The following is a 55,439-nucleotide window of genomic DNA, read 5'->3' on the forward strand; positions in this document are numbered from 1 at the left end:
ACGCCATCGTGCTGTCGTTGTCCACCGGCCACAGTTTTGAACTGGATGACGTCTGGCGCTACCTGCACAGCAACAGTGCCGAACACATCCTGATTCAAGCCGTGCTCGACGCGCCGCTGTTCGGCGTGCGCTGGCGCTGGAATGCCGGCGTGGCCCTGGCGCTACCGCGCTACAGCGGCGGGCGCAAGGTCCCGCCGCAGATCCAGCGGATGAAAAGCGAAGACCTGATCGCCAGCGTGTTTCCCGATCAGATCGCCTGCGTGGAAAACCTCGCTGGCGAACGGGAGATTCCCGACCATCCGTTGGTGGAACAGACCCTCGACGATTGCCTGCACGACGCCATGGACACCGAAGGCTGGCTGGCTTTGCTTCGACGCATGGAGCGCGGCGACATTCGCCTGATCAGCCGCGACTTGCCGGCACCCTCGCCGCTGGCGGCGGAGATTCTCAGCGCCCGGCCCTATACCTTTCTCGACGATGCACCACTGGAAGAACGCCGCACTCAAGCCGTACTCAACCGCCGCTGGAGCGACCCGCAATCCACCGATGATCTTGGTGCGCTGGACGCCGAGGCGATTGCCGCCGTGCGCGACGAAGCCTGGCCGACGCCCTCCGGTGTCGATGAAATGCATGAGGCCTTGATGAGCCTGGCGTGCATCACCAATGCCGAGGCCAGCGCCAATCCGCAGTGGCTAGACTGGCTCACAACCCTGGCCGACAGCGGGCGCGCGAGCCGTTTGCAGATCAACGCCGGGCAATCGCTGTGGCTGGCACTGGAACGCCTGACCTGCCTGCGGGCGATTTATCCACAGGCCGAATTGACGCCATCGCTGCAAGCGCTGCCGGACTTCGAGGAGGCCTGGGAACCCGACGACGCCATCCTCGAACTGATCCGTGCACGGCTCAGCGCCTTCGGGCCGCTGGCTCTCGAGCGCATTGCCGAACCGCTCGGTTTGCCCGCTGCGCAGGTCAACCAGGCCCTGGCGCAACTGGAACGCGAAGGTTACGTGCTGCGCGGCCGATTCACCCCGGGCACCGCCCAGGAAGAATGGTGCGAGCGGCATTTGCTGGCGCGGATTCACCGCTATACGGTCAAGCGCCTGCGCCGGGAAATCGAGCCGGTGGCATTGCAGGATTTCATGCGATTCCTGTTCGACTGGCAGCATGTATCGAGCGCAAGCCAGGGCCAGGGCGCGGCGGTTTTGCCGGCCGTTATTGCGCAATTCGAAGGCTACCCCGCCGCTGCTTCAGCCTGGGACAGCGATATCCTGCCAGCGCGAATCAAGGACTACTCGGCGACCTGGCTGGATGAGTTGTGCCGCAGCGGCAGACTGGTATGGACACGCCTGACTGCGCACAACAAAAGCGCCAGCACCGCCCTGCGCAGCACGCCGATCGTGTTGCTGCCGCGCAACCAGGTCGGCCTCTGGAGCAGCTTGACCGAACAGACGCCGGTCAGCGAACTGTCGCCGAAAACGCAAAAGGTCCACGCCGCCCTCAGCCAGCATGGCGCGCTGTTTTTCGATGAGCTGATCCATGAGGCCCACCTGCTGCGTTCAGAGCTGGAAATCGCCCTGCAGGAACTGGTGGGCGCGGGGCTGGTGAACGCCGACAGCTTCGCCGGATTGCGCGCCCTGATTACCCCGGCCAGCAAGCGCCAGCCGCGCAACAGTCGGCGTGGACGCGGAGCATTCATCGGTGGCATGGACGACGCCGGACGCTGGGCCCTGTTGCGACGCGCACCTACCGGGCCGATGGTGCAAAACCTGCGGATGTCTGCCGAAACCCTTGAACACATCGCCATGACCTTGCTGCGCCGCTACGGCGTGGTGCTCTGGCGCTTGCTGGAACGCGAGGCGGACTGGTTGCCGAGCTGGCGGGAACTGCTGCGTACCTTCCATCGGTTGGAGGCACGCGGCGAGATTCGCGGCGGGCGGTTTGTCAGTGGCCTGGCGGGCGAGCAATTCGCCCTGCCCGAGGCGATCCCCTTGTTGCGAGAGGTGCGGCGTCGGCCCCATGACGGCAGCCTGGTCGCGGTGTGCGGGGTCGATCCGCTGAACCTCGCCGGCACGCTATTGCCCGGCATGAAAGTCCCAGCGCTGGCGAGCAATCGGCTGGTGTATCGGGACGGGTTGCCGGTGGCTGCCGAGATTGCCGGCAAGCAGCAGTTCTGGGGGGAGTTGGATCAGCTCGGTGGTGCCGAGGTGCGCAACAAACTGATTCGGCATTGAAGTTGTCTGGTCTGGCGCCTTCGCGAGCAAGCCCGCTCCCACAGTTGATCTGGGCAAGGGCACAGATTGATGTGCCACCACAAAACCCTGTGGGAGCGAGCTTGCTCGCGATGGGGCCATTACAGCCGCCATAAACCTCCCGGGCGACTTACTGAGAACGCGGCCGATCCGGCATCAACACAGCAGCATGCTCTGGTTCGATCTCCGGCGGCGCTTCGACCGGATGCCGCGGCACCAGCGCCTGCTGTGGATAAGTCTGCGCGAAGTTCACCCACGGGCAGTTATCCACAAGCTTTTTCAACCGCTGGTTGAAGGCCCGGCTCACCGCGTATTGACCACCGGACACCGTGCGGAATTGCGCGGTCAGCACCACACCGTTGAGGTCCATCTTGTCGACGCCAAACACATCCAGCGATCCTTGCAGGTTGTAGCGCAGGAACGGGTCGTTGCTGATGGAGTGCCCGGCCTCGCGGATCAGTTCGATGGCCTTGTCGACATCGGTGTCGTAAGTGAACTGCACCGAGAAAAACGCATAGGCGAATTGCCGCGATTGGTTGGTCACGGCCTTGATCTGCCCGAACGGCACCGAGTGCACGAATCCCTTGCCGTCGCGCAGGCGCAAGGTGCGAATGGTCAGGCCTTCGACGGTGCCTGCGTGGCCGGAATCGAGCACCACCCAGTCACCAATGGACAAGGTGTCTTCGATGATGATGAACAACCCGGTAATCACATCCTGCACCAGTTGCTGGGAACCGAAACCGATCGCCAGGCCGATGACCCCGGCACCGGCCAGGAATGGCGCGACGTTGATTCCCAGGTTGGCCATGGTGGTGATCGCGCAAATCACCACCAGGATGATTTTGATCGCGTTGCGCAGCAGCGGCAGGATGGTTTTCACCCGCGTACTCGGCTGGCGCGCCGAGCGCTTGTTGGTGGGTGGTTTCAGGGCTTCCTGAATGGCCGTGTCGAGCAACACCCAGACCATCCAGGTCACCAGGAGGATCAAACCGATGTGGCTCAGGGAATCGCTGATCGCCCGGCCCACGGCATTGGTCACTGCGAATTCGAACAGCGACACGCCCCAGATCCGTCCGAGGATATCGATGAACACGATGGCCATGCCGATGCGCAGCAAGGCGTGGGACAGATTGAGAAAGCGTTCCTTGTAGGCGCTGCTGCGGCGCAGCTCCGTCTCGCTGCGGGCCTTGAACAAATGGTGCAGCGTGGTGCTGAGGAACACCGTGGCAATCAGCAACACCGTGGTGAACAAGGCGCTGCGCAGCACTCTCTGGTTGTCGGCCCCGGCACCGATCAGGTTGATGATCGAAACCAGTACCATCAACAGAATCGGCCAATACCAGAGCCCGGAAAATATCCGCAGGGTTTCACGCAGCGCCGGCTGCCTGAGGCGCTGGGCCAGCGGCAGGATGCGGATCACCTGGGCGACCGGTCGGCGCATGCGGATCACCAGTAAGCCGAAGGACATCGATGCTGCCAACCCGGTGAACACGGCGATGCTGCTGGTGAGGTTGCTGCCCAGTTGATGGGCGATCTGCGGGCTGGTCAGGGCATCGCTCAATGCAACCAGAAAGCCGATGACGAACAAGGGGCGGGGACTCTTCTCGCGGATGATCTGCACCGCCCGCCGCTTGTGCCCGACATTGAACACCACCACCAGCGACAGCACCAATGACGCGGCAAATATCCCCGCGCTGGCGGCATAAGCCAGACACAGCGCCAGCGCCCGTCCCGCCGATATCGACAAGAACTGACTGGCATAAATCGTCAACGGCAGACTGATCACCGCCGCAAGGGTGTAGGGCAGCACGTAGCCGAGCAACGCCTGGCCCCGCTCACGACTGAGCAGCAGACGATGCTCGCACAGGCGCCTGACGGCCATCCGCCCAAGCAGCCAAAGACAGGCAAACACCACCGCCCACACGCAGGTCAGCAGCAGGAAATCGCCAGCCACGCTCCAGGGCGAACGGGCCGAAGGCTGATTGACTAACTGATCCACTTCATCGACTGCGAGGTCGGCACGCAGGCGCCAGACGTCGACGAGATTTTCATTGAGATCGAGTTTGGTCTGGACCTCGTCGATGCTTGAACTGATGGCCCCCAGTAACCCGCCTTGCACCAGCGGCTCGGGGTGGGCCGGCGGCGTCGCGGCGGTCGCGGTGGCGGGCAGCCCCGGTATCGCGGCGGCTTCCAGTTGCTCGCTGCCCACAAACAGCAACGCTCCGAGCAGTATCGCGGTCTTGAGCCTGATCAAAACACCCGCTCCTTTGGCTGTGTCGGTAGGGAACTGATCGAGAAATGCCGGACAAGTTCGGATATAGATCCCTCGCCACAGACTAACACCCGCGCTCGCGATCTTTGCGCCCGAGGCAAATATCAAATGTCCTTCCCTGTATTTTTCTGAACGAGCCAAATCCAGACGCTGCGCTGCCCACGGGGTGTTTTTCTCGATCAACTCGACTATCGCCACCAGTCTAGTGCCGAAGGAAAAAGCCGCCAGCACGATTGCGAGCATGTTCACCAGCCTGGCCGGCGTTGGTCACCGGCGTGCCGCTGGGGACATTCATCGGCCAGCATTTGGACTGGTGTGAAACCGTCCTTGCCGTTTTGGCTCCGGGTGTAATCGCCCTCATCGGCAGCTACGTGCCGGAATATATCGCCCACAAGTGGTGCTCTGTAGAAAATTTACCGTCCGTAGCGCCATCGAAACTTTCGCCGCAGCCTCGTAGTCATCTCAAGACAGGCGCTGTCAGACCGGAGGCGACATGGCGACGATTCATATCGGTATTTCAGGCTGGCGCTACACGCCCTGGCGGGGAGATTTCTACCCCAGTGGCCTGACCCACAAGCGCGAATTGCAATTCGCCTCGCGGGCGGTCAACAGCATCGAAATCAATGGATCGTTCTACGCGCTGCAGCGGCCCGAACGTTATGCCCAGTGGTACGGCGAAACCCCGCTCGACTTCGTTTTCAGCGTCAAGGCCCCGCGCTTCATTACCCATATCAAGCGGCTGCGGGACATCCACAGACCGCTGGCCAATTTCTTTGCGTCCGGAGTGCTGGAATTAAAAGAAAAGCTCGGCCCTGTCCTCTGGCAGTTTCCCCCCAGTTTCAAATTCGATGCCGAGTTGTTCGAAAACTTCCTCGACCAATTGCCCCACAATACCGAACAGGCCGCCGCCCTCGCCCGCCAGCACGACTCCCACGTCACCGGCCATGCGAGTCTGAAGGCTCACAAAAAACAGCCCTTGCGCCATGCCGTAGAGATCCGTCACGACAGTTTTATCGATCCGCTGTTCGTCCGCTTGCTCAAGCGCTACAACACGGCCCTGGTCATCGCCGACACGGCAGGTAAATGGCCGTACCGCGAAGACATCACCAGCGATTTCGTCTACCTGCGCCTGCATGGCGCCGAAACACTCTATGCCAGCGGCTACACCCCGCAGGCACTAAAACACTGGGGCGAACGAATCGAAGCCTGGCATCACGGCCGGCAACCGGATGATGCACAACTGATCGCGCCCCGGCAGAAACCAAAGGCGTGCAAATCCCGGGAGGTATTCTGCTATTTCGATAACGACATCAAAATCCGCGCCCCCTTTGATGCACGCCATTTGCTGCAACGCCTGCACCTCGACAAAAACCTCGCCACCGTCCCCGGTGAGCCTGCCACCGAGGGCGTGTTGCCATGAACATTCCCGAGCCGGTCGGCGTCACGGACGAGCAGACACCCATCAATACGACAGTGCGCAGCTTCACAGTGCTGACGGTCAACACCCACAAAGGTTTCACCGCGCTCAATCGCCGTTTCATCCTGCCGGAACTGCGTGAAGCGGTGCGCAGTGTGTCTGCCGATGTGGTGTTTTTGCAGGAAGTCCACGGCACCCACGAACAGCATCCCAGGCGCTACACCAACTGGCCGGCGATGCCGCAATACGAATTCCTCGCCGACAGCCTGTGGCCACAGTTCGCCTATGGCCGCAATGCGGTGTATCCGGCGGGCGATCACGGCAATGCGCTGTTGTCGAAGTTCCAGATCATCCGCCACGACAACCTCGATGTATCCATCAGCGGCCACGAGAACCGCGGGCTCCTGCATTGCGTGTTGCGCCTGCCCGGCGATGGCCAGGAGGTGCATGCCATTTGCGTACACCTGGGGTTGCTCGAAACCCATCGCACCGCACAACTGAAGCTGCTCGCCCAACGCCTGGACGCACTGCCCGGCGACGCCCCGGTGATTGTCGCCGGTGACTTCAACGATTGGCGCCAGCGCGCCGATGCGTTGCTAAAACCCAGTGGTTTGCGTGAAGTCTTCGCCGCGCACCATGGCAAACCGGCACGCAGTTTCCCCGCGCGCTTGCCGGCATTGCGCCTGGACCGAATCTACGTGCGCAACCTCAAGGCCAGCCATCCGCGAGTGCTGACCTCCCGGCCCTGGTCGCACCTTTCCGACCACGTCCCGCTGTCGGTGGAGATCGAGCTATGAGCAGCCAGTCGATGGAAAAAACCACGCTGGAACACATCCCCGCTCCGCCGACCCGCGAGCCGACAGCGGTCGATGTCGAATACGGCTGGCAAGGCAGCAATCGTGTCGAGTTGCTGGAAAACGGTGAGGCGTATTTTCCCCGGGTGTTTGAAGCCCTGCGCCGGGCGCAAAGTGAAATCTTGCTGGAAACCTTCATTCTGTTCGAGGACAAGGTGGGCAATGAGCTGCAACAAATCCTGATCGAAGCTGCTCAACGGGGCGTGCGCACCACCGTCAGCCTCGACGGCTTTGGCTGCGGCGAACTGAGTACCGGGTTCCTCACCGCCCTGACAGCCGCCGGCGTGCACCTGCAAATGTTCGATCCGGCACCGAAACGCCTGGGCATCCGCACCAACTGGTTCCGGCGCCTGCACCGCAAGATTGTGGTGGTCGATGGCACCGTCGCGTTCGTCGGCGGGATCAACTTTTCCGCCGATCATCTGGCCGATTTCGGCCCCGAGGCCAAACAGGATTATTCCGTAGAGGTTCAGGGTCCGGCCGTTGCCGACATCCATCACTTTGCCCTGCTGCAATGCGGTCGCCCGGCACACGCCAAATACTGGTGGCAGCGCCGTCGGCAGCGGCGTTCGGAACTGGCCTTCAGTGATCACGATGGCCAGGTGCGGCTGGTGTACCGCGACAACGGGGAACACCAGACCGACATCGAGGAGGTTTACCGCCAGGTGTTGCGCCAGGCGCAGCGCCGGGTGGTGATCGCCAACGCCTACTTCTTTCCCGGTTTCCGCTTGCTGCGCGAGATCCGCAACGCGGCACGCCGAGGGGTGGATGTGCGGTTGATCCTGCAGGGACAGCCAGACATGCGGGTGGCCAAGCTCGCGGCGCGCATGACCTACGATTACTTGCTCAAGTCCGGGGTGAAGATCTACGAATATTGCGACCGCCCACTGCACGGCAAGGTCGCACTGGTGGATGAGGACTGGAGCACCGTTGGCTCGAGCAATCTCGACCCGTTGAGCCTGTCGATGAATCTGGAAGCCAACGTGCTGATCCGCGACCGTGGCTTCAATCGAGTTCTGTTCGATCGCCTGGAAGACCTCAGCGACAACCACTGCAAGGTCATGTCTCACGACATCGCGCCACGCGGGCGTGTCTGGCACATGACCATCGGTTTTCTGGTGTTTCACTTCCTGCGACATTTCCCGGCATGGGCCGGTTGGTTGCCGGCGCATAAACCTCGCCTGAAACCCTTCCCCCCTCCGACCGAGAGCGCTGACCATGAACCGCGCTGATCCCCACACGGCAACTCACGCCAAAAGCCCGGGCAAGTCGCACTGGAGCCGCTGGAAACGACCGCTGACGATGCTGTTCTTCCTGATGCTGATCGTGCTGTTCACGATGCTCGCCCAGCGCCTGGAATGGAACGAAGTGTTCGATAACCTGGCGGACTTCAAGGTGCGCACACTGATCATTGCGTCGGGGCTGACCCTGGTGAGTTTTCTGGTGTACGCCTGCTTCGACCTGATCGGCCGCACTTACATCCGCCAGAACCTGACCTGGAAGCAAATCCTGCCGGTGGGAATCATCAGCTACGCCTTCAACCTGAACCTCAGCGCCTGGGTCGGCGGCATCGCCATGCGTTACCGGTTGTATTCGCGGCTCGGGGTCAGCAAGAGCAACATCGCGAAAATCCTCGGCCTGAGCCTGGCGACCAACTGGTTTGGGTACATGGTAATTGCCGGTGCCGTGTTCAGCAGCGGGCTGGTACGCATGCCTCCGGGCTGGAAGCTCAGCAGTAGCACGCTGCAAGGCGTGGGGGTCTTGTTGTTGCTGCTGAGCGCCGGGTACCTGGCGGCGTGCCGGTTTGCCAGGCGTCGGGAGTGGGCGATTCGCGGCATCGAAATCGACCTGCCATCCTTGCGCATGGCGGTGCTGCAACTGGCCCTCGGTGCCCTGAACTGGTCGCTGATGGCGGCGGTGATTTTCACCTTGCTGCCGAGCAAACTGGACTATCCACTGGTGTTGGGCGTGCTGTTGATCAGCGCCATCGCCGGGGTCATCACTCACATCCCGGCCGGGCTCGGCGTGCTGGAAGCCGTGTTTGTGGCCCTGCTGCAACACGAGGCTTCGCGGGGCAGCCTGGTGGCGGGACTGCTGGCCTATCGGGCGATTTATTTCATCCTGCCGCTGTTGATTACCCTGGTGATGTATTTGCTGGTGGAAGCCAAGGCCAAGGCGCTGCGGATAGAGAAAAAACCCAAGTGATTTTGTGCTGGTTGTGAAGACGCCTTCGCGAGCACACCGCAAATCACCGGGATTGAATAATGCTCAACCGCTCCCCCACCACCATCTCGGTAATCCAGCCGACAAGGATCGAGGTGTAGGCCTGCTGCGAAACCGGGTCGCTCAGCGCGTGATCGGCACCATCGATGATGCGATGGGTCAGCGAGTGAGTCTGCTGGCACGCCGCGCGGTAACTCATGATCGTCGAATGGGGCACATAGTCGTCGGTCTCGGACTGCACCAGCAGGACATCCCCGGTGAATTGCGAGCAGGCATGCAAGGCGCGATTGCTGTCGGCACGCACCAGGGTGCTTCGGTAATCACGCAGGTCCAGCTTGTCCAGATCGCGTTTCGGCGCGTGCCATTGCTCGTCGCGATACAGCGCCGGCACCCGCAACGCCAGCCAGCGAACCGGCCTGAGCGAGGTCAGGATCGAGGCCAGATACCCCCCGTAACTGGTGCCGACCACGGCAATCGCCGAGGTATCGAGAGCCGGGTGCGCGAGCAAGCGGTCATAGGCCGCCAGCAGGTCGCGCAAATTGTCTTCCCGGGTCACCCGTGTCAATGGGATACCGGTGCCATTGGTGTGCCCGCGCAAATCGAATGTCAGGCACACGCATCCCAAGCCGGCGATGCCTTTGGCGCGCTCCAGGTCCCGCTCCTGGCTGCCGCCCCAACCGTGCACGAAGAGCACACCGGGAACTTTCGATTTGGGACTCAGGAAGGTCCCGCTCATCTGTTCGTCGTCGATGTCGATCTGAATGGATTCGCTTCTAGCCGTCATAGGATTCAACCGTCACGTACTTGAGGAGAAAGTCACTGGCCTGCGCCGGCCCGCGGTACACCTCGATGGCGTCCGCCGGTAGCGGCTGGTCGATGTAGGTTTCCACCGAAGACACACGAATCGCGCATATCCCCGGATCGTTGACGAAACTCTGCAAGGCCGCCACCTCGGCGCTGCTGGCACCGCCCATGCGCCAGGACTGTTCCAGCACACCGCTGCGTGGCCGGCCGTCGCTGCCGACGCCCTGGGCGATGTCGTAGTTGCGCCGCGAGGCATAGAAACCGGGATAGGCTTCATCCGCCGCGCTGTCGAACACCTGTGCCTGATGGATCGCCAGGCGCACGTCTTCCGGAAGATCCAGTTCCAGTAATGCGTCATAGCCGCCTGGCACCACCAGCAGGTTGGACCCGCCATACACCTGTTCCCCCTGAGCGTCCTCGGTCAAATATTGATCACCGCAGTAACTGAGTACGTGGCCGCCGATACGACTCTGGCCGACGCTGTGGGTGATCACCTGGTCCAGGTCCTGTTCGAGTACCACGCCTTCGGTGAACATCGCCTCAGCCTCCGGCTGGGCAAGCAGCTCATCGAACTCGTCGAGGCTTTTGATCACTTCCTGACCACGTCCGGCACAGGCATGAATCGGTTTCAGGCGGATCGGCCCGGTGTACAGCAAATGCTCTGCCGCCGGACGCGCATCCTTCAGAGAGAACACACTGAGACCGTCGAGCACCACGCTGCGCACCCGCTCGGAAAACAACGGAGCCCAGCCTGGCGGCGCATGGGCGTGGCGGTTGAGCAATCCGTGGCTGATGGCCTTGGTGCAAATGAAGTCGTGGTCGACATAACCACCCCACAAATCCTCCGGCCCCTTGACCCCCAGTTGCCGGGCAATCGCAGCGCCCACCAGGGTCTGGGTCGGCAACAGGTAGAGGTCCCGCCCGACATGCAGTTGCGGGTCGTAGCTGCCGCCATACTTGAGCCCCAGTATCTGAGCCAGCCAGCGGGCCAGCGCACGGTTGGTTTCAACTTCGTGCTGCGGTGCATCGGCGAGCACCGAATGGGCGACCACCAGTCTCCTGGAGTTTGCTGGGGTCATGCATCCCCCTTCAATCGACGCTTGATGAATGTAGCTGAAGGGGTGCAGAGATCAGGCCAAGGCCCGTCGAGGGAAAAGTGGTTTAAAATCAGCCAGTTGCACAGACAGCGATGGCATTAGGCCTGTTTTATTCTGCACGACGCCCTTTGATACTCCGGCATTTTGCACGATTCCAGACTGGCACAGAACACATGTGGGAGCGGGCTTGCTCGCGAAAGCAGAGTGTCATTCACCGCAAATGTTGACTGAAAGTCCGCATTCGTCGGAACGCCGCCCGGAGCAAGCCCGCTCCCACAGGGGGATTTGTTGTGAACGGCCTACCGCGCCGCGGCCCCCGGCGTCACCCCAAACCGCGTCCGATAATCACTCGGCGCCAACCCGGTGATTTTCCTGAACGTCGCACGAAATGCCCCGGGGTCCTGATACCCCACGGTCCAGGCGATGTGATCGATAGTGCCGTTGGTGAACTCAAGCATTTCCCGGGCCTTGCCGACCCGCAGATGCTGGCAGTATTCGGTGGGTTTGAGCCCGCTGGCCGCGCGGAAGCGGCGCAGGAAGGTACGTTCTTCCAGCCCTGCCTTTTCGGCCATCGCCGCCAGCGACACATCGGTCGCCCCGGTGCTTTGCAGCCAGTGTTGCACCTTGAGGATCGCCGCATCGCCATGACTGAGGATCGGCGCAAAGTTGCTGCCGCACTCACTGGCGCTGTCGCTGTGTTCCACCACCAGAAAACGTGCGGTGTTGGTGGCGATGCTCGGCCCCAGCAGTCGATTGACCAGGCGCAGACCCAGTTCGGACCAGGCCATCAGCCCGGCGGTGGTAATCAGGTCGCCGTCATCGACAATCGGCGTATCGGCCTTGAGTCTGATCGCCGGATAACGCTCGGCGAAGGCTTTGGCCGAGGTCCAGTGGGTAGTGGCGCTGCGACCGTCAAGCAGACCGCTTTCGGCCAACAGGATAGAACCCACGCAAACCCCGCCCAGTGTCGCACCGCTGGCATGTTGCTCACGCAACCAGCGGATCAATCCCTGTGGCGCCTGGCCCTCGGAAAAACCGCCGATCGACGGCGGAATCAACACGGCCACCAGGGCGCGCCCCGGGCCGGAATGACTATCGAATACCCGAACCGGCGGCTGATCACCCTCGACCTGCCAATGGCTGACCCGCAACAGCGGTAACTGCGCAGCCTGATGCTCGGCGGCGATCCGGTTCGCCACCCCGAACAAGTCCGTCAAGCCGTGCACCGCCGCCATCTGCGCGCCGGGATAGATCAGCACACCGAGTTCGGCGATTGCCCTTTCTGCGTCCATTGTCAGTTTTCCCCCTTCTATTGTCGGTGCGGCCAATCCTCGGATTGCCTGCCACAGCCAATACTTCATTCCACACCAACACACACTTCGAGGAAACAGTCATGGCCAAGCAAGCGCTCATCGTAGTCGATATCCAGAACGACTACTTCCCCCAAGGCAAGTGGCCGCTGGTCGGTGCCGACGCCGCCGCCGACAACGCCGTCCGCCTGATCAAGGCCTTCCGCGACGCGGGGGATTCGGTGGTGCACATCCGCCACGAATTCACCTCCGAAGAGGCGCCGTTTTTCACTCCGAACTCCGAAGGCGCCAAGCTGCATCCGAAAGTGCTCAACCGCGCCGACGAACCGGTGGTACTCAAGCACTTCGTCAACTCATTCCGCGAAACCGAATTGAAATCGATCCTCGACGAGCAGGGCATCAAGGAACTGGTGGTCGTGGGCAGCATGAGCCACATGTGCGTCGACGGCATCACCCGTGCGGCGGCGGATTTTGGCTATACGGTCACCGTGATCCACGACGCCTGCGCCACCCGTGACCTGGAGTTCAATGGCGTGACGGTTGCGGCGGTGCAGGTTCATGCGGCGTTCATGGCAGCCCTGGCGTTTGCTTATGCCAGCGTGGTGTCGACCAACGAGTTCCTAGCGGCCTGAGTCTGCAACCAAATTTTACCGCCCATAAAAAACCCGCACTTCGAAGTGAAGTGCGGGTTTTGTGTTTCAGCTTGCCGCTTGTAGCTTGAGGCTTGCAGCCAGGCTAGAACGGAATATCGTCATCAAAGCTGTCGAAATCCGGAGCCGGCTGAGGAGCCGCCTGCTGTGGAGCCGGGCGCGACTGTTGCGGTGCCGACTGCTGTGGACGCGGAGCCTGCTGGCGCGGAGCGGATTGCTGGTAGTTGTTACCGCCGCCCTGGCCTTGCTGGTCGCCCTGTGGACGGCCGCCCAGCAGTTGCATGGTGCCTTGCATGTCGACCACGATTTCGGTGGTGTAACGCTTGATACCGTCTTTTTCCCACTCGCGGGTCTGCAGCTTGCCTTCGATGTAGACCTGCGAACCTTTACGCAGGTATTCGCCAGCGATTTCTGCAACCTTGCCGAACATCGACACACGGTGCCATTCGGTCTTTTCGACTTTCTGACCGGTTTGCTTGTCGGTCCACTGTTCGCTGGTCGCCAGACTCAGGTTGGTCACGGCGTTACCGTTAGGCAAGTAGCGAACTTCGGGATCCTGGCCGCAAGTGCCGACCAATATGACTTTGTTAACCCCACGGGCCATAACGTTCTCCTAGGCTACGCACGCTGCCCCGGCCGGGTTGTTCACCAGGCGCTCAAGGGTGGTGCGATCCAATAGTTCGGTGTCCAGTTTGATGTAAATCGCCGCCTCTTCCGCGACGATGACTGCATCTGTTACCCCTACGACCGCCTTCAGGCGCTCGACCAGACCCGCTTCGCGGATCGCCTCGGGCGACAACGGCAAGCGCAGGCTCGTGACGTAGGGAGGTTCGCGCATGGTAACAGCAAAGGCCAGCCAGAGGGCAGCGAGAGCGGCGCATCCGAGGAACACAACCGACAGACCGCCATGCTGGAACAGCCAGCCACCGAGGATTCCCCCCAGTGCCGAGCCGAGGAACTGGCTGGTGGAGTAAACCCCCATCGCCGTGCCCTTGCCGCCAGCCGGTGAAACCTTGCTGATCAGCGACGGCAACGAAGCTTCCAGCAGATTGAACGCGGTGAAGAACACCACCGTACCGATCACCAGAGTCCGCAAGCTGTCGCCGAACTGCCAGAAGAATAGCTCAGTGAGCATCAGCGTCACGACGGCGCCGAGTAAAACTCGTTTCATTTTGCGTTTCTTCTCGCCGTAGATAATGAACGGGATCATGGCGAAGAAAGAAATCAGCAACGCGGTCAGGTATACCCACCAGTGCTGCTCTTTGGGCAGCCCGGCTTTCTCGACCAGCGCCAGCGGCAAGGCGACGAAGCTGGACATCAGCATCGCGTGCAACACAAAAATGCCCAGGTCCAGGCGCAACAGGTCCGGATGCTTGAGGGTCGGGATCAGCGCCTGGCGCGCGACACCGGACTCACGGTGCTGCAACGGGCCGGTGGAGCGCGGCACCATGAACATCACGATCACGATGCCGAACAGCGCCATACCGCCCGTGGCAAGGAACAGCCCGGACAACCCGAAGGCGCGGGTCAGCAGCGGGCCGACCACCATGGCCACCGCAAACGACAGGCCGATGGTCATGCCGATCATGGCCATGGCCTTGGTCCGGTGCTGCTCGCGGGTCAGGTCGGACAGCAAGGCCATGACCGCCGCGGAAATCGCCCCGGCGCCCTGCAGGATCCGGCCGGCAATCACGCCCCAGATCGAGTCGGCATTGGCTGCCAGCAGACTGCCGAGGGCAAACACGATCAGGCCCAGGTAAATCACCGGGCGGCGACCGATGCGGTCGGAAATGAAACCGAAAGGAATCTGGAACACTGCCTGGGTCAGGCCATAGGCGCCAATCGCCAGACCGATCAGCGCCGGCGTGGCGCCAGCCAGATCCATCCCATAGGTCGCCAGTACCGGCAACACCATGAACATGCCAAGCATACGGAAGGCGAACACCAGGGCCAGACCGCTTGCCGCGCGGGTCTCGCTGCCACTCATGCGCTCGCTGTGGGGATCGTGCATGGAAAAACCTCATGTGAACCGGCGGCGATTCTACCAGTCCCATCGATTGGCAGGGTATATCGCGACGCTTTGACGCGCATTGCTGACACACTCTTCATGTAAGACAGTAGCCCACTCGTTTGATAGTGTGCATCCATCCAGTATTTGGCCGTATACTCCTACGTTTTCGACGCCCGCCGAGCGAGGCCACCTTGGACAAGATCCTGATTCGTGGGGCTCGAACCCACAACCTGAAGAACATCGACCTGACCCTGCCGCGGGACAAGCTGATCGTCATCACCGGCCTGTCCGGCTCCGGCAAGTCGTCCCTGGCTTTCGACACCCTGTACGCCGAAGGTCAGCGTCGCTACGTCGAATCGCTGTCGGCCTATGCCCGGCAGTTCCTGTCGATGATGGAAAAGCCCGACGTCGACACCATCGAAGGCCTGTCGCCGGCGATTTCCATCGAACAGAAGTCGACCTCGCATAACCCGCGTTCGACGGTCGGCACCATCACCGAAATCTACGACTACCTGCGTCTGCTTTATGCACGCGTGGGTATTCCCCGCTGCCCGGATCACGACATCCCGCTGGAAGCGCAGACCGTCAGCCAGATGGTCGACCTGGTCCTCGCCGAACCGGAGGGCAGCAAGCTGATGCTGTTGGCGCCGGTCATCCGCGAGCGCAAAGGCGAGCACCTGTCGGTTTTCGAAGAGCTGCGCGCGCAGGGCTTCGTCCGCGCCCGAATCAACGGCAAGCTCTATGAACTGGACGAAGCGCCCAAGCTCGACAAGCAGAAAAAACACACCATCGATGTCGTGGTCGACCGCTTCAAGGTTCGCGCCGACCTGCAACAGCGCCTGGCCGAATCCTTCGAGACCGCGCTGAAACTGGCGGACGGTATCGCCCTGGTGGCGCCGATGGACGACGAGCCGGGTGAAGAGATGATCTTCTCCGCACGCTTCGCCTGCCCGATCTGCGGCCACGCGATCAGCGAACTGGAACCCAAGCTGTTCTCCTTCAACAACCCGGCCGGCGCTTGCCCGACCTGCGATGGTTTGGGGGTGAAGCAGTTCTTCGATATCAAGCGCCTGGTCAATGGCGAACTGACCCTGGCCGAAGGGGCGATTCGTGGCTGGGACAGGCGTAACGTCTATTACTTCCAGATGCTCGGCTCGCTGGCCTCGCACTACAAATTCAGCCTGGAAGTTCCGTTCAACGAACTGCCCGCCGATCAGCAGAAATTCATCCTGCACGGCAGCGGCTCGCAAAACGTCGATTTCAAATACCTGAACGACCGTGGCGATATCGTCAAACGCTCGCACCCGTTCGAAGGCATCGTGCCGAACCTGGAACGCCGTTACCGCGAAACCGAATCGGCATCGGTGCGCGAAGAACTGGCCAAGTTCCTCAGCACCCAGTCGTGCCCGGATTGCCGTGGCACCCGTCTGCGGCGTGAAGCGCGGCACGTGTGGGTTGGCGAGAAAACCCTGCCGGCGGTGACCAACCTGCCAATCGGCGATGCGTCCGATTATTTTGGCGGGCTCAAGCTCACCGGCCGACGTGGCGAAATCGCCGACAAGATCCTCAAGGAAATTCGCGAGCGCCTGCAATTCCTGGTCAACGTCGGCCTCGACTACCTGTCGCTGGATCGCAGCGCGGACACCCTGTCCGGTGGCGAGGCCCAGCGTATTCGTCTGGCCAGCCAGATTGGCGCTGGCCTGGTCGGCGTGCTGTACATCCTCGACGAACCTTCGATTGGTCTGCACCAGCGCGATAACGACCGGTTGCTCGGCACCCTCAAGCACCTGCGCGATATCGGCAACACGGTGATCGTGGTCGAGCACGACGAAGACGCGATCCGTCTGGCCGATTACGTGGTGGACATCGGACCGGGCGCAGGCGTGCACGGCGGGCACATCGTCGCCGAAGGCACACCGGCCGAAGTCATGGCTCACCCTGACTCCCTGACCGGCAAATATCTGTCGGGCCGGGTGAAGATCGAAGTCCCGGCCAACCGCACGCCGCGCAACAAGAAGCTGTCGCTGTCGCTCAAGGGCGCTCGCGGCAACAACTTGCGCAATGTCGACCTGGAGATTCCAATCGGTTTGTTGACCTGCGTGACCGGCGTGTCCGGCTCGGGCAAGTCGACGCTGATCAACAACACGCTGTTTCCATTGAGCGCCACGGCGCTGAACGGCGCGACGACGCTTGAAGCTGCCGCTCACGACAGCATCAAGGGTCTGGAACACCTGGACAAGGTCGTCGACATCGACCAGAGCCCGATCGGCCGTACACCGCGCTCCAACCCGGCGACCTACACCGGGTTGTTCACACCGATCCGCGAGTTGTTCGCCGGCGTACCGGAGTCCCGCTCCCGGGGCTACGGGCCGGGGCGTTTCTCCTTCAACGTGAAAGGCGGGCGATGCGAGGCTTGTCAGGGCGATGGCCTGATCAAGGTGGAAATGCACTTCCTGCCGGACATCTACGTGCCCTGTGACGTGTGCAAGAGCAAGCGTTACAACCGCGAGACCCTGGAGATCAAGTACAAGGGCAAGAGCATCCACGAGACCCTCGAGATGACCATCGAGGAAGCACGGGTGTTCTTCGATGCCGTACCGGCCCTGGCGCGCAAGCTGCAAACCTTGATGGACGTCGGACTGTCGTACATCAAGCTGGGGCAATCGGCGACCACGCTTTCCGGCGGTGAAGCCCAGCGGGTGAAGCTGTCCCGCGAACTGTCCAAGCGCGATACCGGCAAGACCCTGTACATCCTCGACGAACCCACTACCGGGCTGCACTTCGCGGATATCCAGCAACTGCTGGACGTTTTGCACCGCCTGCGCGACCACGGCAATACAGTGGTGGTGATCGAACACAACCTGGACGTGATCAAGACCGCCGACTGGCTGGTGGACCTGGGTCCGGAGGGCGGTTCCAAGGGCGGACAGATCATTGCCGTCGGCACGCCGGAGGAGGTGTCAGAGATGAAGCAATCCCACACCGGTTACTACCTCAAGCCGCTGCTGGAACGCGACAGGGCTTAACCGGGCCCCATGAAAAAGCCCCTGTCACTTCATCAGTGACAGGGGCTTTTTTGTATTCGCAGCAATCAGGTGTGGGATTGCAGGTAGTTCTCAAGACCGATCAACTTGATCAGACCCAACTGCTTCTCGAGCCAGTAGGTGTGATCTTCTTCGGTGTCATGCAATTGAACCCGCAGCATTTCGCGGCTGACATAGTCCTTGTGTTGCTCGCAGAGCTTAATGCCCTTGCACAGCGCTGCCCGCACTTTGTATTCCAGGCGCAAATCCGCTTCGAGCATCTCGGTGACTGTGGTGCCGACATCGAGATCGTCCGGACGCATCCGCGGCGTGCCCTCGAGCATCAGAATCCGGCGCATCAGGGCATCAGCGTGCCCTGCTTCCTCTTCCATCTCGTGGTTGATTCGTTCGTAGAGCTTGGTGAAACCCCAGTCCTCATACATCCGCGAGTGGACGAAATATTGATCACGCGCGGCCAGTTCGCCGGTCAGCAACGTGTTGAGGTAATCGATTACATCTGGGTGGCCCTGCATCGCCCTACATCTCCCTGCTTGAAAGTTGTAGTTTGAACCAACATGCCGGTATCGTCACTCGCAAGACGCAATAAAAGCGAAGATATTCTGAGAAAACCGGCTGAAATAACGCAAAAACCGCCCAAACAAGGGCGGTTCTGCTTCTCATTTAGACTTCGTTAAGCTGTACGTTGAGCAACTTTGCGATTGCGTCTCCATACGCCGGGTCAGCCTTGTAGAAATGTTGCAACTGGCGGTCAACCACATCACTCGACACACCCGCCATCGCACCGGCGATGTTGCTGACCAGCAGTGATTTCTGCTCTTCAGTCATCAAGCGGAATAATGCGCCGGCGTGACTGTAGTAGTCCGTGTCTTCACGGTGGTCGTAACGATCGGCGGCACCACTGAGGGCCAACGCCGGCTCTGCGTAACGAGGCGCCTGCTTCGGCGACTCGACGTAGCTGTTGGGCTCGTAGTTCGGCGTCGCACCGCCATTGCTGCCAAAAGCCATCGAACCATCGCGCTGATAACTGTTGACCGGACTCCGAGGAGCATTGACGGGCAACTGCTGGTGATTGGTGCCGACACGGTAGCGATGAGCGTCCGCATAGGCGAAGACCCGACCTTGCAGCATACGATCCGGCGATAGTCCAACGCCTGGAACCATGTTGCTGGGCCCGAACGCGGCTTGCTCGACTTCCGCGAAGTAGTTCTGCGGATTGCGATTGAGCTCAAGTTCTCCGACTTCAATCAGTGGAAACTCTTTCTGCGACCAGGTTTTGGTGACATCAAACGGGTTCTCGTAGTGCGCCGCTGCTTGAGCCTCGCTCATGATCTGAATGCACACGCGCCATTTCGGAAAATCACCCTGGTCGATTGCATTGAACAAGTCGCGCTGGGCGTAATCCGGATCAGTACCCGCCAGGCGCGCAGCCTCGGCAGGAGCAAGGTTCTTGATCCCCTGTTTGGTCTTGTAGTGCCACTTCACCCAGTGACGCTCACCTTGAGCGTTGATGAGGCTGTAAGTGTGGCTGCCAAAGCCGTGCATGTGGCGGTATCCGTCAGGGATACCCCGGTCAGAGAACAGGATGGTGACCTGGTGCAGCGCCTCGGGCGAATGCGACCAGAAGTCCCACATCGCCTGGGCACTCTTCAGGTTGCTTTGCGGTAAACGCTTCTGGGTGTGGATAAAGTCTGGAAACTTCAGTGGATCACGAATGAAGAACACGGGGGTATTGTTGCCAACGATGTCCCAGTTGCCTTCCTCGGTGTAGAACTTCAAGGCGAACCCGCGCGGATCACGCTCGGTATCGGCCGAACCACGCTCGCCGCCCACGGTGGAAAACCGCAGGAAAGTCGGGGTTTGCTTGCCGACTGCCTCGAACAGCTTCGCGCTGGTGTATTGAGTGATATCGCGCGTCACAGTGAACGTACCGTAGGCACCCGAGCCTTTGGCGTGTACACGGCGCTCAGGGATGTTTTCACGGTTGAAGTGGGCAAGCTTCTCGATCAGGTGAAAGTCGTCGAGCAGCAGCGGGCCACGAGGGCCGGCGGAACGGGAATTCTGGTTATCGGCAACAGGAGCGCCACTGGCGGTGGTAAGCGTTTTGTTTTGGCTCATGCGATCTTCCTTCCTCTGTCGGTCTTGAACTGCCGGCTATCGGCTGAGAAGGAGTATTGATCATCAATACGACAGCTACAAATTCATTAACTTGCAGACATCGATAGAGAAAAACTAATGATCATCCCCATCACATAATGCCGATGCGGACGAAGGAGACGCTTGTACAAACGGCGCGTTTCTTACGGGCACAAAAAACCGGGCACTAGGCCCGGTTCTTTGTTTCAGACTGACGTCTTACTCGGCAGATACAGCTTCGCCGGCAGTAGCACGATCAACCAACTCGACGTACGCCATAGGCGCGTTGTCGCCAGCGCGGAAACCGCACTTGAGGATGCGCAGGTAGCCACCCTCACGGGTAGCGTAACGCTTGCCCAGGTCGTTGAAGAGCTTACCAACGATAGCTTTCGAACGAGTACGGTCGAAAGCCAGACGGCGGTTAGCAACGCTATCTATCTTGGCCAAAGTGATCAGCGGCTCGGCAACGCGGCGCAGTTCTTTAGCTTTTGGCAGAGTAGTTTTGATCAGCTCGTGCTCGAACAGCGACACCGCCATGTTTTGGAACATGGCCTTGCGGTGCGAGCTGGTGCGGCTCAGGTGACGACCACTTTTACGATGACGCATGGTTCATTCCTTACCAAACACTACGTTCGGTGATTACGACGATCAGGCAGTCGCCTTGTCGTCCTTCTTAAGACTTGCAGGCGGCCAGTTGTCGAGGCGCATGCCGAGGGACAGACCGCGGGAGGCCAGAACGTCCTTGATTTCAGTCAAGGATTTCTTGCCCAGGTTCGGAGTCTTCAACAGCTCTACTTCGGTACGCTGAATCAGGTCACCGATGTAGTAGATGTTTTCCGCCTTAAGGCAGTTAGCCGAACGTACAGTCAGTTCCAGATCGTCAACCGGGCGAAGCAGGATCGGATCGATCTCGTCTTCCTGCTCGACAACCACTGGCTCACTGTCACCCTTGAGGTCGACGAACGCAGCCAACTGCTGTTGCAGGATGGTTGCAGCGCGGCGAATTGCCTCTTCAGGATCCAGAGTACCGTTGGTTTCCAGATCAATAACCAGCTTGTCCAGGTTAGTACGCTGCTCGACACGGGCGTTTTCCACCACGTATGCGATACGGCGAACCGGGCTGAACGAAGAGTCAAGCTGCAAGCGACCGATGCTGCGGCTTTCGTCTTCATCGCTCTGACGCGAGTCTGCCGGTTCATAACCACGACCACGAGCCACTACGAGCTTCATGTTCAGGGCGCCGTTAGACGCCAGGTTAGCGATTACGTGATCGGGATTAACGATCTCGACATCATGATCCAGCTGAATATCGGCAGCGGTAACCACCCCCGAACCCTTCTTCGACAAGGTCAGCGTAACTTCGTCACGACCGTGCAGCTTGATAGCCAGACCTTTAAGGTTCAACAGGATTTCAATTACGTCTTCCTGTACACCTTCGATGGCGCTGTACTCGTGGAGCACACCGTCAATCTCGGCCTCGACTACTGCACAGCCGGGCATTGAGGACAACAGGATGCGGCGCAGCGCGTTGCCCAGGGTATGGCCAAAGCCACGCTCGAGAGGCTCGAGAGTGATCTTGGCGCGGGTTGGACTGACAACCTGCACATCAATGTGGCGGGGTGTCAGGAACTCATTTACCGAAATCTGCATGGATGCACCTATTTTCTAGCCCTTACTTGGAGTAGAGCTCGACAATCAGGCTTTCGTTGATGTCGGCGGACAGATCACTGCGAGCTGGAACGTTCTTGAAAACGCCCGACTTCTTCTCAGTGTCTACTTCTACCCATTCTACGCGGCCACGTTGGGCACACAGATCGAGAGCTTGGACAATGCGAAGTTGATTTTTTGCTTTCTCGCGAACAGCGACCACGTCACCAGCACGAACCTGGTAGGACGGAACGTTAACGGTCTGACCGTTTACGCTGATCGACTTGTGCGATACCAGCTGACGGGATTCGGCGCGAGTCGAACCAAAGCCCATACGGTATACAACGTTGTCCAGACGGCATTCGAGCAGTTGCAGCAGGTTTTCACCGGTTGCACCTTTCTTGCCAGCAGCTTCTTTGTAGTAGCCGCTGAATTGACGCTCGAGAACGCCGTAGATACGACGGACCTTCTGCTTTTCACGCAGTTGGGTGCCGTAGTCGGACTGGCGACCGCGGCGTTGGCCGTGGATACCAGGTGCTGCTTCAATGTTGCACTTCGATTCGATCGCGCGCACGCCGCTCTTCAGGAAGAGATCGGTGCCTTCGCGACGAGCGAGTTTGCATTTTGGACCAATGTAACGAGCCATTCTTTACAATCTCCTGGATTACACGCGGCGCTTCTTCGGCGGACGGCACCCGTTGTGCGGGATTGGCGTCACGTCGGTGATGCTGGCGATCTTGTAGCCACAGCCGTTCAAAGCGCGGACTGCGGATTCACGACCTGGACCTGGACCTTTGACGTTGACGTCAAGGTTTTTCAGGCCGTATTCCAGCGCAGCTTGACCAGCACGTTCAGCAGCTACTTGAGCAGCAAACGGGGTGGACTTGCGGGAACCGCGGAAACCCGAACCACCGGAGGTAGCCCAGGAAAGAGCGTTACCTTGACGGTCGGTGATGGTCACGATGGTGTTGTTAAAAGATGCATGGATGTGGGCGATGCCATCAACCACTGTCTTTTTAACTTTTTTACGAGGACGAGCAGCAGGTTTTGCCATGATTAAATTCCTGTCGATTCGCTGGGGCGATTACTTGCGGATCGGCTTACGCGGACCTTTACGGGTACGCGCGTTGGTCTTGGTACGCTGACCGCGTACTGGAAGACCGCGACGATGACGCAGACCGCGATAGCAACCGAGGTCCATCAAGCGCTTGATTTTCATGTTGATTTCGCGACGCAGGTCACCTTCAGTGGTGAACTTCGCCACTTCGCCACGCAGCTGTTCAATCTGCTCGTCGCTCAGATCTTTGATCTTTGCTGCTGGGTTTACCCCAGTCTCTGCACAAATTTTCTGTGCAGTAGTGCGACCAACACCATAGATGTAGGTCAGCGAGATAACAGTATGCTTGTTATCTGGAATGTTAACGCCTGCAATACGGGCCATTCAGTGGGACTCCAATTGACAGCTACCTACGCCCCGGAAGCCAAGAAATAGGGCGCGAGATAATATCGCTGTAATAACAAATAATCAACCCGGCAGCGCACTAGCTGCCGGGCTTGAAGCACAATCACACTCAGCCTTGGCGCTGTTTGTGACGCGGTTCCGCGCTGCAAATTACTCGAACAACACCTTCGCGGCGAATAATCTTGCAGTTACGGCACAGCTTTTTCACCGATGCACGAACTTTCATCACCAACTCCTCGAACCTTATGGGTCAGCGCAGCATGCCGCTGCCGTAACCCTTCAGGTTGGCTTTCTTCATCAGGGATTCGTACTGGTGCGAAACGAGGTGCGATTGTACTTGGGACATGAAGTCCATCACAACCACGACGACGATCAGCAACGAGGTCCCGCCAAGGTAGAACGGTACGTTGGCTGCAACCACCAGGAACTGGGGCAACAGGCAGACGGCCGTCATGTAAAGAGCACCGAACATGGTCAAGCGAGTCAGAACGCCATCAATGTAGCGCGCAGACTGCTCACCTGGACGGATGCCCGGAATAAAGGCACCGGACTTCTTCAGGTTTTCCGCTACGTCTTTCGGATTGAACATCAACGCCGTATAGAAGAAGCAGAAGAAAATAATCCCTGCACTAAACAGCAGAATATTCAACGGCTGACCAGGAGCGATCGACTGCGAGATGTCCTGCAACCAGCCCATACCTTCAGACTGACCGAACCAGGCACCCAACGAAGCCGGGAACAGCAAAATGCTGCTCGCGAAAATAGCCGGAATAACACCGGCCATGTTCACCTTCAGCGGCAAGTGGCTGGTCTGCGCAGCGAAGACCTTACGGCCCTGCTGACGCTTGGCGTAGTGAACAGCAATACGACGCTGACCACGCTCAATGAACACCACGAAACCGATAATCGCTACTGCCAGCAAACCGATGGCAACCAGGGCGAAGATGTTGATATCACCCTGACGTGCAGACTCGAAAGACTGCCCGATCGCTCTCGGAAGACCGGCGACGATACCCGAAAAAATCAACATCGAGATACCGTTGCCAACACCACGCTCAGTAATCTGCTCACCCAGCCACATCATGAACATCGCACCAGCCACAAAAGTGGATACCGCGACGAAATGGAAGCCAAAGTCACCAGTGAACGCAACGCCCTGCCCCGCCAGACCAATGGACATGCCAATGGCCTGGACGAGAGCGAGGACGACAGTGCCGTAGCGGGTGTACTGGCTGATCTTGCGACGGCCAGCTTCACCTTCCTTCTTCAACTGCTCCAGCTGCGGGCTGACGGCGGTCATCAGTTGCATGATGATCGATGCCGAGATGTACGGCATGATCCCCAGTGCAAAGATGCTCATCCGTTCCAGCGCGCCGCCGGAAAACATGTTGAACAAGCTAAGAATGGTCCCCTCATTCTGTCGAAACAGGTCCGCGAGTCGGTCCGGGTTGATACCTGGAACCGGGATGTGTGCGCCTATTCGGTAGACGATAATCGCCAGGAACAGAAAACGCAGACGAGCCCAGAGTTCAGACATACCGCCTTTGCCGAGCGCAGAGAGAGCACCTTGCTTAGCCATTTATTCCTCGAACTTGCCGCCAGCTGCTTCGATAGCCGCACGCGCACCTTTGGTGGCGCCGATTCCCTTGCCGATAGTGACAGCGCGAGTCACTTCACCGGACAGCATGATTTTCACACGCTGTACGTTGACGTTGATCACGTTGGCATCTTTCAGGGACTGCACGGTGACGATGTCGCCTTCCACTTTAGCCAGCTCGGACAAACGCACTTCTGCGCGGTCCATGGCCTTCAGGGAAACGAAACCGAACTTCGGCAGGCGACGATGCAGCGGCTGTTGACCGCCTTCAAAGCCTGGAGCAATGGTGCCACCGGAGCGGGAGGTCTGACCTTTGTGACCACGGCCACCAGTCTTACCCAAACCGCTACCGATACCACGGCCCGGACGATGCTTTTCGCGACGGGAACCCGGCGCTGGACTCAGATCATTGAGTTTCATCGATTAACCCTCGACACGCAGCATGTAGTAAGCCTTGTTGATCATCCCGCGATTCTCGGGAGTATCCAGGACTTCTACAGTGTGACCGATGCGACGCAGACCCAGACCCTTAACGCACAGTTTGTGGTTAGGGATACGGCCGGTCATGCTTTTGATCAGCGTTACTTTTACGGTAGCCATGATCAGAAGATCTCCTTGACACTTTTGCCACGCTTGGCGGCAATGGATTCAGGAGACTGCATTGCTTTCAAACCCTTGAAAGTGGCGTGAACCACGTTTACCGGGTTAGTCGAGCCGTAGCACTTGGCCAGAACGTTCTGAACGCCAGCAACTTCGAGGACAGCACGCATAGCGCCGCCAGCGATGATACCGGTACCTTCAGAAGCAGGCTGCATGTACACCTTCGAAGCGCCGTGAGCGGACTTCATTGCGTACTGCAGAGTGGTGCCGTTCAGATCAACCTGGATCATGTTGCGGCGAGCAGCTTCCATTGCCTTCTGGATCGCAGCAGGCACTTCACGCGACTTGCCACGGCCGAAGCCAACACGGCCCTTACCATCACCAACCACGGTCAACGCGGTGAAAGTGAAGATACGGCCGCCTTTAACGGTTTTGGCTACGCGGTTAACTTGAACCAGCTTCTCGATGTAGCCTTCGTCGCGCTTTTGGTCGTTATTTGACATAACTTAGAACTCCAGCCCAGCTTCACGAGCAGCATCAGCCAGCGCTTTAACGCGGCCGTGGTACTTGAAGCCAGAGCGGTCGAAAGCCACTTGCGAGACGCCAGCGGCCTTAGCACGCGTAGCGACCAGCTGGCCAACCTTAGTGGCCGCGTCGATGTTGCCGGTGGCACCATCACGCAGTTCTTTATCCAAAGTCGAGGCGCTTGCCAGGACTTTGTTGCCGTCGGCCGAAATGACCTGGGCGTAGATGTGCTGCGAAGAGCGGAACACGCAGAGACGCACGACTTCGAGTTCGTGCATTTTCAGGCGTGCTTTGCGAGCGCGACGCAGTCGAGTAACTTTTTTGTCGGTCATTTGCTATGCCCTACTTCTTCTTGGCTTCTTTACGACGGACGACTTCGTCCGCGTAGCGCACACCTTTGCCTTTGTACGGCTCTGGTGGACGGAAGTCGCGGATCTCGGCGGCCACTTGACCTACCAGCTGCTTGTCGATGCCCTTGATCAGGATATCGGTCTGGCTAGGAGTCTCAGCGGTGATGCCTTCCGGCAGTTCGTAATCCACTGGGTGCGAGAAGCCAAGAGCCAGGTTCAGCACTGTGCCTTTTGCTTGCGCTTTGTAACCAACACCGACCAGCTGGAGCTTGCGCTCGAAGCCTTGGCTTACGCCTTGGACCATGTTGTTTACCAACGCACGAGTGGTACCAGCCATTGCGCGAGTCTGTTGATCGCCATTGCGAGCAGCGAAACGCAGCTCACCAGCTTCTTCAACGATCTCAACGGACGAATGGATGTTCAGTTCAAGAGTGCCCTTGGCACCCTTCACCGAAAGCTGTTGGCCTGCGAATTTTACTTCGACACCGGCTGGCAGCTTAACGGGGTTCTTAGCGACGCGAGACATGCTTATCCCCCCTTAGAACACAGTGCAAAGAACTTCGCCGCCGACACCGGCAGCGCGCGCAGCACGATCAGTCATCACACCCTTGTTGGTGGAGACGATAGACACACCGAGACCGCCACGAACTTTTGGCAGATCATCGACGGACTTGTACTGACGCAGGCCTGGACGGCTAACGCGCTTCACTTCTTCGATAACCGGACGGCCTTCGAAGTACTTCAGCTCGATGGACAGCAGTGGTTTGATTTCGCTGCTGATCTGATAACCCGCAATGTAACCTTCGTCCTTCAGGACTTTGGCAACAGCTACCTTCAACGTGGAAGATGGCATGCTTACGACGGACTTTTCAGCCATCTGGGCATTACGGATACGAGTTAGCATGTCCGCTAACGGGTCCTGCATACTCATGGGCTAGACGCTCCTAATACAAAAAAATTAGCCTTGCGGCTATTACGTGTCGCCGAGAATCTCCGAGCATGAAAAACACGGGCTCAGGCGAGCCGGGTATTCTAGACACACCCCGGAAATGAATCAAGCCCCAAAAGGGGCTTGATCCAGATTCAAGGCCACCGGTGGTCAGGATCTTGCGATCCTGGACACCGAGACTTTGACAGTACTTACCAGCTGGCTTTAACCAGACCCGGTACGTCACCACGCATGGCAGCTTCACGCAGCTTGTTACGGCCGAGGCCGAACTTGCGGTAAACGCCGTGTGGACGACCGGTCAGGCGGCAGCGGTTACGCATGCGCGAAGCGCTTGCGTCACGTGGCTGCTTCTGCAGGGCTACTGTAGCTTCCCAACGCGCTTCTGGACTTGCGTTCAGATCAACGATGATAGCTTTCAGTGCTGCACGCTTCTTGGCGTACTTGGCAACCGTGAGCTGACGCTTCAGCTCGCGGTTTTTCATGCTCATCTTGGCCATGGTCCTACTCCAATCAGTTGCGGAACGGGAATTTGAACGCACGCAGCAGAGCGCGGCCTTCATCATCGTTCTTGGCAGTGGTGGTCAGGGTGATGTCCAGACCGCGGAGAGCATCGATCTTGTCGTAGTCGATTTCCGGGAAGATGATCTGCTCTTTCACGCCCATGCTGTAGTTGCCACGACCATCGAAGGACTTGGCATTCAGGCCGCGGAAGTCGCGAACCCGAGGCAGGGAGATCGACAGCAGACGATCCAGGAACTCGTACATACGCTCACGGCGCAGGGTCACTTTGACGCCGATCGGCCAACCTTCACGGACTTTAAAGCCAGCGATGGATTTGCGAGCGTAGGTCACAACGACTTTCTGGCCGGTGATCTTTTCCAGGTCAGCAACAGCGTGCTCGATGACTTTTTTGTCACCGATCGCTTCGCCCAGACCCATGTTCAGGGTGATTTTGGTAACGCGCGGAACTTCCATCACGTTCGAAAGCTTAAGTTCTTCCTTAAGTTTCGGAGCAATTTCCTTCCGGTAAATCTCTTTTAGTCGTGCCATGGTCTCATCTACCTAGCAGTGTTCAAGCATCAACCGCTTTTTGGGTCGACTTGAAGACACGAATTTTCTTGCCGTCTTCTACTTTGAAACCAACGCGGTCAGCCTTGTTGGTTTCGCCGTTGAAAATGGCGACGTTAGAAGCATCCAGTGGAGCTTCTTTTTCGACGATACCGCCCTGCACGCCCGACATCGGGTTAGGCTTGGTATGACGCTTGACCAGGTTCAGACCACCAATAACCAGACGGTTGTTAGCGAGAACCTTAAGCACCTTACCGCGCTTACCTTTGTCTTTGCCGGCGATCACGATGATCTCGTCGTCACGACGAATCTTTTGCATGTCGGATCTCCTTACAGCACTTCTGGGGCGAGCGAGACGATCTTCATGAACTTCTCAGTACGAAGTTCACGGGTCACTGGCCCAAAGATACGGGTGCCGATCGGCTCTTGCTTGTTGTTCAACAGAACAGCAGCGTTGCCATCAAAGCGGATAATGGAGCCATCAGCACGACGTACGCCGTGACGAGTGCGGACTACAACAGCAGTCATCACTTGGCCTTTTTTCACTTTACCGCGAGGAATTGCTTCCTTCACGGTAACTTTGATGATGTCACCGATACCAGCGTAACGACGATGGGAGCCACCCAGCACCTTGATGCACATAACGCGGCGAGCGCCGCTGTTATCGGCCACATCGAGCATGGATTGAGTCTGAATCATATAATTTCTCCGACCCCTAGTCCTTAGACTTCCACAGCGCGTTCGAGAACATCAACCAGCGCCCAAGACTTGGTCTTGGCCAAAGGACGAGTTTCACGAATAGTGACTTTGTCGCCGATGTGGCACTGATTGGTTTCGTCGTGCGCGTGCAGCTTAGTCGAACGCTTAACGTATTTACCGTAGATCGGGTGCTTAACGCGACGCTCGATCAGAACGGTGATGGTTTTGTCCATCTTGTCGCTGACAACACGGCCAGTCAGCGTACGGACAGTTTTTTCGGCTTCAGCCATGATTACTTACCTGCCTGCTGGTTGAGCACAGTCTTCACGCGAGCGATGTCACGCTTAACTTGCGAGAGCAGATGAGACTGCCCCAACTGGCCAGTTGCTTTCTGCATACGCAGATTGAACTGGTCGCGCAGCAAGCCGAGCAGTTGCTCGTTCAGCTGCTGTGCGGATTTTTCACGAAGTTCATTCGCTTTCATCACATCACCGTCCGTTTAACAAAGGAGGTGGCGAGCGGCAGCTTTGCAGCAGCCAGGGCGAAAGCCTCACGCGCCAGCTCTTCAGAAACACCCTCGATTTCATACAGGACTTTGCCTGGCTGAATCTGGGCAACCCAGTATTCGACGTTACCCTTACCTTTACCCATCCGAACTTCGAGTGGCTTCTTGGAAATAGGCTTGTCCGGGAATACACGGATCCAGATCTTGCCGCCACGTTTTACGTGACGGGTCAGAGCACGACGCGCTGACTCGATCTGACGAGCGGTGAGACGACCACGAGCAACAGACTTCAGCGCGAACTCGCCGAAGCTGACTTTGCTACCGCGCAATGCCAGGCCACGGTTGTGACCAGTCATTTGCTTGCGGAACTTCGTACGCTTTGGTTGCAACATTTGGCGTACCCCTTACTTAGCAGCTTTTTTACGAGGCGCTGGTGCTTGTGGTTTCAGTTCTTCTTGGCGACCACCAATTACTTCGCCTTTGAAGATCCAAACCTTTACACCGATCACACCGTAAGTGGTGTGAGCTTCGTAGTTGGCATAGTCGATGTCGGCACGCAGGGTGTGCAACGGCACACGACCTTCGCGATACCATTCAGTACGTGCGATTTCAGCACCGCCGAGACGACCGCTCACTTGGATTTTGATGCCTTTGGCACCAATGCGCATGGCGTTCTGTACAGCGCGCTTCATAGCGCGACGGAACATTACGCGACGCTCCAGCTGCTGAGCTACGCTCTGCGCAACCAGCATACCGTCGAGCTCCGGCTTGCGGATCTCTTCGATATTGATGTGCACAGGCACACCCATTTGCTTGGTCAGGTCCTGACGCAGTTTCTCAACATCTTCACCTTTCTTCCCGATAACGATACCTGGACGAGCGGTGTGGATGGTGATGCGTGCAGTTTGGGCCGGACGATGGATATCGATACGGCTTACGGACGCGCTTTTTAGTTTGTCTTGGAGGTACTCACGCACATTCAGATCTGCGAGCAAATAGTCCGCATAAGTCCGACCGTCTGCGTACCAGACGGAGGTGTGCTCCTTGACGATTCCCAGGCGAATGCCAATGGGATGTACTTTCTGACCCATCTCTTCGACTCCGTTACTTGTCAGCAACCTTGACAGTGATATGGCAAGACCGCTTGACGATGCGATCAGCACGGCCTTTGGCACGTGGCATGATGCGCTTCAGCGAACGCCCTTCGTTGACGAAAACAGTGCTGACCTTCAGGTCATCAACGTCTGCGCCTTCGTTATGCTCGGCGTTGGCTACGGCCGACTCCAGCACTTTCTTCATGATCTCGGCGGCTTTCTTACTGCTGAAAGCCAACAGGTTGAGCGCTTCGCCCACCTTCTTCCCGCGGATCTGGTCGGCGACCAAGCGGGCTTTCTGGGCGGAGATTCGAGCGCCCGACAACTTAGCGGCTACTTCCATTTCCTAACCCCTTAACGCTTGGCTTTCTTGTCTGCCACGTGCCCGCGATAAGTGCGGGTACCGGCGAACTCGCCCAGTTTGTGGCCGACCATGTCTTCGTTCACGAGAACTGGGACGTGCTGACGACCGTTGTGTACTGCGATGGTCAAACCGACCATTTGTGGCAGGATCATCGAACGACGCGACCAGGTTTTCACCGGCTTGCGATCGTTCTTTTCCGCCGCCACTTCGATCTTCTTCAGTAGGTGAAGATCGATAAAAGGACCTTTTTTCAGAGAACGTGGCACTGTCGTATCCCTCTATTTACTTGCGACGACGGACGATCATTTTGTCGGTACGCTTATTACCACGAGTCTTCGCGCCCTTAGTCGGGAAGCCCCATGGCGATACCGGATGACGACCACCAGAGGTACGACCTTCACCACCACCATGTGGGTGGTCAACCGGGTTCATGGCAACACCACGAACGGTTGGGCGAACGCCACGCCAGCGTTTGGCACCAGCTTTACCCAGCGAACGCAGGCTGTGCTCGGAGTTCGAGACTTCGCCCAGGGTCGCACGGCATTCAGCCAGGACTTTACGCATTTCACCGGAACGCAGACGCAGGGTAACGTACACGCCTTCACGAGCGATCAGCTGAGCCGAAGCACCAGCGGAACGAGCGATCTGAGCGCCTTTACCTGGCTTCAATTCGATGCCGTGTACGGTGCTACCAACTGGAATGTTGCGCAGTTGCAGAGCGTTGCCCGGCTTGATCGGTGCCAGGGCACCTGCGATCAGCTGGTCGCCAGCGCTCACGCCTTTAGGGGCGATGATGTAGCGACGCTCGCCATCTGCGTACAGCAGCAGAGCGATGTGAGCAGTACGGTTTGGATCGTATTCGATACGCTCGACAGTGGCAGAGATGCCATCTTTGTCGTTGCGACGGAAGTCGACCAGACGATAATGCTGCTTATGACCACCACCGATGTGACGAGTGGTAATACGGCCATTGTTGTTACGACCACCAGTCTTCGATTTCTTCTCGAGCAGCGGTGCGTGAGGAGCGCCTTTATGCAGCTCCTGGTTGACCACCTTGACCACAAAACGGCGGCCAGGGGAAGTCGGTTTGCATTTAACGATTGCCATGATGCACCCCTTCCTTACTCAGCACTGCTGCTGAAATCGAGATCTTGGCCTGGCTGAAGGGAGATAACTGCCTTCTTCCAGTCATTACGCTTGCCCAGACCGCGAGCAGTGCGCTTGCTCTTACCCAGAACATTCAGGGTAGTAACACGCTCTACTTTCACGCTGAACAGGCTTTCGACGGCCTTCTTGATTTCCAGCTTGGTTGCGTCGGTAGCAACCTTGAAAACGAACTGGCCTTTCTTGTCTGCCAGAACCGTAGCCTTCTCGGAAACGTGCGGGCCAAGCAGAACTTTAAATACGCGTTCCTGGTTCATCCCAGCAGCTCCTCGAATTTCTTCACGGCCGACACGGTGATCAACACCTTGTCGTATGCGATCAGACTAACTGGATCGGAACCTTGCACGTCACGTACATCTACGTGTGGCAGGTTACGAGCAGCCAGGTACAGGTTCTGATCAACAGCGTCGGACACGATCAGAACGTCGGTCAGGCTCATGTTGTTCAGTTTGCCCAGCAGGTCTTTGGTTTTCGGCGTTTCAACGGCGAAATCCTGAACCACGACCAGACGATCAGTACGCACCAGCTCAGCAAGGATGGAACGCATTGCTGCGCGATACATCTTCTTGTTCAGCTTCTGGGAGTGATCCTGAGGACGAGCTGCGAAAGTGGTACCGCCGCCACGCCAGATTGGGCTACGGATAGTACCGGCACGAGCACGGCCAGTACCTTTCTGACGCCATGGGCGCTTACCGCCACCACGAACGTCGGAACGGGTCTTTTGCTGCTTGGAACCCTGACGACCGCCAGCCATGTAGGCTACGACTGCTTGGTGAACCAGCGTCTCGTTGAACTCGCCGCCAAATGTCAGTTCGGAAACTTCGATCGCTTGAGCGTCATTTACATTTAATTGCATGTCAGCTTCCCCTTAACCGCGAGCCTTGGCTGCTGGACGTACAACCAAGTTGCCGCCAGTAGCGCCAGGAACAGCGCCCTTGACCAACAACAGATTGCGTTCAGCGTCCACGCGCACTACTTCGAGGGACTGCACGGTCACGCGCTCAGCGCCCATATGACCGGACATTTTTTTGCCCTTGAATACACGACCAGGAGTCTGGCACTGGCCGATAGAGCCTGGAACGCGGTGGGATACGGAGTTACCGTGGGTGTTATCTTGCCCGCGGAAATTCCAACGCTTGATCGTACCCTGGAAGCCTTTACCCTTGGACTGACCGGTTACATCAACCAGTTGACCAGCGGCGAAGATTTCAGCGTTGATCAGATCGCCGGCCTGGTACTCACCTTCTTCAAGGCGGAATTCCATTACGGTACGACCAGCGGCAACGTTCGCTTTAGCGAAGTGGCCAGCCTGAGCTGCTGTTACACGCGAAGCACGACGCTCGCCGACAGTGACTTGCACTGCACGATAGCCATCGGTCTCTTCAGTTTTGAACTGGGTGACGCGATTCGGTTCGATCTCAATGACCGTGACCGGAATGGAGACACCTTCTTCGGTGAAAATACGGGTCATACCGCATTTACGACCGACTACACCAATAGTCATGTTGTAAACCTCATGAGTGTACGGGGCTTTCACCCGCTATGGCCGCCCATTTCAGAGCGTTACACGACTAAGACCGAGTCTTAGCCGAGGCTGATCTGCACTTCCACACCGGCCGCAAGATCAAGCTTCATAAGAGCATCAACGGTTTTATCCGTTGGCTGGACGATGTCCAGAACGCGCTTATGAGTACGGATCTCGTACTGGTCACGCGCGTCTTTGTTGACGTGCGGGGAGACCAGAACGGTGAACCGCTCTTTACGGGTAGGCAGTGGAATTGGACCACGCACTTGAGCACCAGTACGTTTCGCGGTTTCCACGATTTCCTGGGTTGATTGGTCGATCAGGCGATGGTCGAAAGCCTTCAACCTGATACGGATTTGCTGATTTTGCATTGGATTTCAGACTCCGGCTGCTATTCCCACCGAGCGCAATACGCCCGTTAAAAGGAGGCGCAATTCTATAGACGCCCCAGATGGGTGTCAACCCAATAAAAAAGCCCCCGCTGAGCGGGGGCTTTTCAAAGCATCGAAGCTATCTCAAAAGAGATGCTTACTCGATGATTTTGGCTACGACGCCAGCGCCGACGGTACGACCGCCTTCACGGATAGCGAAACGCAGGCCGTCTTCCATTGCGATGGTCTTGATCAGGGTAACTTCCATCTGGATGTTGTCACCTGGCATTACCATTTCAACGCCTTCTGGCAGCTGGCAGTTACCAGTCACGTCAGTAGTACGGAAGTAGAACTGTGGACGGTAGCCTTTGAAGAACGGAGTGTGACGACCGCCTTCTTCCTTGCTCAGAACGTAAACTTCTGCGGTGAACTTGGTGTGCGGCTTAACCGAACCTGGCTTAACCAGAACCTGGCCACGCTCAACGTCGTCACGCTTGGTACCACGCAGCAGAACGCCGCAGTTCTCGCCAGCACGACCTTCGTCGAGCAGCTTGCGGAACATTTCAACACCGGTGCAGGTGGTGGTGGTGGTGTCACGCAGACCAACGATTTCCAGTGCATCTTGAACGCGAACGATACCGCGCTCGATACGACCAGTCACAACAGTACCACGACCCGAGATCGAGAATACGTCTTCGATTGGCATCAGGAATGGCTTGTCGATAGCACGCTCTGGTTCTGGGATGTAGCTGTCCAGAGTCTCAACCAGCTTACGAACGGCAGTGGTGCCCATTTCGTTATCGTCTTTGCCTTCCAGCGCCATACGAGCCGAACCGATGATGATTGGAGTGTCATCGCCCGGGAAGTCGTAGGTGGACAGCAGGTCGCGAACTTCCATCTCGACCAGTTCCAGCAGCTCAGCGTCGTCTACCAGGTCAGCCTTGTTCAGGAAAACCACGATGTACGGAACGCCTACCTGACGGGACAGCAGGATGTGCTCACGAGTTTGCGGCATCGGACCATCAGCGGCCGAGCAAACCAGGATCGCGCCGTCCATCTGGGCAGCACCGGTGATCATGTTCTTCACATAGTCAGCGTGACCTGGGCAGTCAACGTGAGCGTAGTGACGGATCTTCGAGTTGTACTCGACGTGCGCGGTGTTGATGGTGATACCACGAGCTTTTTCTTCTGGAGCGCTGTCGATTTTATCGAAATCAACGATTGCGGAACCGAAAACTTCGGAGCAAACGCGAGTCAGAGCTGCGGTCAGAGTGGTTTTACCGTGGTCAACGTGACCGATGGTGCCAACGTTGACGTGCGGTAGGGAACGATCAAATTTTTCTTTAGCCACGACAATTAACTCCTTGCCTAAAGGACTGAATCAGCCTTGTTTTTTGGTTACAGTTTCGACGATGTGCGACGGAGCTGTATTGTATTTTTTGAATTCCATAGAGTAGCTTGCGCGACCCTGGGACATCGAACGAACGTCGGTCGCATAACCGAACATCTCGCCCAACGGAACTTCAGCACGGATCACCTTACCGGAGACCGTGTCTTCCATACCCAGAATCATGCCGCGACGACGGTTAAGGTCGCCCATCACGTCACCCATATAGTCTTCAGGCGTAACAACCTCTACCGCCATGATCGGCTCCAGCAACTCACCACCGCCCTTCTGGGCCAGTTGCTTGGTCGCCATGGAAGCAGCCACCTTAAACGCCATCTCGTTCGAGTCGACGTCGTGGTAAGAACCATCAAACACGGTAGCCTTCAGGCCGATCAGCGGATAGCCGGCAACTACGCCGTTCTTCATCTGCTCTTCGATACCCTTCTGGATAGCCGGGATGTATTCCTTAGGAACCACACCACCCACTACTTCGTTCACGAATTGCAGACCTTCCTGACCTTCGTCAGCAGGAGCAAAACGGATCCAGCAATGGCCGAACTGGCCACGACCGCCGGACTGACGAACGAACTTGCCTTCGATTTCGCAATTCTTCGTGATGCGCTCACGATACGAAACCTGAGGCTTACCGATGTTGGCTTCGACGTTGAACTCACGGCGCATCCGGTCAACCAGGATGTCCAGGTGCAACTCGCCCATGCCAGAGATGATCGTTTGACCAGTCTCTTCATCAGTCTTGACGCGGAAAGACGGGTCTTCCTGAGCAAGCTTGCCCAGAGCGATACCCATTTTTTCCTGGTCATCCTTGGTCTTAGGCTCAACGGCAACCGAAATAACCGGCTCCGGGAAGTCCATGCGAACCAGGATGATTGGCTTGTCAGCGTTGCACAAGGTTTCACCAGTAGTGACGTCCTTCATGCCGATCAGGGCCGCGATGTCACCAGCGCGTACTTCCTTGATCTCTTCACGGGCGTTTGCGTGCATTTGCACCATACGACCCACGCGCTCTTTCTTGCCTTTGACCGAGTTGATCACGCCGTCGCCGGAGGCCAACACGCCCGAGTAAACACGGACGAAAGTCAAGGTACCCACGAATGGGTCGGTAGCGATCTTGAACGCCAGAGCCGAGAACGGCTCGTTGTCGTCTGCATGACGCTCCATCTGCTTTTCCTCGTCATCCGGGTCAGTACCCTTGATGGCAGGAATGTCGGTTGGAGCCGGCAGGTAGTCGATAACGGCGTCGAGAACCAGGGGAACACCCTTGTTCTTGAAGGAAGAACCGCAAACAGCCAGAACGATCTCACCAGCGATAGTACGCTGACGCAGAGCACCCTTGATTTCCTCGATGGTGAGTTCTTCACCTTCAAGGTACTTGTTCATCAGCTCTTCGCTGGCTTCGGCCGCAGCCTCAACCATGTTGTTGCGCCACTCTTCAGCCAGTTCCTGCAGTTCAGCAGGGATGGCTTCACGACGAGGGGTCATACCCTTGTCGGCATCGTTCCAGTAAACGGCTTCCATGGTCATCAGATCGATCTGACCCTGGAAGTTGTCTTCGGAACCGATAGCCAGCTGGATAGGCACCGGAGTGTGACCCAGACGCTGCTTGATCTGAGCGATCACGCGCAGGAAGTTCGCACCGGCACGGTCCATCTTGTTCACGTAAACGATACGTGGAACACCGTACTTGTTGGCTTGACGCCATACGGTTTCGGACTGAGGCTCAACGCCGGAAGTACCGCAGAACACAACGACCGCGCCGTCGAGTACACGCAGGGAACGCTCAACTTCAATAGTGAAGTCTACGTGGCCCGGGGTATCGATGACGTTGAAACGGTACTGGTCTTTGTGCTGCTTGGCGGAACCCTGCCAGAAGGCGGTAATGGCAGCAGAAGTAATGGTAATACCACGCTCCTGCTCCTGAACCATCCAGTCTGTGGTCGCGGCGCCGTCATGCACCTCGCCCATTTTGTGACTTTTGCCAGTGTAAAAAAGGACGCGCTCAGTGGTGGTGGTTTTACCAGCATCCACGTGTGCAACGATACCAATGTTACGGTAGCGATTAATCGGTGTTGTACGAGCCATAAAGCCCTCGCAAAATTAGTGACGCTAAAATTAGAAGCGGTAGTGCGAGAAAGCCTTGTTGGCTTCAGCCATACGGTGAACGTCTTCACGCTTCTTAACTGCAGCACCTTTACCTTCGGCAGCGTCCAACAGTTCGCCAGCCAAACGCAGAGCCATAGACTTCTCGCCGCGCTTGCGGGCGTAGTCTACCAACCAGCGCATTGCCAGAGCGTTACGACGGGAAGGACGAACCTCGACCGGAACCTGGTAAGTAGCACCACCAACGCGGCGCGACTTCACTTCGACCAGCGGAGCGATGGCGTCGAGTGCTTTTTCGAAGAGTTCCAGGGGATCGGTGCCGGCCTTACGAGCCTTCACGGTATCCAGGGCACCATAAACGATACGCTCGGCAACGGCTTTCTTGCCGCTTTCCATTACGTGGTTCATGAATTTGGCGAGGATTTGGCTTCCGTATTTCGGATCGTCCAGAATCTCACGCTTGGCTGCTACGCGACGTCTTGGCATTGATAAGCCCTCAAACGGTCTTCAGGTTAGCCCGGGACAGCTCCTATGGATGCGTGCCCGACCTTACTCTTATCGACTCAATAAAATGAAAAACTGCAAAACGGCCGATTACTTCGGACGCTTGGTACCGTACTTCGAACGACCCTGGTTACGACCTTTAACACCGGAAGTATCCAACGAACCGCGAACGGTGTGGTAACGAACACCTGGCAAGTCTTTTACACGACCGCCGCGGATCAGTACCACGCTGTGCTCTTGCAGGTTGTGGCCTTCACCGCCGATGTACGAGGAAACCTCGAAACCGTTGGTCAGGCGCACACGGCATACTTTACGCAGTGCCGAGTTAGGTTTTTTCGGCGTGGTGGTGTACACACGGGTGCACACGCCACGGCGTTGCGGGCAGTTCTGCAGCGCAGGCACGTCGGATTTCTCGACGATACGCTTACGCGGCTGACGTACCAGCTGGTTGATAGTTGCCATCTACTAGCTCCACTGTTGTCTTGCGACGCTATTGTCTTGCAAGAAAAGCAAAATGGCAGGAACGAGTTCCCGCCAAATTTAGGGGTACAAGAGTCTAAAGAGGATCTTGTCCCCAGTCAAGGCAAGGCCCCGCCCTCCCCGCTCATCCAATCTCGACAAATTGTCTCGATTCGATGAACGGAGTGACCAGGGCCTCACACTCATTTACCGCAGAACTCAGTTACCGCTCGAGTTCAGCGCTTCGGTCAGTGCAGCTTCCACTTCACTGGCGCTTACGCGCAACGGCTTGTCTGCATCACGGCGGCGCTTACGCTCGCTGTGATAAGCCAGGCCGGTACCAGCCGGGATCAGACGACCCACGACCACGTTTTCTTTCAGGCCGCGCAGGTAATCGCGCTTGCCGGTTACCGCCGCTTCGGTCAGTACGCGAGTGGTTTCCTGGAAGGAAGCCGCCGAGATGAACGATTCGGTGGACAACGACGCCTTGGTGATACCCAGCAGCACGCGAGTGAACTTGGAGACAAACTTGTCTTCGCCGCTCAGACGCTCGTTCTCTACCAGTACGTGAGTCAATTCCATCTGGTCGCCCTTGATGAAACTGGAATCGCCGGATTCAGCGATCTCAACTTTACGCAGCATCTGACGCAGGATGGTCTCGATGTGCTTGTCGTTGATCTTCACGCCTTGCAGACGGTAAACGTCCTGGATCTCGTTGACGATGTACTTGGCCAGCGCACTCACACCCAGCAGACGCAGGATGTCGTGTGGATCGCTCGGACCGTCGGAGATAACTTCGCCGCGGTTTACCTGTTCGCCTTCGAACACGTTCAGGTGACGCCACTTCGGAATCAGCTCTTCGTACGGATCGGTACCGTCGTTCGGGGTGATAACCAGACGGCGCTTGCCTTTGGTCTCTTTACCGAACGCGATGGTGCCGCTGACTTCAGCCAGAATCGACGCTTCTTTCGGACGACGGGCTTCGAACAAGTCGGCAACACGCGGCAGACCACCGGTGATGTCGCGAGTTTTCGAAGTCTCTTGCGGGATACGAGCGATAACATCACCGATCGCGATCTTCGCACCATCCGCTACACCGACCAGGGCGTTGGCTGGCAGGAAGTACTGAGCGATAACGTCAGTGCCTGGCAGCAACAGATCCTTGCCGTTGTCGTCGACCATCTTCACGGCAGGACGGATGTCCTTACCGGCAGCTGGACGATCTTTGGCGTCGAGTACTTCAATGTTGGTCATACCGGTCAATTCGTCAGTCTGACGCTTGATCGTGATGCCTTCTTCCATGCCCACGTAGGTCACGGTACCTTTCATTTCGGTAACGATCGGGTGAGTGTGCGGATCCCACTTGGCCACGATGGCGCCAGCTTCGACCTTGTCACCCTCTTTAACCGAAATCACGGCACCGTACGGCAGCTTGTAACGCTCACGCTCACGACCGAAGTCATCAGCGATGGCCAGCTCACCGGAACGGGACACAGCAACCAGGTGACCATCCACTCGCTCAACGTGCTTCAGGTTATGCAGACGGACGGTACCGCCATTCTTCACCTGAACGCTGTCGGCTGCGGAGGTCCGGCTTGCCGCACCACCGATGTGGAACGTACGCATCGTCAGCTGGGTACCCGGCTCACCGATGGACTGGGCAGCGATAACGCCGACCGCTTCACCGATGTTCACCTGGTGACCACGAGCCAGATCGCGGCCGTAGCACTTGGCGCAAATACCGAAGCGGGTTTCGCAGCTGATCGGCGAACGCACGATCACTTCGTCGATGCTGTTGAGTTCGATGAACTCGACCCACTTTTCGTCTACCAGGGTGCCGGCAGGAACGATGACGTCCTCGGTACCTGGCTTGAATACGTCACGGGCGATAACACGACCCAATACGCGCTCACCCAGCGGCTCTACAACGTCACCGCCTTCAATGTGCGGAGTCATCAGCAGACCGTGTTCAGTGCCGCAATCGATCTCGGTTACAACCAGATCTTGTGCAACGTCTACCAGACGACGAGTCAGGTAACCGGAGTTAGCCGTTTTCAACGCGGTATCCGCAAGACCCTTACGAGCACCGTGAGTGGAGATGAAGTACTGAAGTACGCTCAAACCTTCACGGAAGTTCGCAGTAATCGGCGTTTCAATGATGGAACCGTCCGGCTTGGCCATCAGACCACGCATACCGGCCAGCTGACGAATCTGCGCTGCGGAACCCCGCGCACCCGAGTCGGCCATCATGTACATCGAGTTGAAAGACTCTTGATCGACTTCAACGCCATGACGGTCGATAACCTTCTCTTTCGAGAGGTTGGCCATCATTGCCTTGGAAACTTCGTCGTTCGCTTTCGACCAAAGGTCGATCACTTTGTTGTACTTCTCGCCCTGGGTTACCAGGCCGGAGGCGTACTGGCTTTCGATCTCTTTCACTTCATCAGTGGCAGCATTGATGATGCGGGCTTTTTCATCCGGGATAACGAAGTCGTTAACACCGATGGAAACGCCGGAAATGGTCGAATACGCAAAACCGGTGTACATCAACTGGTCAGCGAAGATCACAGTCTCTTTCAAACCAACCACGCGATAGCACTGGTTGATCAGCTTGGAGATTGCCTTCTTCTTCATCGGCAGGTTGACGACGTCGTACGACAGACCCTTTGGCACAACCTGGAACAACAGAGCACGGCCGACAGTGGTGTCGACGATACGGGTGTTGCTCACGCTGCCGCCATCACGGTCGTTGACGGTTTCGTTGATCCGGACTTTAACCTTGGCGTGCAGTGCGGCTTCGCCGGCACGGAACACACGGTCAACTTCCTGCAGATCCGCGAACACACGACCTTCGCCCTTGGCGTTGATCGCTTCACGAGTCATGTAGTACAGACCCAATACAACGTCCTGCGACGGAACGATGATTGGCTCACCGTTGGCTGGCGACAGAATGTTGTTGGTCGACATCATCAACGCACGCGCTTCGAGCTGGGCTTCCAGCGTCAGCGGTACGTGCACGGCCATTTGGTCGCCGTCGAAGTCGGCGTTGTACGCGGCGCAGACCAGAGGGTGCAGCTGGATAGCCTTACCTTCGATCAGTACCGGTTCAAACGCCTGGATACCCAGACGGTGAAGGGTCGGTGCACGGTTGAGAAGAACCGGGTGTTCGCGAATCACTTCAGCGAGAACGTCCCAAACCTCTGGCAGCTCGCGCTCGACCATCTTCTTGGCAGCCTTGATGGTGGTAGCAAGACCACGCATTTCAAGCTTGCCGAAAATGAACGGCTTGAACAGCTCGAGAGCCATTTTCTTCGGCAGACCGCACTGGTGCAGACGCAAGGTCGGACCTACGGTAATTACCGAACGGCCGGAGTAGTCAACACGCTTACCGAGCAAGTTCTGACGGAAACGACCCTGCTTACCCTTGATCATGTCAGCCAGGGACTTCAGAGGACGCTTATTGGAACCTGTGATAGCGCGGCCACGACGACCGTTGTCGAGCAGTGCGTCGACGGCTTCCTGCAACATACGCTTTTCGTTGCGCACGATGATGTCCGGAGCGGACAGATCCAGCAGGCGCTTCAAACGGTTGTTACGGTTGATCACTCGACGATACAGATCGTTGAGGTCGGAAGTCGCGAAGCGACCGCCATCGAGCGGGACCAGTGGACGCAGATCTGGCGGCAGAACCGGCAGAACGGTCAGCACCATCCACTCTGGCAGGTTGCCGGAACCCTGGAAGGCTTCCATCAACTTCAGACGCTTGGACAGCTTCTTGATCTTGGTTTCGGAGTTGGTTTGCGGAATTTCTTCACGCAGGCGGCCAATCTCGTGTTCCAGGTCGATAGCGTGCAGCAGTTCGCGGACAGCTTCGGCACCCATGCGGGCATCGAAATCGTCGCCGAACTCTTCCAGCGCTTCGAAGTACTGCTCGTCGTTGAGCAGTTGACCTTTTTCAAGGGTGGTCATGCCTGGATCGATAACGACGTAGCTCTCGAAGTAGAGAACGCGCTCGATATCACGCAGGGTCATGTCCATCAGCAAGCCGATACGGGACGGCAGCGATTTCAGGAACCAGATGTGGGCAACTGGCGAGGCCAGTTCGATGTGCGCCATGCGCTCACGGCGAACTTTTGCCAGCGCGACTTCAACGCCGCACTTCTCGCAGATCACACCACGGTGCTTCAAGCGCTTGTACTTACCGCACAGGCACTCGTAATCCTTTACCGGGCCAAAGATCTTGGCGCAGAACAGGCCGTCACGTTCAGGTTTGAACGTACGGTAGTTGATGGTTTCCGGCTTTTTAACTTCACCGAACGACCACGAACGGATCATCTCAGGCGATGCCAATCCAATACGGATGGCGTCGAACTCTTCGACTTGACCCTGGTTTTTCAGCAAATTCAGTAGGTCTTTCAAGGCCTTTCCTCCTGGCGGAGCAGAGAGCGGGCAATCCTGCCCCGCTCTCGATTCGCGTCACGTGTTATTCGGTTTCCAGATCGATATCGATGCCGAGGGAACGAATTTCCTTGATCAACACGTTGAAGGACTCGGGCATGCCCGGCTCCATACGGTGATCGCCATCCACGATGTTCTTGTACATCTTGGTACGGCCGTTCACATCGTCCGACTTCACTGTGAGCATTTCTTGCAGAGTGTAAGCGGCACCGTATGCTTCCAGTGCCCAGACCTCCATCTCCCCGAAACGCTGACCACCGAACTGCGCCTTACCACCCAGCGGCTGCTGGGTAACCAGGCTGTACGAACCGGTAGAACGAGCGTGCATCTTGTCGTCTACCAAGTGGTTCAGCTTCAGCATGTACATGTAGCCAACGGTAACCGGGCGCTCGAACTTGTTGCCGGTACGGCCGTCGGTCAGCTGCATCTGGCCGCTTTCTGGCAGGTCCGCCAGTTTCAGCATGGCCTTGATTTCGCTTTCCTTGGCGCCGTCGAACACTGGAGTGGCCATTGGAACGCCGCCACGCAGGTTTTGAGCCAGGTCCAGGATTTCCTGGTCCGAGAAGTCATCGAGGCTTTCCTGACGACCGCCGATCTCGTTATAGATCTCGTGCAGGAACTTGCGCAGCTCGGCAACCTTGCGCTGCTCTTCAATCATGCGGTTGATCTTCTCGCCCAGACCTTTGGCCGCGAGGCCCAGGTGGGTTTCAAGGATCTGACCGACGTTCATACGCGAAGGTACGCCCAACGGGTTGAGGACGACGTCGACCGGGGTGCCATTGGCATCGTGCGGCATGTCTTCAACCGGCATGATCACGGAGACCACACCCTTGTTACCGTGACGACCGGCCATCTTGTCGCCCGGCTGGATGCGACGACGGATTGCCAGGTAAACCTTGACGATTTTCAGCACGCCTGGAGCCAGGTCATCGCCCTGCTGCAGTTTGCGCTTCTTGTCTTCGAACTTGTCGTCCAGCAGACGGCGACGATCAACGATGTAGGCCTGAGCCTTCTCGAGCTGCTCGTTCAGAGCATCTTCAGCCATGCGCAGTTTGAACCACTGGCCGTGCTCAAGACCGTCGAGAACTTCGTCGGTGATGTCCTGGCCTTTCTTCAGACCGGCGCCGCCTTCGGCTTTGTGGCCGACCAGAGCGGAACGCAGACGTTCGAAAGTAGCACCTTCAACGATACGGAACTCTTCGTTGAGGTCCTTGCGGATCTCGTCCAGCTGGGACTTCTCGATCGACAGGGCACGAGCATCACGCTCAACGCCGTCGCGAGTGAAGACCTGTACGTCGATGACAGTACCCTTGGTACCGGTAGGTACGCGCAGGGAAGTGTCTTTAACGTCGCTGGCTTTTTCACCGAAGATCGCACGCAGCAGTTTTTCTTCCGGAGTCAGCTGGGTCTCGCCTTTCGGAGTGACCTTACCGACCAGGATGTCGCCTGCGCCAACTTCGGCACCTACGTAAACGATACCGGCTTCGTCCAGCTTGTTCAGAGCCGCTTCACCCACGTTCGGGATGTCGGCGGTGATTTCCTCTGGGCCAAGCTTGGTGTCACGAGCCACACAGGTCAGTTCCTGGATGTGGATCGTGGTGAAGCGGTCTTCCTGAACAACACGCTCGGACAGGCAGATGGAGTCTTCGAAGTTGAAGCCGTTCCATGCCATGAACGCGATGCGCATGTTCTGACCCAGTGCCAGTTCACCCATATCGGTGGACGGGCCGTCGGCCATGATGTCGCTACGCTGAACCCGATCACCCTTACGCACCAGCGGACGCTGGTTGATGCAGGTGTTCTGGTTGGAGCGGGTGTACTTGGTCAGGTTGTAGATGTCGACACCGGCTTCACCGGTTTCAACTTCGTCATCGGCAACACGAACCACGATACGGCTGGCGTCGACGGAGTCGATCACGCCGCCACGACGAGCCACGACGCAAACGCCGGAGTCACGGGCTACGTTTCGCTCCATGCCGGTACCTACCAGCGGCTTGTCAGCGCGCAGGGTTGGTACAGCTTGACGCTGCATGTTCGAACCCATCAACGCACGGTTGGCGTCGTCGTGCTCGAGGAACGGAATCAGCGACGCAGCAACCGAAACTACCTGCTTCGGCGATACGTCCATCAAGGTGACGTCTTCCGGCGCCTTGACGGTGAATTCGTTCAAGTGACGAACAGCTACCAGTTCGTCGATCAGGACTTTCTTGTCGTTCATCGTGGCCGAGGCCTGAGCGATCACGTGATCGGCTTCTTCGATGGCGGACAGGAACACGATCTCGTCGGTGACCAGAGCGTCTTTCACCACGCGGTACGGGCTTTCCAGGAAGCCGTACTGGTTGGTGCGCGCATAAGCGGCCAAGGAGTTGATCAGACCGATGTTCGGACCTTCCGGCGTTTCAATCGGGCATACACGACCGTAGTGAGTCGGGTGTACGTCACGAACTTCGAAGCCGGCGCGCTCACGAGTCAGACCGCCAGGGCCGAGTGCGGAAACACGACGCTTGTGGGTGATCTCGGACAGCGGGTTGTTCTGGTCCATGAACTGGGACAGCTGGCTGGAACCGAAGAACTCTTTCACCGCCGCAGCCACTGGCTTGGCGTTGATCAGGTCTTGCGGCATCAGGCCTTCGCTTTCAGCCATCGACAGACGCTCTTTGACCGCACGCTCAACACGTACCAGGCCAACGCGGAACTGGTTCTCGGCCATTTCGCCTACGCAGCGAACACGACGGTTACCCAGGTGGTCGATGTCATCGACGATGCCTTTACCGTTACGGATGTCGACCAGGGTCTTCAGTACCGCGACGATATCTTCCTTGCACAGCACGCCCGAACCTTCGATCTCGGTACGACCGATACGACGGTTGAACTTCATCCGGCCGACCGCAGACAGGTCATAGCGCTCAGGGCTGAAGAACAGGTTGTTGAACAGGGTCTCGGCAGCGTCTTTGGTTGGCGGCTCGCCAGGACGCATCATGCGATAGATCTCGACCAGCGCTTCCAGTTGGTTGCTGGTGGAGTCAATCTTCAGGGTGTCGGAGACGAACGGACCGCAGTCGATATCGTTGGTGTACAGAGTTTCGATGCGAACAACCTGAGCCTTGGCGATTTTGGCCAGGATCTCGGTGTTCAGCTCGGTGTTGCACTCTGCCAGGATTTCGCCGGTTGCCGGGTGCACGATGACCTTGGCGGTTGTACGACCCAGGACGTAGTCCAGAGGCACATCCAGCTCTTTGATCCCGGCTTTTTCCAGCTGGTTGATGTGGCGAGCGGTGATACGACGACCCTGCTCGACAATAACCTTGCCCTTGTCATCCTGAATATCGAGGACAGCGATTTCACCACGCAGGCGCTGAGGCACCAGCTCCAGGCTCAGGGTCTCGCCCTTCACATGGAATACGTTGGTGGTATAGAACGCGTCCAGCACTTCTTCAGTGGTATAGCCCAGCGCGCGCAGCAGTACCGATGCAGGCAGCTTGCGACGACGGTCGATACGCACGAATACGCAGTCTTTCGGGTCGAACTCGAAGTCCAGCCACGAACCGCGGTAAGGAATGATGCGCGCGGAGTACAGCAGTTTACCGGAGCTGTGCGTCTTGCCACGGTCGTGGTCGAAGAACACGCCCGGGGAACGGTGCAGCTGGGAAACGATTACACGCTCGGTACCGTTGATTACGAAGGTACCGTTTTCAGTCATCAGGGGGATTTCACCCATGTAGACTTCTTGCTCTTTGATGTCCTTGATCGCTTTGTTCGACGACTCTTTGTCGAAAATGATCAGGCGCACTTTTACCCGCAAAGGTACGGCGTAAGTTACACCGCGCAATACGCATTCTTTGACATCAAATGCCGGTTCGCCCAGGCGATAACCGACGTACTCCAGCGCAGCATTGCCGGAGTAGCTGATGATCGGGAAAACGGATTTGAAGGCCGCATGCAGGCCCACGTCGCGGAACTGATCTTTAGTCGCTCCCGCTTGCAAGAATTCACGATACGAATCCAGCTGGATGGCCAGGAGGTACGGCACATCCATGACGTCCGGCAACTTGCTAAAGTCCTTGCGGATACGTTTTTTCTCAGTATATGAGTAAGCCATCAGCGTTCCCCAGCTTGGTCACCTGCTTGTTTGGCCCCTCCCGACGGGAGCAGCCAGAAAATCGTGCAAACCCCATGGTTTGCGCCACCGCATCGGGTGGTTACAGCACGTTATCGGCACCGACCCAGTCGGCTGCCAATAACGGAAAAAGGCCGGTGGCAAGAGCCACCAGCCATCAGCCTGTCGCTTAACGCTCGGGCTGGAGGAGCAAAGTCGATGCTTACTTCAGCTCGACTTTAGCGCCTGCTTCTTCCAGAGCTGCTTTGGCTTTGTCAGCTGCGTCTTTGGCAACAGCTTCCAGAACCATGGCAGGTGCGCCGTCAACTACAGCCTTGGCTTCTTTCAAGCCCAGACCGGTCAGTTCACGTACAGCCTTGATCACGTTAACTTTCTTCTCGCCAGCTTCGGTCAGCATGACGTTGAATTCGGTTTGCTCTTCAGCAACGGCAGCAGCAACAGCTGGACCAGCCGATGCAGCAGCAGCGGTAACACCGAATTTTTCTTCGAAAGCTTTGATCAGCTCAACAACTTCCATTACGGACATGTTGCCAACTGCTTCAAGGATATCGTTCTGAGAGATAGACATGAATCTAATTCCTGATATTGGGGACGGCCTACGCGACCATCGAAAAAAACAAAAAACGCGAGAAGTTGACGAGCCTTAGGCTGCAGCAGCTTCTTTCTGGTCGCGAATTGCCGCCAGAGTACGAGCCAACTTGCTGGTAGCGCCTTGAATCACGCTCATCAGCTGAGAAATTGCTTCGTCACGGGTCGGCAGAGTTGCCAGTACGTCGATTTGGTTAGCTGCGAGGAACTTGCCCTCGAACGCAGCTGCCTTGATCTCGAACTTGTCCTGACCCTTTGCGAATTCCTTGAAGATCCGGGCAGCAGCGCCTGGATGTTCCTTGGAGAACGCAATCAGGGTAGGGCCAGTGAACACGTCGTTGAGGACACTGAATTCAGTGTCAGCAACAGCGCGCTTGAGCAGGGTGTTACGTACAACACGTACGTAAACGCCAGCTTCACGAGCCTCTTTACGGAGTCCGGTCATCGCGCCTACTGTTACGCCACGGGCATCAGCCACGACAGCGGACAGAGCGACTTTGGCAGCCTCGTTGACTTCAGCGACGATGGCCTTCTTGTCTTCGAGTTTAATTGCCACGGGTTTAACTCCTGCTTGTTACCGTTTCATCTGGTCGAAACCGGATGTCGTTTTGGTGTCTGATTCGGTAAGGAACCGGGAGCACCATCTGCGTAGGCTTGTGGTTTAAGACTTGCGTCGCCTACGGTCTTGGATAGCCCCCGCCAGGCAGGGACCCCAATTTTTCAATTGGCGCAATCGCTTGCGCCAATTTGTGTCTTACGCGTCGAGCGAGCTTTGGTCGATGACCAGACCTGGGCCCATAGTGGTGCTCAGGGTAACGCGCTTGACGTAAATGCCTTTCGAGGAAGCTGGCTTGATACGCTTCAGATCAGCGATCAGGGCTTCAACGTTTTCCTTCAGCTTGACGGCGTCGAAGCCGATCTTGCCAACGGAAGTGTGGATGATGCCGTTTTTGTCGGTGCGATAACGAACCTGACCAGCCTTGGCGTTCTTAACCGCGGTAGCTACGTCTGGAGTTACGGTGCCGACTTTAGGGTTAGGCATCAGGCCACGTGGACCGAGGATCTGACCCAACTGACCTACAACACGCATTGCATCCGGGGATGCGATCACTACGTCATAGTTCAGGTCGCCGCCTTTCATTTCGGCAGCCAGGTCGTCCATGCCTACGCGGTCAGCGCCGGCAGCCAGAGCGGCTTCAGCAGCTGGACCCTGGGTGAACACAGCAACGCGAACGGTCTTGCCAGTGCCGTGTGGCAGCACAGTAGCGCTACGAACGACCTGGTCGGATTTACGCGGGTCAACACCCAGGTTTACAGCTACGTCGAACGACTCGCTGAACTTGACAGTCGACAGCTCAGCCAGCAGGGCAGCGGCGTCTACAAAGTTGTAGGCCTTGCCTGCTTCGATTTTGCCGGCGATAGCCTTTTGACGCTTGGTCAGCTTAGCCATTACACACCCTCCACGTTAAGGCCCATGCTACGAGCAGAACCGGCGATAGTACGCACGGCTGCTTCCATATCAGCTGCAGTCAGATCCGCGTTTTTGGTTTTCGCGATTTCTTCCAGCTGAGCACGAGTCACGGTGCCAACCTTAACGGTGTTCGGACGAGCGGAACCGCTGGTCAGACCGGCCGCCTTCTTCAGCAGAACCGAAGCAGGGGTGGATTTGGTTTCGAAAGTGAAGCTACGGTCGCTATAGACAGTGATGATCACTGGAGTCGGCAGACCTGGCTCAAGACCCTGAGTACGGGCGTTGAAAGCCTTGCAGAATTCCATGATGTTCACGCCGTGCTGACCCAGAGCAGGACCAACAGGTGGGCTTGGGTTAGCCTGAGCGGCCTTCACTTGCAGCTTGATGTAAGCGGTAATCTTCTTGGCCATGAGGCACTCCAATTACGGGTTCGAACGCCTCGAGAGGCTCCCCGGTTACTTGCGCGTTTATCCCAGTGACGACAAAACCCCACAGCCTACGGCTGCGGGGTTGGGATTTTTGCTCAACTAGACCTTTTCGACCTGGCTGAACTCGAGCTCCACCGGAGTAGAGCGACCGAAAATGAGCACTGCGACCTGGATCCGGCTCTTTTCGTAGTTAACTTCTTCAACAACACCGGTAAAGTCTGCGAACGGACCGTCATTGACACGCACCGACTCGCCCGGCTCGAACAACGTCTTCGGCTTCGGCTTGTCGCTGCCATCGGCAACGCGACGCAGAATCGCTTCTGCTTCTTTATCGGTGATTGGCGCAGGCTTATCGGCAGTACCGCCAATGAAACCCATCACCCGAGGCGTATCCTTGACCAAGTGCCAAGTACCCTCGTTCATATCCATTTGCACCAGCACATAGCCAGGGAAGAATTTGCGTTCGCTTTTGCGCTTCTGGCCATTGCGCATTTCAACCACTTCTTCAGTGGGAACCAGAATCTCGCCGAAGCCATCTTCCATACCAGCCAGCTTTACGCGCTCGATCAGCGAGCGCATTACATGCTTCTCGTAACCGGAGTAAGCATGCACAACATACCAACGCTTAGCCACGGGACACCCTTAGCCGACGATCAAGGAAACAAGCCAGCCGAGCAGGGAATCAAGCCCCCACAACAGCAACGCCATAACCAGGACAACAGCCACAACGATCAACGTGGTCTGCGTGGTTTCTTGGCGAGTTGGCCAAACGACTTTACGAATTTCGGTGCGCGCTTCCTTAACCAGTACAAAGAAAGACTTGCCCTTGACTGTCTGCAGGCCTACAAAGGCAGCTACGGCAGCAATAGCAAGCAATGCGAGTACGCGGTACAGGATCGGCGAAGCAGAAAAGTACTGATTGCCAACAACGCCAACAACCACCAGAGCGACTACTACAAGCCACTTGAGGAGGTCGAAACGAGAGCCTTGAGCTTCAGCTTTAGGAGTCATCTATGAAGATCCTGTGAAAAGAAAGCCAGACACACCGAGTGAATCTGGCAGGTCAGGAGGGAATCGAACCCCCAACCTACGGTTTTGGAGACCGTCGCTCTGCCAATTGAGCTACTGACCTAAAACAAAATCAGGCCGACCATTATGCCGACCCGAAAAAGACTTTACAACACTTACGAGGCAATCCTGGCTGCAACACCGATATCCATGACACCGGCAACCCTCAGAAACACAATCAGGCGCAACCACTACCACCTAAAACAAAGGCAGATATTTTCATATCTGCCTTGTTATATGGAGCTCTTGAGCGGATTTGAACCGCTGACCTCACCCTTACCAAGGGTGTGCTCTACCAACTGAGCTACAAGAGCGTAACACTGTGCAAAACCCGTAAACTTGGAGCGGGTAGCGGGAATCGAACCCGCATCATCAGCTTGGAAGGCTGAGGTTCTACCACTAAACTATACCCGCGAGGCTTACAGCTCTCGCTAAAAATGGTGGAGGGGGAAGGATTCGAACCTTCGAAGTCGTAGACGTCAGATTTACAGTCTGATCCCTTTGGCCGCTCGGGAACCCCTCCTAAGCGAGCCGGCATTCTACATCATGCCAGCCTTCTGTCAAGCATTTTTCTCATTAAAAACCTGAGCTTAGCTGCGTTGACCTCGCTTCACACCGCTTACCGTTTCCGGTGTTCGCTGTGGAGCGGGCGCCATTCTATGCAAACTATTCGGTGGGTGCAACCCCCTCGCACGGCATTATTTTATGTTTTAACTCATTGAATTCTTTAGAAAGGTTTTGCAGCTGCAAATCGTCCAGCCAACGCCGGCTTTCCGGTGCGATACGCACCCAATACGCCGCTCCTTCAGCCGCAGCTTTCGGCAGGGACTGAAACTTGACCTCCATCCCGCTCAAACGACGCTCAACCGCCTGTGCGGCCTCCTGGCGCGCATAGCCGCCCAGATAAAGGCAGCCATTGTCTGCCGAGGCAGCTTTTCCCTTATCCTTGGATACGTCACTTGCTTCGCTCAACAAGCGAATATCTTGTTGAGATCCGCGATACAGACTCAAAGGCGTGACATCCTTCGCGCGCAAAGGAGCCTCTTGTTGATGCCAGATGTAGTAGAAGCCATTGAGGACAAGCAGCAGCAGAAACAACCAACGCATAAAAACCTCAGGACAAGGGACAGGCCATGGCCAATCCGACAAACACCAAGTCCGGAACAACCCTGGCCTGAGGCACGACCTCGGCAACCAGGCTCGCATCCCCCCCGGTGAGGAACACGACAAAGTCCTCACCCCAGTAACTGCGCGCCAACTCGAGCTGGGTCAGCACGAAGCCGCGCAACATCAACAGACAACCACGCTCTACAGCCTCGACAGTCGCGCGACCAGGAACAAGACTTTCCTGAGCCTGCTCGGCCGCCAGATCCCCATAACGAATTTTGCGGGTGTGGGTGCGCAACTGGTTGCGCATCAACGGCATCCCTGGACAGATGAAACCACCCAGGTGTCCTCCATCCGCCGCGATAAAGTCAGCGGTCACGGCCGTACCGAAATCGAGCACCAGACACGCACCCGAGGCCAGATGAAAGCCTCCGAGCATTGCGAGCCACCGATCCAGCCCCAACCGCTCAAACTCTTCATACCCATTACGCACGCCTGACATTTCGCGAGCAGGCGTTGCGCATACAACCGGCACATCAAAGGTATCGCCGAGCAATGACGTCAACGCAGCGGTTTCCTCCGCGGTCCTGACGCTCACCAACCGGCAAAACGTGAGGGCAAGCCCTTTGATCGCCCCCAAACCCTCCAGCAATCCAAGATTGGAATCGACGACCCCTTCACCGAGCACCTGCCCGGCATTAGCGGCAAGCACACGCCACTTGATGAAACTATTCCCACAATCGAGCTCAAGAATCATCACGCAACCTCAGGCTCAACTCACCACCACTGAAGACTTTCTCCACACCATCCACCTTCAGGCGCAAAGCGCCCTGGCCATCAATACCAAGTACTTCACCATCAATTTGATTGACGCCGGCAATCAAGGACACGCTTCGCCCCTGCCATAGGTGATTTTGCTCCCACTCCGACTGGATGGCCAAAAAACCACCCGCCTGGTGACGAGCCAGGTATCGCTGCAGCATCTCCCCCAGCACCGCAACCAATTGGTTGCGGTCAAAAAATTTGCCTGACTCGAGCCGCAGGGATGTCCATTGCTGGTCCACCTCATCAGCGGACTGCATGTTCACATTGATCCCCACCCCCAGGACCACGTGGCACACATCAGCAGGATCACCAACCAACTCGAGCAGTATTCCCGCGATCTTTTTCTGGCCTACAAGGACATCGTTAGGCCACTTCAATCCAGCGGATGCAATACCGAGCTCGCGCAACGCCTGCAAGACAGCGAGCCCAACGACAAGACTCAAGCCCTCCAGCTGGCGCATCCCACCATCAATGCGTAGCACCAGGCTGTAATAGACGTTTTCTGCGAATGGACTGACCCACTTGCGACCACGTCGCCCGCGTCCGGCTGTCTGCCGCTCCGAAAGCACCACAAAGGGTGCCGCTTGCCCACGCTCGATAGCACGCAGTGCTTCGGCATTAGTGGAGTCGATTGAGTCGTAAACCTGGACGGGCCAGGCGCAGGAGTGCGCCTGAGCGCTAATCTCGGCAGGATCGAGCAGCGCCAATGGCGCGGACAGTTGATAGCCGCGCCCACGAACCTTATGAATAGACAGACCCAGCTCAGCTTCCAAATGCTGAAGCTGCTTCCACACAGCACTACGACTGACGCCCAGGGCGGCACCCAATGCTTGGCCCGAATGGAATCGGCCATCTTTAAGAAGCTTTAACAACGTCAGCATGCAGGTCTCGACTCACAATGAGGCCCGCATGATAGCCACGCATCGAGCGATTGCATAGAAATCCAGCAGCCGTGGCTTTCTTGCGGACAAAAACAAAACCCCAACTGCTTTCGCAATTGGGGTTTCGGAATTTAATCTTGACGATGACCTACTCTCACATGGGGAAACCCCACACTACCATCGGCGATGCATCGTTTCACTGCTGAGTTCGGGATGGGATCAGGTGGTTCCAACGCTCTATGGTCGTCAAGAAATTCGGGTACTGAGTCGTGACCGGTTGGCCTCGCTTCAGCAAATTGGGTATGTGATAGTTTGGTGTTTTGTGAGTATCTCGAACTTTCGGTTCGTTTCGTCTTCACACACCGCAATCTGGCCTCTTTCGTTTCTTCAACTAGGAGCAGCAAATTGCTTGGGTGTTATATGGTCAAGCCTCACGGGCAATTAGTATTGGTTAGCTCAACGCCTCACAGCGCTTACACACCCAACCTATCAACGTCGTAGTCTTCGACGGCCCTTCAGGGGACTCAAGGTCCCAGTGAGATCTCATCTTGAGGCAAGTTTCCCGCTTAGATGCTTTCAGCGGTTATCTTTTCCGAACATAGCTACCCGGCAATGCCACTGGCGTGACAACCGGAACACCAGAGGTTCGTCCACTCCGGTCCTCTCGTACTAGGAGCAGCCCCTCTCAAATCTCAAACGTCCACGGCAGATAGGGACCGAACTGTCTCACGACGTTCTAAACCCAGCTCGCGTACCACTTTAAATGGCGAACAGCCATACCCTTGGGACCGGCTTCAGCCCCAGGATGTGATGAGCCGACATCGAGGTGCCAAACACCGCCGTCGATATGAACTCTTGGGCGGTATCAGCCTGTTATCCCCGGAGTACCTTTTATCCGTTGAGCGATGGCCCTTCCATACAGAACCACCGGATCACTAAGACCTACTTTCGTACCTGCTCGACGTGTCTGTCTCGCAGTCAAGCGCGCTTTTGCCTTTATACTCTACGACCGATTTCCGACCGGTCTGAGCGCACCTTCGTACTCCTCCGTTACTCTTTAGGAGGAGACCGCCCCAGTCAAACTACCCACCATACACTGTCCTCGATCCGGATAACGGACCTGAGTTAGAACCTCAAAGTTGCCAGGGTGGTATTTCAAGGTTGGCTCCACGCGAACTGGCGTCCACGCTTCAAAGCCTCCCACCTATCCTACACAAGCAAATTCAAAGTCCAGTGCAAAGCTATAGTAAAGGTTCACGGGGTCTTTCCGTCTAGCCGCGGATACACTGCATCTTCACAGCGATTTCAATTTCACTGAGTCTCGGGTGGAGACAGCGCCGCCATCGTTACGCCATTCGTGCAGGTCGGAACTTACCCGACAAGGAATTTCGCTACCTTAGGACCGTTATAGTTACGGCCGCCGTTTACCGGGGCTTCGATCAAGAGCTTCGCGTTAGCTAACCCCATCAATTAACCTTCCGGCACCGGGCAGGCGTCACACCCTATACGTCCACTTTCGTGTTTGCAGAGTGCTGTGTTTTTAATAAACAGTCGCAGCGGCCTGGTATCTTCGACCGGCGTGGGCTTACGGAGCAAGTCCTTCACCCTCACCGGCGCACCTTCTCCCGAAGTTACGGTGCCATTTTGCCTAGTTCCTTCACCCGAGTTCTCTCAAGCGCCTTGGTATTCTCTACCCAACCACCTGTGTCGGTTTGGGGTACGGTTCCTGGTTACCTGAAGCTTAGAAGCTTTTCTTGGAAGCATGGCATCAACCACTTCGTGTTCTAAAAGAACACTCGTCATCAGCTCTCGGCCTTGGAATCCCGGATTTACCTAAGATTCCAGCCTACCACCTTAAACTTGGACAACCAACGCCAAGCTGGCCTAGCCTTCTCCGTCCCTCCATCGCAATAACCAGAAGTACAGGAATATTAACCTGTTTTCCATCGACTACGCTTTTCAGCCTCGCCTTAGGGACCGACTAACCCTGCGTCGATTAACGTTGCGCAGGAAACCTTGGTCTTTCGGCGTGGGTGTTTTTCAC

General features: G+C 57.3%; 58 protein-coding genes, 4 tRNA genes, 2 rRNA genes and 1 pseudogene (2 of these 65 only partly in view). 8 read left to right on the top strand and 57 right to left on the bottom strand.

Translation table 11 applies throughout. The features are described 5' to 3' along the window. On the top strand, positions 1–2,231 hold the 3' portion of the coding sequence (locus AB4O40_RS14445) for a DEAD/DEAH box helicase (protein ID WP_460054012.1). It extends 2,077 nt beyond the left edge of the window; the window shows 2,231 of its 4,308 coding nt (coding positions 2,078–4,308); its start codon lies off the left edge, out of view; its stop codon occupies positions 2,229–2,231. A gap of 148 nt (positions 2,232–2,379) precedes the next feature. On the opposite strand, the gene AB4O40_RS14450 is transcribed toward AB4O40_RS14445, so the two are convergent. Beyond that, positions 2,380–4,503, bottom strand: coding sequence for a mechanosensitive ion channel family protein (locus tag AB4O40_RS14450; protein ID WP_460054009.1), 2,124 nt, complete (start codon positions 4,501–4,503; stop codon positions 2,380–2,382). Positions 4,504–4,675: 172 nt separating this feature from the next. On the opposite strand from AB4O40_RS14450, the pseudogene AB4O40_RS14455 reads away from it, so the two are divergent. The 5 genes and pseudogenes from AB4O40_RS14455 to AB4O40_RS14475 form a co-directional block, all read left to right on the top strand. Continuing rightward, positions 4,676–4,913: pseudogene (locus tag AB4O40_RS14455) on the top strand (MFS transporter); the annotation flags it as partial. A 101-nt stretch (positions 4,914–5,014) separates the two neighbouring features. Continuing rightward, positions 5,015–5,941 carry a DUF72 domain-containing protein gene (locus AB4O40_RS14460; protein WP_056728957.1) on the top strand — a complete coding sequence of 309 codons (927 nt, stop codon included), beginning with the start codon at positions 5,015–5,017 and terminating at the stop codon, positions 5,939–5,941. Further along, complete coding sequence (locus AB4O40_RS14465; protein WP_056728959.1) at positions 5,938–6,735, top strand: endonuclease/exonuclease/phosphatase family protein; 798 nt, start codon at positions 5,938–5,940, stop codon at positions 6,733–6,735. Before AB4O40_RS14460 ends, AB4O40_RS14465 begins: the two co-directional genes overlap by 4 nt. Continuing rightward, positions 6,732–8,024 carry a cardiolipin synthase ClsB gene (gene clsB / locus AB4O40_RS14470; RefSeq protein WP_056728961.1) on the top strand — a complete coding sequence of 431 codons (1,293 nt, stop codon included), beginning with the start codon at positions 6,732–6,734 and terminating at the stop codon, positions 8,022–8,024. Before AB4O40_RS14465 ends, clsB begins: the two co-directional genes overlap by 4 nt. Further along, a complete protein-coding gene (locus tag AB4O40_RS14475; protein WP_056728963.1) occupies positions 8,011–8,997 on the top strand; it encodes a lysylphosphatidylglycerol synthase domain-containing protein in 987 nt (328 codons plus the stop codon). The genes clsB and AB4O40_RS14475 overlap by 14 nt, the downstream gene beginning before the upstream one ends. Positions 8,998–9,040: 43 nt before the next feature. Here AB4O40_RS14475 and AB4O40_RS14480 read toward each other — a convergent pair whose 3' ends face one another. From AB4O40_RS14480 to AB4O40_RS14490, 3 genes are all read right to left on the bottom strand, one after another. After that, a complete protein-coding gene (locus AB4O40_RS14480; RefSeq protein WP_056728965.1) occupies positions 9,041–9,799 on the bottom strand; it encodes an alpha/beta hydrolase family protein in 759 nt (252 codons plus the stop codon). Continuing rightward, positions 9,789–10,898 carry a DUF3182 family protein gene (locus tag AB4O40_RS14485; protein ID WP_056728967.1) on the bottom strand — a complete coding sequence of 370 codons (1,110 nt, stop codon included), beginning with the start codon at positions 10,896–10,898 and terminating at the stop codon, positions 9,789–9,791. Before AB4O40_RS14485 ends, AB4O40_RS14480 begins: the two co-directional genes overlap by 11 nt. Positions 10,899–11,215: 317 nt before the next feature. Beyond that, the gene (locus tag AB4O40_RS14490) at positions 11,216–12,208 is read right to left on the bottom strand and encodes a GlxA family transcriptional regulator (RefSeq protein WP_056728969.1); all 993 of its coding nucleotides are present in this window, start codon (positions 12,206–12,208) and stop codon (positions 11,216–11,218) included. A 101-nt stretch (positions 12,209–12,309) separates the two neighbouring features. Between AB4O40_RS14490 and AB4O40_RS14495 the strand changes: the two genes are divergently transcribed. Then, positions 12,310–12,858: a cysteine hydrolase family protein gene (locus AB4O40_RS14495; protein WP_056728971.1), complete on the top strand. Its 549-nt coding sequence runs from the start codon at positions 12,310–12,312 to the stop codon at positions 12,856–12,858. Positions 12,859–12,961: 103 nt separating this feature from the next. On the opposite strand, the gene AB4O40_RS14500 is transcribed toward AB4O40_RS14495, so the two are convergent. Together AB4O40_RS14500 and AB4O40_RS14505 are read right to left on the bottom strand one after the other, a co-directional pair. Beyond that, entirely contained in the window at positions 12,962–13,480 is a 519-nt protein-coding gene (locus AB4O40_RS14500; protein ID WP_007984430.1) for a single-stranded DNA-binding protein, read from the bottom strand. A 9-nt stretch (positions 13,481–13,489) separates the two neighbouring features. Then, positions 13,490–14,887, bottom strand: a complete 1,398-nt coding sequence (locus AB4O40_RS14505; protein ID WP_056728973.1) for an MFS transporter — start codon at positions 14,885–14,887, stop codon at positions 13,490–13,492. A gap of 191 nt (positions 14,888–15,078) precedes the next feature. On the opposite strand from AB4O40_RS14505, the gene uvrA reads away from it, so the two are divergent. Then, positions 15,079–17,913 carry an excinuclease ABC subunit UvrA gene (gene uvrA / locus AB4O40_RS14510; protein ID WP_056728975.1) on the top strand — a complete coding sequence of 945 codons (2,835 nt, stop codon included), beginning with the start codon at positions 15,079–15,081 and terminating at the stop codon, positions 17,911–17,913. Positions 17,914–17,978: 65 nt separating this feature from the next. On the opposite strand, the gene bfr is transcribed toward uvrA, so the two are convergent. The 51 genes from bfr to AB4O40_RS14765 all read right to left on the bottom strand — a co-directional run. After that, positions 17,979–18,443, bottom strand: a complete 465-nt coding sequence (bfr, locus tag AB4O40_RS14515) for a bacterioferritin (RefSeq protein ID WP_008053867.1) — start codon at positions 18,441–18,443, stop codon at positions 17,979–17,981. 148 nt (positions 18,444–18,591) lie between these two features. Then, positions 18,592–20,046 (bottom strand): catalase, encoded by a 1,455-nt coding sequence (locus AB4O40_RS14520; protein WP_056728976.1) that lies wholly within the window; start codon positions 20,044–20,046, stop codon positions 18,592–18,594. A gap of 237 nt (positions 20,047–20,283) precedes the next feature. After that, positions 20,284–20,670 carry a 50S ribosomal protein L17 gene (rplQ, locus tag AB4O40_RS14525; RefSeq protein WP_046041617.1) on the bottom strand — a complete coding sequence of 129 codons (387 nt, stop codon included), beginning with the start codon at positions 20,668–20,670 and terminating at the stop codon, positions 20,284–20,286. Positions 20,671–20,712: 42 nt separating this feature from the next. Further along, positions 20,713–21,714, bottom strand: coding sequence for a DNA-directed RNA polymerase subunit alpha (locus tag AB4O40_RS14530; RefSeq protein WP_007970428.1), 1,002 nt, complete (start codon positions 21,712–21,714; stop codon positions 20,713–20,715). Positions 21,715–21,736: 22 nt separating this feature from the next. Next, positions 21,737–22,357: a 30S ribosomal protein S4 gene (gene rpsD / locus AB4O40_RS14535; RefSeq protein ID WP_003176404.1), complete on the bottom strand. Its 621-nt coding sequence runs from the start codon at positions 22,355–22,357 to the stop codon at positions 21,737–21,739. A gap of 18 nt (positions 22,358–22,375) precedes the next feature. After that, positions 22,376–22,765 carry a 30S ribosomal protein S11 gene (gene rpsK / locus AB4O40_RS14540; protein WP_002555466.1) on the bottom strand — a complete coding sequence of 130 codons (390 nt, stop codon included), beginning with the start codon at positions 22,763–22,765 and terminating at the stop codon, positions 22,376–22,378. Between the two features lie 30 nt (positions 22,766–22,795). After that, entirely contained in the window at positions 22,796–23,152 is a 357-nt protein-coding gene (rpsM, locus tag AB4O40_RS14545) for a 30S ribosomal protein S13 (RefSeq protein WP_009045849.1), read from the bottom strand. A 130-nt stretch (positions 23,153–23,282) separates the two neighbouring features. Next, positions 23,283–23,399, bottom strand: a complete 117-nt coding sequence (gene rpmJ, locus AB4O40_RS14550) for a 50S ribosomal protein L36 (protein WP_002555468.1) — start codon at positions 23,397–23,399, stop codon at positions 23,283–23,285. Positions 23,400–23,423: 24 nt separating this feature from the next. Continuing rightward, positions 23,424–24,752 (bottom strand): preprotein translocase subunit SecY, encoded by a 1,329-nt coding sequence (gene secY / locus AB4O40_RS14555; protein WP_003228718.1) that lies wholly within the window; start codon positions 24,750–24,752, stop codon positions 23,424–23,426. Beyond that, a complete protein-coding gene (rplO, locus tag AB4O40_RS14560) occupies positions 24,753–25,190 on the bottom strand; it encodes a 50S ribosomal protein L15 (RefSeq protein ID WP_003228720.1) in 438 nt (145 codons plus the stop codon). A 3-nt stretch (positions 25,191–25,193) separates the two neighbouring features. Then, positions 25,194–25,370, bottom strand: a complete 177-nt coding sequence (gene rpmD, locus AB4O40_RS14565) for a 50S ribosomal protein L30 (protein ID WP_003186033.1) — start codon at positions 25,368–25,370, stop codon at positions 25,194–25,196. 2 nt (positions 25,371–25,372) lie between these two features. Beyond that, positions 25,373–25,873 (bottom strand): 30S ribosomal protein S5, encoded by a 501-nt coding sequence (gene rpsE / locus AB4O40_RS14570; protein ID WP_003186035.1) that lies wholly within the window; start codon positions 25,871–25,873, stop codon positions 25,373–25,375. Positions 25,874–25,876: 3 nt separating this feature from the next. Then, positions 25,877–26,227, bottom strand: a complete 351-nt coding sequence (gene rplR / locus AB4O40_RS14575; RefSeq protein WP_003186037.1) for a 50S ribosomal protein L18 — start codon at positions 26,225–26,227, stop codon at positions 25,877–25,879. A 10-nt stretch (positions 26,228–26,237) separates the two neighbouring features. Beyond that, positions 26,238–26,771, bottom strand: coding sequence for a 50S ribosomal protein L6 (gene rplF, locus AB4O40_RS14580; RefSeq protein ID WP_003176412.1), 534 nt, complete (start codon positions 26,769–26,771; stop codon positions 26,238–26,240). Between the two features lie 12 nt (positions 26,772–26,783). After that, entirely contained in the window at positions 26,784–27,176 is a 393-nt protein-coding gene (gene rpsH / locus AB4O40_RS14585) for a 30S ribosomal protein S8 (RefSeq protein WP_003186040.1), read from the bottom strand. A gap of 209 nt (positions 27,177–27,385) precedes the next feature. Beyond that, positions 27,386–27,691, bottom strand: a complete 306-nt coding sequence (gene rpsN, locus AB4O40_RS14590; RefSeq protein WP_003176414.1) for a 30S ribosomal protein S14 — start codon at positions 27,689–27,691, stop codon at positions 27,386–27,388. 13 nt (positions 27,692–27,704) lie between these two features. Continuing rightward, complete coding sequence (gene rplE / locus AB4O40_RS14595) at positions 27,705–28,244, bottom strand: 50S ribosomal protein L5 (RefSeq protein WP_003210069.1); 540 nt, start codon at positions 28,242–28,244, stop codon at positions 27,705–27,707. Between the two features lie 22 nt (positions 28,245–28,266). Then, positions 28,267–28,581 carry a 50S ribosomal protein L24 gene (rplX, locus tag AB4O40_RS14600; RefSeq protein WP_003176416.1) on the bottom strand — a complete coding sequence of 105 codons (315 nt, stop codon included), beginning with the start codon at positions 28,579–28,581 and terminating at the stop codon, positions 28,267–28,269. Positions 28,582–28,592: 11 nt separating this feature from the next. Then, on the bottom strand, positions 28,593–28,961 hold the full coding sequence (gene rplN, locus AB4O40_RS14605) for a 50S ribosomal protein L14 (RefSeq protein WP_002555479.1): 369 nt from the start codon (positions 28,959–28,961) through the stop codon (positions 28,593–28,595). A 23-nt stretch (positions 28,962–28,984) separates the two neighbouring features. After that, on the bottom strand, positions 28,985–29,251 hold the full coding sequence (gene rpsQ / locus AB4O40_RS14610) for a 30S ribosomal protein S17 (protein ID WP_003176419.1): 267 nt from the start codon (positions 29,249–29,251) through the stop codon (positions 28,985–28,987). A 2-nt stretch (positions 29,252–29,253) separates the two neighbouring features. After that, entirely contained in the window at positions 29,254–29,445 is a 192-nt protein-coding gene (gene rpmC, locus AB4O40_RS14615) for a 50S ribosomal protein L29 (RefSeq protein ID WP_002555481.1), read from the bottom strand. After that, the gene (gene rplP / locus AB4O40_RS14620) at positions 29,445–29,858 is read right to left on the bottom strand and encodes a 50S ribosomal protein L16 (protein WP_003228729.1); all 414 of its coding nucleotides are present in this window, start codon (positions 29,856–29,858) and stop codon (positions 29,445–29,447) included. The genes rpmC and rplP overlap by 1 nt, the downstream gene beginning before the upstream one ends. 12 nt (positions 29,859–29,870) lie before the next feature. Then, the gene (gene rpsC, locus AB4O40_RS14625) at positions 29,871–30,557 is read right to left on the bottom strand and encodes a 30S ribosomal protein S3 (RefSeq protein ID WP_007970424.1); all 687 of its coding nucleotides are present in this window, start codon (positions 30,555–30,557) and stop codon (positions 29,871–29,873) included. A gap of 13 nt (positions 30,558–30,570) precedes the next feature. Next, positions 30,571–30,903 (bottom strand): 50S ribosomal protein L22, encoded by a 333-nt coding sequence (gene rplV, locus AB4O40_RS14630; RefSeq protein ID WP_003103908.1) that lies wholly within the window; start codon positions 30,901–30,903, stop codon positions 30,571–30,573. Positions 30,904–30,914: 11 nt separating this feature from the next. After that, a complete protein-coding gene (gene rpsS, locus AB4O40_RS14635) occupies positions 30,915–31,190 on the bottom strand; it encodes a 30S ribosomal protein S19 (protein WP_002555486.1) in 276 nt (91 codons plus the stop codon). A 16-nt stretch (positions 31,191–31,206) separates the two neighbouring features. Next, a complete protein-coding gene (rplB, locus tag AB4O40_RS14640) occupies positions 31,207–32,031 on the bottom strand; it encodes a 50S ribosomal protein L2 (RefSeq protein WP_003176423.1) in 825 nt (274 codons plus the stop codon). 14 nt (positions 32,032–32,045) lie between these two features. Then, positions 32,046–32,345 (bottom strand): 50S ribosomal protein L23, encoded by a 300-nt coding sequence (rplW, locus tag AB4O40_RS14645; protein WP_002555488.1) that lies wholly within the window; start codon positions 32,343–32,345, stop codon positions 32,046–32,048. Further along, positions 32,342–32,944: a 50S ribosomal protein L4 gene (gene rplD / locus AB4O40_RS14650; protein WP_003228735.1), complete on the bottom strand. Its 603-nt coding sequence runs from the start codon at positions 32,942–32,944 to the stop codon at positions 32,342–32,344. The genes rplW and rplD overlap by 4 nt, the downstream gene beginning before the upstream one ends. Positions 32,945–32,956: 12 nt before the next feature. Beyond that, positions 32,957–33,592: a 50S ribosomal protein L3 gene (gene rplC, locus AB4O40_RS14655; RefSeq protein ID WP_003186059.1), complete on the bottom strand. Its 636-nt coding sequence runs from the start codon at positions 33,590–33,592 to the stop codon at positions 32,957–32,959. Positions 33,593–33,672: 80 nt separating this feature from the next. Further along, positions 33,673–33,984: a 30S ribosomal protein S10 gene (rpsJ, locus tag AB4O40_RS14660; protein ID WP_003186070.1), complete on the bottom strand. Its 312-nt coding sequence runs from the start codon at positions 33,982–33,984 to the stop codon at positions 33,673–33,675. A gap of 157 nt (positions 33,985–34,141) precedes the next feature. Further along, entirely contained in the window at positions 34,142–35,335 is a 1,194-nt protein-coding gene (gene tuf, locus AB4O40_RS14665; RefSeq protein ID WP_008053875.1) for an elongation factor Tu, read from the bottom strand. A 30-nt stretch (positions 35,336–35,365) separates the two neighbouring features. Beyond that, entirely contained in the window at positions 35,366–37,471 is a 2,106-nt protein-coding gene (gene fusA / locus AB4O40_RS14670) for an elongation factor G (RefSeq protein WP_007994652.1), read from the bottom strand. A gap of 30 nt (positions 37,472–37,501) precedes the next feature. Further along, positions 37,502–37,975, bottom strand: coding sequence for a 30S ribosomal protein S7 (gene rpsG, locus AB4O40_RS14675; protein ID WP_007994653.1), 474 nt, complete (start codon positions 37,973–37,975; stop codon positions 37,502–37,504). A 108-nt stretch (positions 37,976–38,083) separates the two neighbouring features. Beyond that, positions 38,084–38,455, bottom strand: a complete 372-nt coding sequence (gene rpsL / locus AB4O40_RS14680) for a 30S ribosomal protein S12 (protein WP_003186084.1) — start codon at positions 38,453–38,455, stop codon at positions 38,084–38,086. Between the two features lie 216 nt (positions 38,456–38,671). After that, positions 38,672–42,871 carry a DNA-directed RNA polymerase subunit beta' gene (rpoC, locus tag AB4O40_RS14685; protein ID WP_056728978.1) on the bottom strand — a complete coding sequence of 1,400 codons (4,200 nt, stop codon included), beginning with the start codon at positions 42,869–42,871 and terminating at the stop codon, positions 38,672–38,674. A gap of 64 nt (positions 42,872–42,935) precedes the next feature. Next, the gene (rpoB, locus tag AB4O40_RS14690) at positions 42,936–47,009 is read right to left on the bottom strand and encodes a DNA-directed RNA polymerase subunit beta (protein WP_053162836.1); all 4,074 of its coding nucleotides are present in this window, start codon (positions 47,007–47,009) and stop codon (positions 42,936–42,938) included. Positions 47,010–47,229: 220 nt separating this feature from the next. Further along, complete coding sequence (rplL, locus tag AB4O40_RS14695; RefSeq protein WP_007970414.1) at positions 47,230–47,595, bottom strand: 50S ribosomal protein L7/L12; 366 nt, start codon at positions 47,593–47,595, stop codon at positions 47,230–47,232. Between the two features lie 75 nt (positions 47,596–47,670). Then, positions 47,671–48,171 carry a 50S ribosomal protein L10 gene (gene rplJ, locus AB4O40_RS14700; protein WP_007970413.1) on the bottom strand — a complete coding sequence of 167 codons (501 nt, stop codon included), beginning with the start codon at positions 48,169–48,171 and terminating at the stop codon, positions 47,671–47,673. 198 nt (positions 48,172–48,369) lie between these two features. Further along, the gene (rplA, locus tag AB4O40_RS14705; RefSeq protein ID WP_003186095.1) at positions 48,370–49,065 is read right to left on the bottom strand and encodes a 50S ribosomal protein L1; all 696 of its coding nucleotides are present in this window, start codon (positions 49,063–49,065) and stop codon (positions 48,370–48,372) included. Then, positions 49,065–49,496, bottom strand: a complete 432-nt coding sequence (gene rplK / locus AB4O40_RS14710) for a 50S ribosomal protein L11 (protein ID WP_007933726.1) — start codon at positions 49,494–49,496, stop codon at positions 49,065–49,067. The genes rplA and rplK overlap by 1 nt, the downstream gene beginning before the upstream one ends. Before the next feature lie 117 nt (positions 49,497–49,613). Next, a complete protein-coding gene (gene nusG / locus AB4O40_RS14715) occupies positions 49,614–50,147 on the bottom strand; it encodes a transcription termination/antitermination protein NusG (RefSeq protein WP_007984405.1) in 534 nt (177 codons plus the stop codon). A 9-nt stretch (positions 50,148–50,156) separates the two neighbouring features. Further along, positions 50,157–50,525, bottom strand: coding sequence for a preprotein translocase subunit SecE (gene secE, locus AB4O40_RS14720; RefSeq protein ID WP_007984402.1), 369 nt, complete (start codon positions 50,523–50,525; stop codon positions 50,157–50,159). Positions 50,526–50,570: 45 nt separating this feature from the next. Continuing rightward, positions 50,571–50,646 (bottom strand) — tRNA-Trp (locus AB4O40_RS14725). Positions 50,647–50,820: 174 nt separating this feature from the next. After that, a tRNA-Thr gene (locus tag AB4O40_RS14730) sits at positions 50,821–50,896 on the bottom strand. 26 nt (positions 50,897–50,922) lie between these two features. After that, positions 50,923–50,996 (bottom strand) — tRNA-Gly (locus tag AB4O40_RS14735). 24 nt (positions 50,997–51,020) lie between these two features. Then, positions 51,021–51,105 (bottom strand) — tRNA-Tyr (locus AB4O40_RS14740). Between the two features lie 143 nt (positions 51,106–51,248). Next, positions 51,249–51,689, bottom strand: coding sequence for a hypothetical protein (locus AB4O40_RS14745; protein WP_056728980.1), 441 nt, complete (start codon positions 51,687–51,689; stop codon positions 51,249–51,251). Between the two features lie 7 nt (positions 51,690–51,696). Further along, on the bottom strand, positions 51,697–52,446 hold the full coding sequence (locus tag AB4O40_RS14750; RefSeq protein WP_056728982.1) for a pantothenate kinase: 750 nt from the start codon (positions 52,444–52,446) through the stop codon (positions 51,697–51,699). Beyond that, positions 52,436–53,395 (bottom strand): bifunctional biotin--[acetyl-CoA-carboxylase] ligase/biotin operon repressor BirA, encoded by a 960-nt coding sequence (gene birA, locus AB4O40_RS14755; protein ID WP_056728984.1) that lies wholly within the window; start codon positions 53,393–53,395, stop codon positions 52,436–52,438. Before birA ends, AB4O40_RS14750 begins: the two co-directional genes overlap by 11 nt. Before the next feature lie 135 nt (positions 53,396–53,530). Further along, a 5S ribosomal RNA gene (gene rrf / locus AB4O40_RS14760) occupies positions 53,531–53,646 on the bottom strand. Positions 53,647–53,815: 169 nt separating this feature from the next. After that, positions 53,816–55,439: ribosomal RNA gene (locus AB4O40_RS14765) — 23S ribosomal RNA — on the bottom strand; it runs 1,270 nt beyond the window's last position.

The organism is Pseudomonas sp. S2_F07 (assembly GCF_054668325.1).

What these genes read in the sequence shown, in the direction of transcription:
- AB4O40_RS14460 (WP_056728957.1), top strand. Translation starts at nt 5,015, where the DNA reads ATGGCGACGATTCATATCGGTATTTCAGGCTGGCGCTACACGCCCTGG.
- AB4O40_RS14465 (WP_056728959.1), top strand. Translation starts at nt 5,938, where the DNA reads ATGAACATTCCCGAGCCGGTCGGCGTCACGGACGAGCAGACACCCATC.
- clsB (WP_056728961.1), top strand. Translation starts at nt 6,732, where the DNA reads ATGAGCAGCCAGTCGATGGAAAAAACCACGCTGGAACACATCCCCGCT.
- AB4O40_RS14475 (WP_056728963.1), top strand. Translation starts at nt 8,011, where the DNA reads ATGAACCGCGCTGATCCCCACACGGCAACTCACGCCAAAAGCCCGGGC.
- AB4O40_RS14480 (WP_056728965.1), bottom strand. Translation starts at nt 9,799, where the DNA reads ATGACGGCTAGAAGCGAATCCATTCAGATCGACATCGACGACGAACAG.
- AB4O40_RS14485 (WP_056728967.1), bottom strand. Translation starts at nt 10,898, where the DNA reads ATGACCCCAGCAAACTCCAGGAGACTGGTGGTCGCCCATTCGGTGCTC.
- AB4O40_RS14490 (WP_056728969.1), bottom strand. Translation starts at nt 12,208, where the DNA reads ATGGACGCAGAAAGGGCAATCGCCGAACTCGGTGTGCTGATCTATCCC.
- AB4O40_RS14495 (WP_056728971.1), top strand. Translation starts at nt 12,310, where the DNA reads ATGGCCAAGCAAGCGCTCATCGTAGTCGATATCCAGAACGACTACTTC.
- AB4O40_RS14500 (WP_007984430.1), bottom strand. Translation starts at nt 13,480, where the DNA reads ATGGCCCGTGGGGTTAACAAAGTCATATTGGTCGGCACTTGCGGCCAG.
- AB4O40_RS14505 (WP_056728973.1), bottom strand. Translation starts at nt 14,887, where the DNA reads ATGCACGATCCCCACAGCGAGCGCATGAGTGGCAGCGAGACCCGCGCG.
- bfr (WP_008053867.1), bottom strand. Translation starts at nt 18,443, where the DNA reads ATGCAGGGCCACCCAGATGTAATCGATTACCTCAACACGTTGCTGACC.
- AB4O40_RS14520 (WP_056728976.1), bottom strand. Translation starts at nt 20,046, where the DNA reads ATGAGCCAAAACAAAACGCTTACCACCGCCAGTGGCGCTCCTGTTGCC.
- rplQ (WP_046041617.1), bottom strand. Translation starts at nt 20,670, where the DNA reads ATGCGTCATCGTAAAAGTGGTCGTCACCTGAGCCGCACCAGCTCGCAC.
- AB4O40_RS14530 (WP_007970428.1), bottom strand. Translation starts at nt 21,714, where the DNA reads ATGCAGATTTCGGTAAATGAGTTCCTGACACCCCGCCACATTGATGTG.
- rpsD (WP_003176404.1), bottom strand. Translation starts at nt 22,357, where the DNA reads ATGGCTCGTTACATTGGTCCAAAATGCAAACTCGCTCGTCGCGAAGGC.
- rpsK (WP_002555466.1), bottom strand. Translation starts at nt 22,765, where the DNA reads ATGGCAAAACCTGCTGCTCGTCCTCGTAAAAAAGTTAAAAAGACAGTG.
- rpsM (WP_009045849.1), bottom strand. Translation starts at nt 23,152, where the DNA reads ATGGCCCGTATTGCAGGCGTTAACATTCCAGATAACAAGCATACTGTT.
- rpmJ (WP_002555468.1), bottom strand. Translation starts at nt 23,399, where the DNA reads ATGAAAGTTCGTGCATCGGTGAAAAAGCTGTGCCGTAACTGCAAGATT.
- secY (WP_003228718.1), bottom strand. Translation starts at nt 24,752, where the DNA reads ATGGCTAAGCAAGGTGCTCTCTCTGCGCTCGGCAAAGGCGGTATGTCT.
- rplO (WP_003228720.1), bottom strand. Translation starts at nt 25,190, where the DNA reads ATGAAACTCAATGATCTGAGTCCAGCGCCGGGTTCCCGTCGCGAAAAG.
- rpmD (WP_003186033.1), bottom strand. Translation starts at nt 25,370, where the DNA reads ATGGCTACCGTAAAAGTAACGCTGATCAAAAGCATGACCGGCCGTATC.
- rpsE (WP_003186035.1), bottom strand. Translation starts at nt 25,873, where the DNA reads ATGTCAAATAACGACCAAAAGCGCGACGAAGGCTACATCGAGAAGCTG.
- rplR (WP_003186037.1), bottom strand. Translation starts at nt 26,227, where the DNA reads ATGACCGACAAAAAAGTTACTCGACTGCGTCGCGCTCGCAAAGCACGC.
- rplF (WP_003176412.1), bottom strand. Translation starts at nt 26,771, where the DNA reads ATGTCTCGCGTCGCTAAGAACCCCGTTAAGCTGCCAGCCGGTGTCGAA.
- rpsH (WP_003186040.1), bottom strand. Translation starts at nt 27,176, where the DNA reads ATGAGTATGCAGGACCCGTTAGCGGACATGCTAACTCGTATCCGTAAT.
- rpsN (WP_003176414.1), bottom strand. Translation starts at nt 27,691, where the DNA reads ATGGCCAAGATGAGCATGAAAAACCGCGAGCTGAAGCGTCAGCTCACG.
- rplE (WP_003210069.1), bottom strand. Translation starts at nt 28,244, where the DNA reads ATGGCACGACTAAAAGAGATTTACCGGAAGGAAATTGCTCCGAAACTT.
- rplX (WP_003176416.1), bottom strand. Translation starts at nt 28,581, where the DNA reads ATGCAAAAGATTCGTCGTGACGACGAGATCATCGTGATCGCCGGCAAA.
- rplN (WP_002555479.1), bottom strand. Translation starts at nt 28,961, where the DNA reads ATGATTCAGACTCAATCCATGCTCGATGTGGCCGATAACAGCGGCGCT.
- rpsQ (WP_003176419.1), bottom strand. Translation starts at nt 29,251, where the DNA reads ATGGCTGAAGCCGAAAAAACTGTCCGTACGCTGACTGGCCGTGTTGTC.
- rpmC (WP_002555481.1), bottom strand. Translation starts at nt 29,445, where the DNA reads ATGAAAGCGAATGAACTTCGTGAAAAATCCGCACAGCAGCTGAACGAG.
- rplP (WP_003228729.1), bottom strand. Translation starts at nt 29,858, where the DNA reads ATGTTGCAACCAAAGCGTACGAAGTTCCGCAAGCAAATGACTGGTCAC.
- rpsC (WP_007970424.1), bottom strand. Translation starts at nt 30,557, where the DNA reads ATGGGTCAGAAAGTACATCCCATTGGCATTCGCCTGGGAATCGTCAAG.
- rplV (WP_003103908.1), bottom strand. Translation starts at nt 30,903, where the DNA reads ATGGAAGTAGCCGCTAAGTTGTCGGGCGCTCGAATCTCCGCCCAGAAA.
- rplB (WP_003176423.1), bottom strand. Translation starts at nt 32,031, where the DNA reads ATGGCAATCGTTAAATGCAAACCGACTTCCCCTGGCCGCCGTTTTGTG.
- rplW (WP_002555488.1), bottom strand. Translation starts at nt 32,345, where the DNA reads ATGAACCAGGAACGCGTATTTAAAGTTCTGCTTGGCCCGCACGTTTCC.
- rplD (WP_003228735.1), bottom strand. Translation starts at nt 32,944, where the DNA reads ATGCAATTAAATGTAAATGACGCTCAAGCGATCGAAGTTTCCGAACTG.
- rplC (WP_003186059.1), bottom strand. Translation starts at nt 33,592, where the DNA reads ATGACTATTGGTGTAGTCGGTCGTAAATGCGGTATGACCCGTATTTTC.
- rpsJ (WP_003186070.1), bottom strand. Translation starts at nt 33,984, where the DNA reads ATGCAAAATCAGCAAATCCGTATCAGGTTGAAGGCTTTCGACCATCGC.
- fusA (WP_007994652.1), bottom strand. Translation starts at nt 37,471, where the DNA reads ATGGCTCGTACAACACCGATTAATCGCTACCGTAACATTGGTATCGTT.
- rpsG (WP_007994653.1), bottom strand. Translation starts at nt 37,975, where the DNA reads ATGCCAAGACGTCGCGTAGCAGCCAAGCGTGAGATTCTGGACGATCCG.
- rpsL (WP_003186084.1), bottom strand. Translation starts at nt 38,455, where the DNA reads ATGGCAACTATCAACCAGCTGGTACGTCAGCCGCGTAAGCGTATCGTC.
- rpoB (WP_053162836.1), bottom strand. Translation starts at nt 47,009, where the DNA reads ATGGCTTACTCATATACTGAGAAAAAACGTATCCGCAAGGACTTTAGC.
- rplL (WP_007970414.1), bottom strand. Translation starts at nt 47,595, where the DNA reads ATGTCTATCTCTCAGAACGATATCCTTGAAGCAGTTGGCAACATGTCC.
- rplA (WP_003186095.1), bottom strand. Translation starts at nt 49,065, where the DNA reads ATGGCTAAGCTGACCAAGCGTCAAAAGGCTATCGCCGGCAAAATCGAA.
- rplK (WP_007933726.1), bottom strand. Translation starts at nt 49,496, where the DNA reads ATGGCCAAGAAGATTACCGCTTACATCAAGCTGCAAGTGAAGGCCGCT.
- secE (WP_007984402.1), bottom strand. Translation starts at nt 50,525, where the DNA reads ATGACTCCTAAAGCTGAAGCTCAAGGCTCTCGTTTCGACCTCCTCAAG.
- AB4O40_RS14745 (WP_056728980.1), bottom strand. Translation starts at nt 51,689, where the DNA reads ATGCGTTGGTTGTTTCTGCTGCTGCTTGTCCTCAATGGCTTCTACTAC.
- AB4O40_RS14750 (WP_056728982.1), bottom strand. Translation starts at nt 52,446, where the DNA reads ATGATTCTTGAGCTCGATTGTGGGAATAGTTTCATCAAGTGGCGTGTG.
- birA (WP_056728984.1), bottom strand. Translation starts at nt 53,395, where the DNA reads ATGCTGACGTTGTTAAAGCTTCTTAAAGATGGCCGATTCCATTCGGGC.